49 protein-coding genes (1 of these 49 running past the window's edge) are annotated in these 53,052 nt (G+C 72.8%); 19 read left to right on the top strand and 30 right to left on the bottom strand.

From position 1 onward, the window contains the following. Positions 1-59: 59 nt before the first annotated feature. Together EAD89_RS12915 and EAD89_RS12910 are read right to left on the bottom strand one after the other, a co-directional pair. On the bottom strand, positions 60-1,226 hold the full coding sequence (locus EAD89_RS12915; RefSeq protein ID WP_121675871.1) for an acyl-CoA dehydrogenase family protein: 1,167 nt from the start codon (positions 1,224-1,226) through the stop codon (positions 60-62). A 42-nt stretch (positions 1,227-1,268) separates the two neighbouring features. After that, positions 1,269-2,042, bottom strand: a complete 774-nt coding sequence (locus EAD89_RS12910) for a methyltransferase domain-containing protein (RefSeq protein WP_121655664.1) — start codon at positions 2,040-2,042, stop codon at positions 1,269-1,271. Here EAD89_RS12910 and EAD89_RS12905 point away from each other — a divergent pair. From EAD89_RS12905 to disA, 4 genes are all read left to right on the top strand, one after another. Then, the gene (locus EAD89_RS12905) at positions 2,041-2,928 is read left to right on the top strand and encodes a UbiA family prenyltransferase (protein ID WP_233578582.1); all 888 of its coding nucleotides are present in this window, start codon (positions 2,041-2,043) and stop codon (positions 2,926-2,928) included. The two genes, EAD89_RS12910 and EAD89_RS12905, sit on opposite strands and share 2 nt — an antisense overlap. Positions 2,929-3,068: 140 nt before the next feature. After that, a complete protein-coding gene (locus EAD89_RS12900; RefSeq protein WP_121675869.1) occupies positions 3,069-3,827 on the top strand; it encodes a hypothetical protein in 759 nt (252 codons plus the stop codon). 84 nt (positions 3,828-3,911) lie between these two features. Continuing rightward, positions 3,912-5,369 (top strand): DNA repair protein RadA, encoded by a 1,458-nt coding sequence (gene radA, locus EAD89_RS12895; RefSeq protein ID WP_121653417.1) that lies wholly within the window; start codon positions 3,912-3,914, stop codon positions 5,367-5,369. 131 nt (positions 5,370-5,500) lie between these two features. Next, the gene (gene disA, locus EAD89_RS12890) at positions 5,501-6,685 is read left to right on the top strand and encodes a DNA integrity scanning diadenylate cyclase DisA (protein ID WP_121653443.1); all 1,185 of its coding nucleotides are present in this window, start codon (positions 5,501-5,503) and stop codon (positions 6,683-6,685) included. A gap of 6 nt (positions 6,686-6,691) precedes the next feature. Here the strand turns inward: disA and EAD89_RS12885 are convergent, their stop codons facing one another. The 3 genes from EAD89_RS12885 to EAD89_RS12875 form a co-directional block, all read right to left on the bottom strand. Next, a complete protein-coding gene (locus EAD89_RS12885) occupies positions 6,692-7,408 on the bottom strand; it encodes a hypothetical protein (RefSeq protein ID WP_121653444.1) in 717 nt (238 codons plus the stop codon). Between the two features lie 117 nt (positions 7,409-7,525). Continuing rightward, complete coding sequence (locus tag EAD89_RS12880; RefSeq protein ID WP_121675868.1) at positions 7,526-8,122, bottom strand: peptide deformylase; 597 nt, start codon at positions 8,120-8,122, stop codon at positions 7,526-7,528. Beyond that, on the bottom strand, positions 8,119-8,631 hold the full coding sequence (locus EAD89_RS12875) for a glycine cleavage system protein R (protein ID WP_121653419.1): 513 nt from the start codon (positions 8,629-8,631) through the stop codon (positions 8,119-8,121). Before EAD89_RS12875 ends, EAD89_RS12880 begins: the two co-directional genes overlap by 4 nt. A gap of 96 nt (positions 8,632-8,727) precedes the next feature. Here EAD89_RS12875 and EAD89_RS12870 point away from each other — a divergent pair, with 96 nt between their 5' ends. Then, complete coding sequence (locus EAD89_RS12870) at positions 8,728-9,639, top strand: A/G-specific adenine glycosylase (protein WP_121675867.1); 912 nt, start codon at positions 8,728-8,730, stop codon at positions 9,637-9,639. A 336-nt stretch (positions 9,640-9,975) separates the two neighbouring features. On the opposite strand, the gene EAD89_RS12865 is transcribed toward EAD89_RS12870, so the two are convergent. The 3 genes from EAD89_RS12865 to lysS form a co-directional block, all read right to left on the bottom strand. Beyond that, positions 9,976-12,507 carry an ATP-dependent Clp protease ATP-binding subunit gene (locus tag EAD89_RS12865; protein ID WP_121675866.1) on the bottom strand — a complete coding sequence of 844 codons (2,532 nt, stop codon included), beginning with the start codon at positions 12,505-12,507 and terminating at the stop codon, positions 9,976-9,978. Between the two features lie 517 nt (positions 12,508-13,024). Then, the gene (locus EAD89_RS12860; protein WP_074318984.1) at positions 13,025-13,369 is read right to left on the bottom strand and encodes an Lsr2 family protein; all 345 of its coding nucleotides are present in this window, start codon (positions 13,367-13,369) and stop codon (positions 13,025-13,027) included. A 111-nt stretch (positions 13,370-13,480) separates the two neighbouring features. After that, on the bottom strand, positions 13,481-14,989 hold the full coding sequence (gene lysS / locus EAD89_RS12855) for a lysine--tRNA ligase (RefSeq protein WP_121653422.1): 1,509 nt from the start codon (positions 14,987-14,989) through the stop codon (positions 13,481-13,483). Positions 14,990-15,077: 88 nt separating this feature from the next. Between lysS and EAD89_RS12850 the strand changes: the two genes are divergently transcribed. Continuing rightward, positions 15,078-15,815 (top strand): class I SAM-dependent methyltransferase, encoded by a 738-nt coding sequence (locus tag EAD89_RS12850; protein WP_121675865.1) that lies wholly within the window; start codon positions 15,078-15,080, stop codon positions 15,813-15,815. A 10-nt stretch (positions 15,816-15,825) separates the two neighbouring features. On the opposite strand, the gene EAD89_RS12845 is transcribed toward EAD89_RS12850, so the two are convergent. Further along, positions 15,826-16,584, bottom strand: a complete 759-nt coding sequence (locus EAD89_RS12845; RefSeq protein WP_121653424.1) for a type III pantothenate kinase — start codon at positions 16,582-16,584, stop codon at positions 15,826-15,828. A gap of 118 nt (positions 16,585-16,702) precedes the next feature. On the opposite strand from EAD89_RS12845, the gene EAD89_RS12840 reads away from it, so the two are divergent. Then, positions 16,703-17,794: a DUF5919 domain-containing protein gene (locus tag EAD89_RS12840; RefSeq protein ID WP_121653425.1), complete on the top strand. Its 1,092-nt coding sequence runs from the start codon at positions 16,703-16,705 to the stop codon at positions 17,792-17,794. A gap of 18 nt (positions 17,795-17,812) precedes the next feature. Here EAD89_RS12840 and nadC read toward each other — a convergent pair whose 3' ends face one another. The 6 genes from nadC to EAD89_RS12810 form a co-directional block, all read right to left on the bottom strand. Beyond that, complete coding sequence (nadC, locus tag EAD89_RS12835) at positions 17,813-18,709, bottom strand: carboxylating nicotinate-nucleotide diphosphorylase (protein ID WP_121653426.1); 897 nt, start codon at positions 18,707-18,709, stop codon at positions 17,813-17,815. Between the two features lie 171 nt (positions 18,710-18,880). After that, on the bottom strand, positions 18,881-20,578 hold the full coding sequence (locus EAD89_RS12830) for an L-aspartate oxidase (RefSeq protein WP_121675864.1): 1,698 nt from the start codon (positions 20,576-20,578) through the stop codon (positions 18,881-18,883). Positions 20,579-20,686: 108 nt separating this feature from the next. Next, complete coding sequence (locus tag EAD89_RS12825) at positions 20,687-21,583, bottom strand: septum formation family protein (RefSeq protein WP_121675863.1); 897 nt, start codon at positions 21,581-21,583, stop codon at positions 20,687-20,689. A gap of 96 nt (positions 21,584-21,679) precedes the next feature. After that, a complete protein-coding gene (gene panD / locus EAD89_RS12820) occupies positions 21,680-22,108 on the bottom strand; it encodes an aspartate 1-decarboxylase (protein ID WP_121675862.1) in 429 nt (142 codons plus the stop codon). A 40-nt stretch (positions 22,109-22,148) separates the two neighbouring features. Then, positions 22,149-22,997, bottom strand: coding sequence for a pantoate--beta-alanine ligase (gene panC / locus EAD89_RS12815; protein ID WP_121675861.1), 849 nt, complete (start codon positions 22,995-22,997; stop codon positions 22,149-22,151). Then, positions 22,994-23,968 carry a Rossmann-like and DUF2520 domain-containing protein gene (locus EAD89_RS12810; RefSeq protein ID WP_233578579.1) on the bottom strand — a complete coding sequence of 325 codons (975 nt, stop codon included), beginning with the start codon at positions 23,966-23,968 and terminating at the stop codon, positions 22,994-22,996. The genes panC and EAD89_RS12810 overlap by 4 nt, the downstream gene beginning before the upstream one ends. 166 nt (positions 23,969-24,134) lie before the next feature. Between EAD89_RS12810 and EAD89_RS12800 the strand changes: the two genes are divergently transcribed. After that, the gene (locus tag EAD89_RS12800; RefSeq protein ID WP_233578575.1) at positions 24,135-25,418 is read left to right on the top strand and encodes an SAM-dependent methyltransferase; all 1,284 of its coding nucleotides are present in this window, start codon (positions 24,135-24,137) and stop codon (positions 25,416-25,418) included. Beyond that, entirely contained in the window at positions 25,415-26,602 is a 1,188-nt protein-coding gene (locus tag EAD89_RS12795; protein ID WP_199733498.1) for an NADH-quinone oxidoreductase subunit D, read from the top strand. Before EAD89_RS12800 ends, EAD89_RS12795 begins: the two co-directional genes overlap by 4 nt. Before the next feature lie 14 nt (positions 26,603-26,616). On the opposite strand, the gene EAD89_RS12790 is transcribed toward EAD89_RS12795, so the two are convergent. The 4 genes from EAD89_RS12790 to EAD89_RS12775 form a co-directional block, all read right to left on the bottom strand. Next, on the bottom strand, positions 26,617-28,239 hold the full coding sequence (locus EAD89_RS12790; protein ID WP_147458797.1) for a hypothetical protein: 1,623 nt from the start codon (positions 28,237-28,239) through the stop codon (positions 26,617-26,619). A 135-nt stretch (positions 28,240-28,374) separates the two neighbouring features. Beyond that, entirely contained in the window at positions 28,375-29,379 is a 1,005-nt protein-coding gene (locus EAD89_RS12785) for a glycine betaine ABC transporter substrate-binding protein (RefSeq protein ID WP_121675858.1), read from the bottom strand. Positions 29,380-29,605: 226 nt separating this feature from the next. Then, positions 29,606-30,343, bottom strand: coding sequence for an ABC transporter permease (locus tag EAD89_RS12780; RefSeq protein WP_121653434.1), 738 nt, complete (start codon positions 30,341-30,343; stop codon positions 29,606-29,608). Then, on the bottom strand, positions 30,340-31,026 hold the full coding sequence (locus EAD89_RS12775; protein ID WP_121653435.1) for an ABC transporter permease: 687 nt from the start codon (positions 31,024-31,026) through the stop codon (positions 30,340-30,342). Before EAD89_RS12775 ends, EAD89_RS12780 begins: the two co-directional genes overlap by 4 nt. A 2-nt stretch (positions 31,027-31,028) precedes the next feature. On the opposite strand from EAD89_RS12775, the gene EAD89_RS12770 reads away from it, so the two are divergent. After that, positions 31,029-32,033 (top strand): ABC transporter ATP-binding protein, encoded by a 1,005-nt coding sequence (locus tag EAD89_RS12770; protein ID WP_121675857.1) that lies wholly within the window; start codon positions 31,029-31,031, stop codon positions 32,031-32,033. A 24-nt stretch (positions 32,034-32,057) separates the two neighbouring features. Here the strand turns inward: EAD89_RS12770 and EAD89_RS12765 are convergent, their stop codons facing one another. The 7 genes from EAD89_RS12765 to folP all read right to left on the bottom strand — a co-directional run bounded on the left by EAD89_RS12765 (position 32,058) and on the right by folP (position 36,659). Continuing rightward, positions 32,058-32,561 (bottom strand): hypothetical protein, encoded by a 504-nt coding sequence (locus tag EAD89_RS12765; protein ID WP_121653437.1) that lies wholly within the window; start codon positions 32,559-32,561, stop codon positions 32,058-32,060. Between the two features lie 53 nt (positions 32,562-32,614). Beyond that, entirely contained in the window at positions 32,615-32,923 is a 309-nt protein-coding gene (locus EAD89_RS12760; RefSeq protein WP_121675875.1) for a hypothetical protein, read from the bottom strand. 53 nt (positions 32,924-32,976) lie between these two features. Further along, positions 32,977-34,191, bottom strand: a complete 1,215-nt coding sequence (locus EAD89_RS12755) for an ABC transporter permease (protein WP_121675856.1) — start codon at positions 34,189-34,191, stop codon at positions 32,977-32,979. A 147-nt stretch (positions 34,192-34,338) separates the two neighbouring features. Then, positions 34,339-34,878 carry a DUF3180 domain-containing protein gene (locus EAD89_RS12750; RefSeq protein ID WP_121675855.1) on the bottom strand — a complete coding sequence of 180 codons (540 nt, stop codon included), beginning with the start codon at positions 34,876-34,878 and terminating at the stop codon, positions 34,339-34,341. A gap of 19 nt (positions 34,879-34,897) precedes the next feature. Further along, the gene (gene folK / locus EAD89_RS12745; RefSeq protein WP_121675854.1) at positions 34,898-35,425 is read right to left on the bottom strand and encodes a 2-amino-4-hydroxy-6-hydroxymethyldihydropteridine diphosphokinase; all 528 of its coding nucleotides are present in this window, start codon (positions 35,423-35,425) and stop codon (positions 34,898-34,900) included. Further along, the gene (gene folB / locus EAD89_RS12740) at positions 35,422-35,787 is read right to left on the bottom strand and encodes a dihydroneopterin aldolase (RefSeq protein WP_121675853.1); all 366 of its coding nucleotides are present in this window, start codon (positions 35,785-35,787) and stop codon (positions 35,422-35,424) included. Before folB ends, folK begins: the two co-directional genes overlap by 4 nt. Next, complete coding sequence (gene folP / locus EAD89_RS12735; protein WP_121675874.1) at positions 35,784-36,659, bottom strand: dihydropteroate synthase; 876 nt, start codon at positions 36,657-36,659, stop codon at positions 35,784-35,786. Before folP ends, folB begins: the two co-directional genes overlap by 4 nt. 356 nt (positions 36,660-37,015) lie before the next feature. Here folP and EAD89_RS12730 point away from each other — a divergent pair, with 356 nt between their 5' ends. Genes EAD89_RS12730 through EAD89_RS12700 form a run of 7 tightly spaced genes read left to right on the top strand, consistent with a single transcriptional unit; the run spans position 37,016 to position 45,440 of the window. Beyond that, on the top strand, positions 37,016-37,330 hold the full coding sequence (locus EAD89_RS12730; RefSeq protein WP_030327982.1) for a hypothetical protein: 315 nt from the start codon (positions 37,016-37,018) through the stop codon (positions 37,328-37,330). Between the two features lie 12 nt (positions 37,331-37,342). Further along, positions 37,343-37,705: a hypothetical protein gene (locus EAD89_RS12725; protein ID WP_053654782.1), complete on the top strand. Its 363-nt coding sequence runs from the start codon at positions 37,343-37,345 to the stop codon at positions 37,703-37,705. Positions 37,706-37,754: 49 nt separating this feature from the next. Then, positions 37,755-41,156: an ATP-binding protein gene (locus tag EAD89_RS12720; RefSeq protein WP_121675852.1), complete on the top strand. Its 3,402-nt coding sequence runs from the start codon at positions 37,755-37,757 to the stop codon at positions 41,154-41,156. Position 41,157: 1 nt separating this feature from the next. Beyond that, a complete protein-coding gene (locus EAD89_RS12715) occupies positions 41,158-43,107 on the top strand; it encodes an MFS transporter (protein ID WP_121675851.1) in 1,950 nt (649 codons plus the stop codon). Further along, a complete protein-coding gene (locus tag EAD89_RS12710; RefSeq protein ID WP_121675850.1) occupies positions 43,104-43,661 on the top strand; it encodes a hypothetical protein in 558 nt (185 codons plus the stop codon). The genes EAD89_RS12715 and EAD89_RS12710 overlap by 4 nt, the downstream gene beginning before the upstream one ends. Further along, positions 43,658-44,827 carry a M23 family metallopeptidase gene (locus tag EAD89_RS12705; RefSeq protein WP_121655371.1) on the top strand — a complete coding sequence of 390 codons (1,170 nt, stop codon included), beginning with the start codon at positions 43,658-43,660 and terminating at the stop codon, positions 44,825-44,827. The genes EAD89_RS12710 and EAD89_RS12705 overlap by 4 nt, the downstream gene beginning before the upstream one ends. Before the next feature lie 13 nt (positions 44,828-44,840). Beyond that, complete coding sequence (locus tag EAD89_RS12700; protein WP_121675849.1) at positions 44,841-45,440, top strand: hypothetical protein; 600 nt, start codon at positions 44,841-44,843, stop codon at positions 45,438-45,440. 2 nt (positions 45,441-45,442) lie between these two features. Here EAD89_RS12700 and EAD89_RS12695 read toward each other — a convergent pair whose 3' ends face one another. After that, complete coding sequence (locus EAD89_RS12695; protein WP_121675848.1) at positions 45,443-46,000, bottom strand: hypothetical protein; 558 nt, start codon at positions 45,998-46,000, stop codon at positions 45,443-45,445. A gap of 193 nt (positions 46,001-46,193) precedes the next feature. Between EAD89_RS12695 and EAD89_RS12690 the strand changes: the two genes are divergently transcribed. Together EAD89_RS12690 and EAD89_RS12685 are read left to right on the top strand one after the other, a co-directional pair. After that, positions 46,194-48,755, top strand: a complete 2,562-nt coding sequence (locus tag EAD89_RS12690) for an FtsK/SpoIIIE domain-containing protein (protein WP_121675847.1) — start codon at positions 46,194-46,196, stop codon at positions 48,753-48,755. Between the two features lie 28 nt (positions 48,756-48,783). Beyond that, positions 48,784-49,503, top strand: a complete 720-nt coding sequence (locus tag EAD89_RS12685) for a hypothetical protein (RefSeq protein WP_121675846.1) — start codon at positions 48,784-48,786, stop codon at positions 49,501-49,503. A gap of 54 nt (positions 49,504-49,557) precedes the next feature. Here EAD89_RS12685 and folE read toward each other — a convergent pair whose 3' ends face one another. The 3 genes from folE to hpt all read right to left on the bottom strand — a co-directional run. Continuing rightward, complete coding sequence (folE, locus tag EAD89_RS12680; RefSeq protein ID WP_121675845.1) at positions 49,558-50,223, bottom strand: GTP cyclohydrolase I FolE; 666 nt, start codon at positions 50,221-50,223, stop codon at positions 49,558-49,560. A gap of 35 nt (positions 50,224-50,258) precedes the next feature. After that, on the bottom strand, positions 50,259-52,277 hold the full coding sequence (ftsH, locus tag EAD89_RS12675; protein WP_121653630.1) for an ATP-dependent zinc metalloprotease FtsH: 2,019 nt from the start codon (positions 52,275-52,277) through the stop codon (positions 50,259-50,261). Positions 52,278-52,749: 472 nt separating this feature from the next. Continuing rightward, a protein-coding gene (gene hpt, locus EAD89_RS12670; RefSeq protein WP_074315138.1) for a hypoxanthine phosphoribosyltransferase crosses the window boundary here: on the bottom strand, positions 52,750-53,052 show its 3' portion. 273 nt of this gene lie beyond the right edge of the window; the window shows 303 of its 576 coding nt (coding positions 274-576); its start codon lies off the right edge, out of view — the gene reads right to left on this strand; its stop codon occupies positions 52,750-52,752.

The following is a 53,052-nucleotide window of genomic DNA, read 5'->3' as shown; positions in this document are numbered from 1 at the left end:
GTTCCTCCCCCCGGCCACCTCGGCCGGTCGTTCCTCCACGCCGGCCCGGCCGCGCCGGCTCACCAACGCGGGGCCCATCCGTCACGGTCCGGGTCACCGCCCAGTGCCGCGATGCCGAGCCAGTCGGCGCAGACGTCCGACGTGGCCGGGTGCAGCGAGCCGCAGCGGGCGTCCCGGTAGAGCCGCTCCAACGGATGGCCGCGCCGGGTCGCCGAGGTGCCCGCCGCCTCCAGCATCGACGCCGCCACCTCGGCGGCCGTGGTGCCGGCGAGCAGCTTCGCCCGCCACACCCAGCGGTTGGTCTCCGCGTCACCGGGCGCCTCGTCCACCCGGCGGGCCGCCTCGGCCACCACCAGCTGGGCCGCGGCCGTGGCCGCGTCCGCCCGCCCCAGCCGGGCGCGCACCGCCGGCAGGCCGGCCAGGTTGCGGGCGTTGAGGTGCTCGGCCGCCGCGTCGATCGAGGCGCGGGCCACCCCCACGTAGACCGCCGCGTAGCTGGCCACCAACCAGTGCGGCATCAGCTGCGCGACCACCAGGGCCAACCCCTCCACCCCGCCCAGCAGCCGGTCGGCCGGCACGGTGACGTCCAGGTGCAGGTCATGCGAGGAGGTGGCACGCATGCCGAGCGCGTCCCAGGTCGGCTCGACGGTCAACCCGTCACCGGCCGGCACCAGGAACTGGGAGACCACCGACTGGTCGGCGGTGCTGCGGGCGGCCACCAGGTAACCGTCGGCGTGCCCGGCGCCGGAGCAGAACGTCTTGCTCCCCTTGAGGTGCCAGCCCGCGTCGGTCGCCTCGTAGACCGTGCTCAACTGGGAGAGCCGGGCGCCGGCGCCGCGCTCACTCATCGCCACCGCGTACCAGGAGCCCTGCGCCGCGGCGGTGAGCAGCCGGTCCCGAGCGGCCAGCGCCTCGTCCGGCACGCCCAGCGCCTCGGCCAACTCCTCGGTGACCGCGCCCAACGCGCCGGTCACCGAGGCGTGCATGTTGAACACCAGGGCGGTCGCGCCGTTGCCTCGGGCAAGTTCGGTTGCCACCGCGGCGTACTCGGCGAAGCTGGCCCCCAGGCCACCCAGCGACCGGGGCACCATCAACCCGAACAGGCCGGCCTCCCGCAGGTCACGGAAGTCCTCGACCGGAAAGGAGCCGTCCCGGTCATGCTCCGCCGCCCGCGCGGCGAACCGCGGCGCCAACCGGCGGGCCGCCTCCAGCGCGTGCACCGTCATATTGCCCCCTTCTCGGCGTCCCTTACCCCCGCCACGGCCGGACTATCCGTTTCGGACTCCCCGGCCCTGGTACAACACAGCGGTCGACCGGGTCGGCACGATGCGCGGCGCACGGCCGGCGGGCGCCGCGCCGGGCGTCCGGGCCGCGCGGGCCCGTCGCAACAGCCAGGTGACCAGGCCACCGACCTGCGGTCGGATGCCACGCAGGCGCAACTCGACGCCGTGCCGGGAGCACTCGGCCACCAACTCCCGGGCGTCCACGAACAACCGTGGATCGTGAATGCCACGCGGCACGGTCGGCAGTCGCTCGGCGATCCGCACCGCGACCAGCCGGGCCAGCGCGGTGTCGTTCAGGGTGTCCAGCACCAGCAGGCCGCCCGGACGCAGCAGCCGGCACGCCTCCGCCACCGCGCGCGGCCACGCCGGCACATGTTCCAGCAGCTCACCCGCTGAAACCACGTCGGCACAGCCGTCGGGCAGCGGGACCGCGGTGGCATCACCCTGGATGACGCGTACCCCGTGCCCGGCGGCCTGGACCAGCGCCGAGCGGGTCAGGTCGACCCCGACGTGCCGGTATCCCTTTCCGGCCAGGTGCGGCGCGAGCAGCCCGGCGCCGCAGCCCAGGTCGACCAGGAGCGCGTCGGGGCGGGAAGCCGGCGGCACCAGCGCCGCGCGGGCCTCGGCGAGCCAGTGCAGCATCGCGAACGCGCCATCCGGCCGCCACCACTCGTCGGCCAGATCGTCGTACTGGCGCGGATCGTTGCGCGGCAGCACCCGGGGGCCGGTGGACGCCGCGGCCGCAGCCACGTCTCGCATGGTTCCGAGCGTGGCACGACTGCTCGGTAACGACCAGACTTCCCTTATGTCGTCGAGGGTGTTAGGGCTGGTCAGGGCGAGCCATCCGGAACCGGCCGCAGCGGTGACCACAGTGGCGGGTCTGCTGGCCTGGGGAGTGGGGCACCGGCCAGCCGGAGTCGCGTCCGTGGTGCTCGCGGTGCTGGCCAGCCAACTCGCCGTGGGCTGGACCAACGACGCGCTGGACGCGGAGCGGGATGCCACGGTGGGGCGTACCGACAAGCCGGTCGCCGCCGGCGCGGTCGGCCGGCGCACCACGGCCTGGGCCGCGGCGGCGGCCGCGGTGGCCTGCCCGCTGCTGGCGCTCACCACGAACCCCACGGCGGCGTTCTGGCTGACCGTCGCCCTGGTCTCCGCACTGCTCTACGACTGGCCGCTCAAGGCCACCGTGTTCTCGGTGCTGCCGTACGCGATCTCCTTCGGTGCGCTACCCGCCTTCGTGGTGTTGGGGCTGCCCGGCGAGCCGACCCCGCCGGCCTGGCTGCTGACGGCGGCCGCCTGCCTGGGCGCCGGGGCGCACTTCGCCAACGTCCTGCCCGACCTCGCCGACGACGCCCGCACCGGCGTGCGGGGCCTGCCGCACCGGCTGGGCGCGGCCGGCAGCCGGGCCGCCGCGGCCGGGTTGCTCCTCGCGGCGACCGCGGCCCTGGTCCTCGGGCCGCCCGGGCCGCCGTCGGCCATCGGGTTGACGGCGGTCGGCGCGGCCGCCGCCGTGCCGGCGCTGAGCTGGTACGCCGGGCGCTCGGCGGTCCGGGCCGGCCGGCGACCGGTGGCCGCCTTCCGGGCGGTGATGCTGGTGGCCCTCATCGACGTGGTCCTGCTGGTGGCGAGCGGTCGGGTGGTGTGACCGGCACCCGGGAAGGTGGCATTGCCCGGGTCCGCGTGCGGGCCTCGATCAGCTCCAACTACCCTGGAGCGCGGTCTGCGCGGGTATGGCCACCGTGCCCGGCGTGCGGCCGGTTGCGGATCGTGACGAGGAGGACCGACGTGACGCGCTCGATCAGGGGATCCCGGCGGGCGGCCCTGCTGCTGTCCGGGATTGCGACGGCGACCAGCCTGCTGGCGTCCGGGTGCGGCACCGGCCAGATCGCCGAGACCGCCAACAAGGAGCCGTCGGTCCAGGGCGTCAACCTCACGGCTGGAAACGGCGCCTTCGCGGTGCGCGGCCTGCTGGTCGACTTCCCGGGCACCGAGGGCTACCGAGCGGGGCAGGACGCGGCGCTCAACGCCGTGATCTACAACGACTCGAAGGACACGGTGACGGTCACCGTCACCACCGAGAGCGCCCGCGAGGTGGTGATCACCGGCGGCTCGGCGAGCCCGTCGGCGTCCGCCTCGGAGTCGGCCTCCGCCAGCCCGTCCGCCTCCGAGTCCGGCTCGGCCAGCCCGTCGGCGACCCCGTCCGAGACCGGTTCGTCCTCGGCCACCCCGTCCGCCCCGGAGTCGGCGCGGGCGTCGGGCTCGGCCAGCCCCTCCGCTCCGGGCCAGCCCGCCCGGATCGAGCTGGCTCCGCTGAGCTACCTCCAGCTCAACTCCGAGGCCACCCAGCAGCTCCGGCTGATCGGCCTGACCGAGGAGCTGCGCTCCGGGCAGAACGTCTTCGTGACCTTCGACTTCGGCAACGGCAACACGGTCACCGGCCCCGCGCCGATCGCGGTGCCGCTCACCCCGGCTGCTCCCCCGTCGCCGATCATCGAGCGCGAGGGCGGCTACGAGGGTGACGAGGGCGGCACGACCCACGGCTGACCCGACCCGACATCGACAAACACCCCGGCGTGGTGCCCACCACGCCGGGGTGTTTTCGTCGTACGCGGGGGCTAGCGTCCTGATGTGACCACTCCCCGATCGACCTCTCCGCGCGGCGGCACGGCCGGCGGCGCCCGTGGTCGGGCCACCGCCCGAGAGCCACGTCCGGCCTACGAGTGCGACGCCTGCGGTCACCAGCCGCCCAAGTGGGTGGGGCGCTGCCCGGAGTGCGGCGAGTGGGGCTCGGTGGTCGAGTCCACGGTGACCGGGCCGACCGTCTCCGGTCGGGTGGTCAGCTCCCGGATGCCGGCGGAGCCCGCCCGGCCGATCGCCACCATCAGCGCCGCGCCGGCCCGCGCCCGGCCCACCGGCGTGAGCGAGCTCGACCGGGTGCTCGGCGGCGGCCTGGTCCCGGGCGCGGTGGTGCTGCTCGCCGGCGAGCCCGGCGTGGGCAAGTCCACCCTGCTGCTGGACGTGGCACAGCAGTGGGCCGTCGGCGCCGGCAGTCCCTCGCTGGTGGTCAGCGGAGAAGAGTCGGTCAGCCAGGTCCGGCTCCGCGCCGAGCGGATGGGCACCCTGCACGACCAGCTCTACCTCGCGGCGGAGAGCGACCTGGCGGCGGTGCTCGGGCACCTCGACGCGGTCAAGCCGGGCCTGCTGGTGCTCGACTCGGTGCAGACCATCTCGACCACCGGCACCGAGGGGGTGCCCGGTGGGGTGACCCAGGTCCGGGCGGTCACGGCGGCGCTGGTCTCGGTCGCCAAGGAACGGGGCATCGCCACGGTGCTGGTGGGGCACGTCACCAAGGACGGCCAGGTGGCCGGGCCCCGGGTGCTGGAGCACCTGGTCGACGTGGTGCTGCACTTCGAGGGCGACAAGCACTCCTCGCTGCGGCTCGTGCGCGGCGTCAAGAACCGGTTCGGTGCGGCCGACGAGGTCGGCTGCTTCGAGATGCACGAGGGCGGCATCAGCAGCCTGGCCGACCCGTCCGGGCTGTTCCTGACCCGCTACTCCGAGCCGGTGCCGGGCACCTGCGTGACGGTGGCGATGGAGGGGCGCCGGGCGCTGGTCACCGAGGTGCAGGCGCTGATCGGAGCGACGGTCGCCGGCTCTCCCCGGCGTACCGTCTCCGGCCTCGACTCGGCCCGGCTGGCAATGGTGCTCGCGGTGCTGCAACGCCGCACCGAGCGGCTCACCCTGCACGACCGGGAGGTCTTCGCCGCCACCGTGGGCGGCATTCGCGTGGTGGAGCCGGCCGCCGACCTGGCGGTCGCGCTGGCGGTTGCCTCCGGCGGGCTCAACCTGGCCATCGCGCCGCACCTGGTGGCGATCGGCGAGGTGGGGCTGACCGGCGAGGTGCGCCGGGTCGGGGCGGTGCCCCGCCGGCTGGCCGAGGCGGCCCGGCTGGGGTTCAAGGTTGCCCTGGTTCCGCCCGGCTGCGGCCCGGCCAGCACCGGCGCCGGTCCCGAGCAGATGCAGGTGACCGAGGTCACAGACGTACGCTCGGCCCTGCACCATGCGGCCCGCGCGTCCGCCGAGTGACCCACCGTGGCGACGGGGACGGCGATACCGGACAGCATGCCGCAAGCGGGAAACGGCTGAAGGGGCGGCATCGTGACACATCACAGTAACCACGACAGCACCCACCGCACGGCAGTCCGTAGACTGTGCCCGTGCCGATCGACCGCGATACCACCAAGCCTGCCGGCGCGCCGCCTCACGCCCGCACCGGCGGCGTGGGCTCGCCCGCCCGCCCGATCAGCGTGAACGTGACCGCGGGAGCCGCCGGGAGCGCCGGCGACCCGCTGCGGGCGAACCTCGCCCTGATGGCGCCCGGCACCGCGCTGCGGGACGGGTTGGAGCGCATTTTGCGTGGCCGCACCGGCGCGCTCATCGTGCTCGGCTACGACAAGGTCGTCGAGGGCCTGTGCACCGGCGGCTTCCCCCTGGACGTGGAGTTCTCCGCGACGCGGGTGCGGGAGCTCTGCAAGATGGACGGCGCCGTCGTGCTCTCCAGCGACGGCACCCGGATCGTCCGGGCGGCGGTGCACCTGATGCCCGACCCGTCCATCCCGACGGAGGAGTCCGGCACCCGGCACCGCACGGCCGAGCGGGTGGCCCGGCAGACCGGCTACCCGGTCATCTCGGTCAGCCAGTCGATGCGGATCATCAGCCTCTACGTCAACGGTCAGCGGCACGTGCTCGACGACTCGGCGGCCATCCTCTCCAGGGCCAACCAGGCGCTGGCCACCCTGGAGCGCTACAAGCTCCGGCTGGACGAGGTCTCCGGGACGCTCTCCGCTCTGGAGATCGAGGATCTGGTCACCGTGCGGGACGCGGTGGCGGTGGTGCAGCGGCTGGAGATGGTCCGTCGGATCGCCGACGAGATCGCCGGCTACGTGGTCGAGCTGGGCACCGACGGCCGCCTCCTCGCCCTCCAGCTCGACGAGCTGATGGCCGGCGTGGACGCCGACCGGACGCTGGTCATCCGGGACTACCTGCCGGTCGGCCGCAAGTCCCGCACTCTGGACGAGGCGCTGGTCGAGCTGGACCTGCTCGGTGCCACCGAGCTGATCGACCTGGTGTCGGTGGCCAAGGCGATCGGTTACCCGGCCGCAACGGACGCGCTGGACGCGGCGGTCAGCCCTCGGGGCTTCCGACTGCTGGCCAAGGTGCCCCGGCTGCCGGTGCCGGTGGTCGACCGGCTGGTGGTGCACTTCGGCAGCCTCCAGCGGCTGCTGGGCGCCACCGTGGAGGACCTGCAGGCCGTCGAGGGGGTCGGCGACGCCCGGGCCCGCGGCGTCCGCGAAGGGTTGTCCCGGCTCGCCGAGGCGTCCATCCTGGAGCGGTACGTCTGACCCGGCTCAGCCGGTGACGGTGAGCTTCACCGGCGCGCTGAGCTTGGTGCCGACCCGGGCGAACACCTGGTACGTCCCGACCGGGGGGAAGGGGCCGGCGGCCAGCCCACTGCCGTCGCAGCGGCTGCTGTCCCGCCCGTTCCAGCCCACCTCGTAGGCACGCTCGAAGTTCGGGGTGAACGACTGCGGGTCCGACCCCTGGACCTTGCCGCAGGTGTCTGACGACCACACCTTCTCGGCCCCGGACTTGATGAAGATCTCCTGGAGGTCGGCGCCGACGTTCCGGCTGCACGTCCGGTCCGAGGTGTTCTTGATCTTGAGCTGCAGGTCGACCACCGCGCCGCGTTGAACCGAGGTCGGCCGTGCCACCGAGGTCACGCTGATCTCCGCGTCGGTGCAGGTGCCGTCGTCCACCGACCCGGCGGCCGAGCCCGGCGGCGGGTCGTTGCTGGTGGTCTCCGGGCTCGGACTCCCGGTGTCAGGATCCTCGGACGCCGGCGGAGCGCCGGTCTGCGGGGTCAACACCGGCCCGCCGGCACCCGGGCTCGCGGCGGACGTCGGAGCCGATGTCGGCGTCGCCCCCGCCTGCGGTCGACCGTCGGAGCGACCCGAGCCGGTGCAGGAGTAGAGCAGGACAATCAGGAAGAGAAGCCCCGCTCCGAGTACGACGACGCGACGCCGCCAGTACACGGCGGGTGGCAGGGGGCCGACCGTCAGACGCATGATGCCTCCCACCGTAGCCGCGCCGCAGCCCCAGCCCGGCGCGACGCGCCGGAGCGCCGCCCACACGACCCACAGACCGTCCACTGAGGAGGATTGGAGCGATCGTCCGGCGCACCGTCACAGGTAGACCTTGCGCTGATAGACGGCGTGTGCGCCAGCCACCCGGTCGAGGAAGAGCAACCCGGCGCAGTGGTCGATCTCGTGCTGCAACGCCCGCGCCTCGAAGCCGTCAGTCACCAGGCGGACCGGCTCCCCGCTCCCCGGCAGGTCGCCCTCCACCACCAACCGGCTGGCCCGCTTCACGTCCCCGGTCAGGTCCGGCACCGACATGCACCCCTCCCGGCCCGGTTTCCACCGGGTCGCCTCGACCACCCGGGCGTTGCAGAGCACGAAGGTGCCGTGCACGGTGACCGCCTTCGGATGCCCGGTCACGTCGACGGCGAACACCCGGGCGGCCACCCCGATCTGCGGCGCGGCCAGACCGACGCAACCCGGCGACACCCGCATCGTGGCGACCAGGTCGGCGGCCAGCCGGACGATCTCCGTCGCAGCCGGATCGACCTCGCCGCCGGCCCGGCTCAACACCGGGTGCGGGGCAGACACCACCGCACGCACCTCACCCCGCACGCCCAGCGACTCCGGCGTCCACCCGCCCAGCCCCACGTACGTCCCGACGCTCCGGCCGGTGTCCGGGCCGCTCCCCTCGCCGGTCACAACAGGTCCGGATCCGCCGGCCGGAGGGTCACCTCGACACCCAGCTCCGCGGCCGCCCGGTGCAACCGGTCGGTCAGCGCGTCGGCGACGCCGGCCGGCAACTCCACCTCAGCCAGCACCACGTAGAGCGAGCCGGCCAACCGCGTACTCAGGTCGGTGACGTTCCCGCCGGCGTCCACCAGCACCCGGGTCATCGCCGCGACGATGCCCATCCGGTCCGACCCGTGCACCGCCAGCACGTACGGCTCGCCCACCGGGGCCACCTCGCCGTCCGGGGTGACCGCGCGTACCGTCGCCAGAAGCTGGCCCTCGGCGGCCAGCGGCGCCAACGCGGCCTCGACCTCGGCGGCGGCCGGACCGGTGCAGATGAGGGTCATCGCGAAATGCCCCCGCAACCGGGTCATCGTGCTGTCGGTGAGATTGGCACCCAGCCGGGCCAGCACCTCGGCGACATCGGCCACGATGCCCGGCCGGTCCCGACCGATGACGGTGATCGCGAGCTCGTTCATCCGGGCATTCTGCCCGATCCGCCGGCCGCCGCCGTGACACCCCGCCCGAGCCGCCCATCCAGCGGGACCGCACCACGTGACATCATCGACGGCGCGATGACTCAATCCGATTTCGCCACCCTGGTCAGCCAGTGGTACCGACAGCACGCCCGTGACCTGCCGTGGCGCGGGCCCGGGGTCAGCCCGTGGGCCATCCTGGTCAGCGAGGTCATGCTCCAGCAGACGCCGGTGGTCCGGGTCGTCCCCGCCTGGCAGGCGTGGTTGGCCCGCTGGCCGGACCCGGCCGCGCTGGCGGCGGACAGCCCGGCTGAGGCGATTCGGATGTGGGGGCGCCTCGGCTACCCCCGGCGGGCGGTCCGGCTGCGGGAGTGCGCGGTCGCGATCGTGGAGCGGCACGGCGGTCAGGTGCCGGACCGGCTGGAGCAGCTGCTGGCCCTGCCCGGGGTCGGGACGTACACGGCGCGGGCGGTGGCCGCGTTCGCGTACGGGCAGCGGCACCCGGTGGTCGACACGAACGTGCGCCGGGTGGTCAGCCGGGCGGTGGCCGGCGAACCGGACGCCGGAGCCGTCACCCGGCCGGCCGACCTGGTCGCGACCGAGGAACTGCTGCCCACGGAGCCGGCCGCGGCGGCGCTGGCCAGCGCCGCGTTCATGGAGCTGGGCGCCGTGATCTGCACGGCCCGCTCACCGCGCTGCGCGTCCTGCCCGGTCGAGTCGGTCTGCGCCTGGCGGGCCTCCGGGCAGGAGACGCCGGCCGGACCCACCCGCCGCCCCCAGCGGTACGCGGGCACCGACCGGCAGGTACGCGGACTGCTGCTCGGGGTGCTCCGGGAGACCACCGGACCGGTCCCGCACCAACGGCTGGACCAGGTCTGGACCGACGACGTGCAGCGTGCCCGGGCCCTGGCCGGCCTGGTGCAGGACGGGCTCGTGGAGCCGGTCGGCACCGATTCCTTCCGCCTCACCGGCGACGGTCCGTCCCTGCCCGCCGCCAACCTCACGACCTGACCCGCGGCTCCCCTCCGGCGCCCCGCCTCGCCCCGGCGGTCGGCCCGCGAGGGCTCGGCCCGCGAGGGCTCGGCCCGCGAGGGCGGGGCTCGGCCCGCGAGGGCGGGCTCGGCCGCGCGAGGCGGTGATCGACTCCATACCGCCGACATCGCGGTATCCCGATGCGGGGACACCCCGACATCGCCGACATCGAGTCGATCAATCCGAGGACGAGGGCAGGGGCGTGACGACCGCCGCGGGCGAAAGCCGCGCGCTCGGCGGGGCGGACGGACAGCGGAAAAGGCGGGGCCCCGGTGGCTTGCGCCACCGAGGCCCCGCCTCTTGCTGCTGCTTGTGCTACTCGTCCGCGCCCGCGGCGGCGGTGCCGCCGAGGTCGGCCGGAACGGCGTCCGGAACCTCCACCGGCTTGTCCGCGCCGTGGAACACGAGCTTGGACTTGTCGATGTCGTTCGGGTCGCCCTCGCAGTCCACCACAACGATCTGGCCCGGGGTCAGCTCGTTGAACAGGATCCGCTCGGAGAGGTTGTCCTCGATGTCGCGCTGGATCGTGCGACGCAGAGGACGGGCACCGAGCACCGGGTCGAAGCCCTTCACCGCCAGGTACTTCTTGGCGTTGTCGGTCAGCTCCAGACCCATGTCCTTGTTGCGCAGCTGCGTCTCGATCCGCTGGATCATGATGTCCACGATCGAGAGGATCTCGTTCTGGCGCAGCTGGTGGAAGACGATGGTGTCGTCGATCCGGTTGAGGAACTCAGGCCGGAAGTGCTGCTTGAGCTCGTCGTTGACCTTCTGCTTCATCCGGTCGTAGTTGGACTCGGAGTCCTCCGACGCCTGGAAGCCGAGCGACACCGCCTTGGCGACGTCCCTGGTGCCCAGGTTGGTGGTCAGGATGATGACCGTGTTCTTGAAGTCCACGATCCGACCCTGACCGTCGGTGAGCCGACCGTCCTCCAGGATCTGCAGCAGCGTGTTGAACACGTCCGGGTGGGCCTTCTCGATCTCGTCGAAGAGAACCACCGAGAACGGCCGACGCCGCACCTTCTCGGTCAGCTGCCCGCCCTCGTCGTAGCCGACGTAGCCGGGAGGGGCACCCACGAGCCGGGAGACCGTGTAGCGGTCGTGGAACTCGGACATGTCCAGCTGGATGAGGGCATCCTCGCTGCCGAAGAGGAACTCGGCGAGCGCCTTGGACAGCTCGGTCTTACCGACACCGGACGGCCCGGCGAAGATGAACGAGCCCGACGGGCGCTTCGGGTCCTTCAGGCCGGCCCGGGTACGCCGGATCGCCTTCGAGACCGCCTTGACCGCGTCCTCCTGGCCGATGACGCGCTTGTGCAGCTCGTCCTCCATGCGCAGCAGGCGCGAGGTCTCCTCCTCGGTCAGCTTGTAGACCGGGATGCCGGTCCAGTTGCCGAGCACCTCGGCGATCTGCTCGTCGTCAACCTCGCTGACGACGTCCAGGTCACCGGCCTTCCACTCCTTCTCCCGCTGCGCCTTCTGGCCGAGGAGCTGCTTCTCCTTGTCGCGCAGCTGGGCGGCGCGCTCGAAGTCCTGCGCGTCGATCGCGGACTCCTTGTCGCGACGCACCTGGGCGATGCGCTCGTCGAAGTCGCGCAGGTCTGGCGGCGCGGTCATCCGGCGGATCCGCATCCGGGCACCGGCTTCGTCGATCAGGTCGATCGCCTTGTCCGGCAGGAAGCGGTCGGAGATGTACCGGTCGGCCAGAGTTGCGGCAGCCACGAGAGCCGCGTCGGTGATGCTCACGCGGTGGTGCGCCTCGTAGCGGTCGCGCAGGCCCTTGAGGATCTCGATGGTGTGCGCCAGCGACGGCTCACCCACCTGGATCGGCTGGAACCGGCGCTCGAGGGCGGCGTCCTTCTCCAGGTGCTTGCGGTACTCGTCGAGCGTGGTGGCGCCGATGGTCTGCAGCTCACCACGGGCCAGCATCGGCTTGAGGATGCTCGCCGCGTCGATCGCGCCCTCGGCGGCACCCGCACCCACCAGGGTGTGGATCTCGTCGATGAACAGGATGATGTCGCCGCGGGTGCGGATCTCCTTGAGCACCTTCTTGAGGCGCTCCTCGAAGTCACCGCGGTAGCGGGAACCGGCGACCAGCGCACCGAGGTCGAGCGTGTAGAGCTGCTTGTCCTTGAGCGTCTCGGGCACCTCGCCCTTGATGATCTTCTGGGACAGGCCCTCCACCACGGCGGTCTTACCGACGCCGGGCTCACCGATCAGGACCGGGTTGTTCTTGGTACGGCGGGAGAGCACCTGCATGACCCGCTCGATTTCCTTCTCGCGCCCGATGACCGGGTCGAGCTTGCCCTCGCGGGCGGCCTGGGTCAGGTTGCGGCCGAACTGGTCCAGCACGAGGCTGGTCGACGGCGCAGCCTCACCCGGCGCGGCGCCCGCCGCGGCCGGCTCCTTGCCCTGGTAGCCGGAGAGCAGCTGGATCACCTGCTGGCGGACCCGGTTGAGGTCGGCGCCGAGCTTGACCAGCACCTGGGCGGCGACGCCCTCACCCTCGCGGATCAGACCGAGCAGAATGTGCTCCGTGCCGATGTAGTTGTGGCCGAGCTGCAGCGCCTCGCGCAGCGACAGCTCCAGCACCTTCTTGGCCCGCGGCGTGAACGGGATGTGCCCGCTCGGCGCCTGCTGGCCCTGGCCGATGATCTCCTCGACCTGCTGACGGACGCCCTCCAGGGAGATGCCGAGGCTCTCCAGGGCCTTTGCCGCGACGCCTTCACCTTCGTGGATCAGGCCCAGCAGGATGTGTTCCGTACCGATGTAGTTGTGGTTGAGCATCCGGGCCTCTTCTTGGGCCAGGACGACAACCCGTCGCGCTCGGTCGGTGAACCGCTCGAACATGCCCTCGTGCTCCTCACGTGCCGTGCGCCTTGATGGTCAAGATCTTGGCGGGGCCGGTGCACGAACGTCCGGGACGGGCGTCCGTGCCTCCTTACTCTATCGTCGCTGACCGACTCAGCTGAGGTCGTGTGTCTCGGGTACGGGTCGGTTCCACGTCGTTTTGCACAACCGTCCGCGCTCAGGAGGTGTTCCGGTACCCCTGTCGCTACGCGCAGAGCGAAATCCGACTGGCGCGACGGAAGCCCTCTCCCGGCTCCGGAAGGCTCCGGGAAGGGGGACCGGCGCTGGCGACGAACGCCGCGCCCGGCCTTGGGAAGGTTGTCCACAGGCTGTGGACAGCTGCTCCACTGGTTGTGGACAACGTCGGTCGCCGGGGAATGCTTCCCCGATCCCCGGATCGGCCTCCGGCACCCCGCCGGCGGCCGGCGGGAATACAGGCGACGCCGGCCCGGAGAATGCTCCGGCCCGGCGTCGGTGTCGCCCTGCGGCGGCCGCTGGCCACCAGACTGCTGACTGATCAGCGCTTCGCGTGGTACTCGTCGACGATCTCCTGCGGGATGCGCCCCCGGTCCGAGATGTCCTTGCCGGCCTTCTTGGCCCACTCCCGGATCGCCTTGTTCTGCTCCCGGTCGGCGGTCGCGCCGCCCCGGCCGCGGGCGGCCCGTCCACCGATGACCACGCCGCCCCGGCCCACCTTGGTGCCGGCGCCCACGTATGGAGCGAATACGTCGCGCAATTTCGCGGCGTTGGAACTCGACAGGTCGATCTCGTACTGAACGCCGTCGAGGGCGAACTTGACGGTCTCGTCCGCGTCCCCGCCGTCCAGGTCATCGACCAGCTTGTGAATGATCTGCTTGGCCACGTCCCACAATCCTTTCGAGCAGGGTGCTCCTGCTAACGAGAGCACAATAACCCGCGCGCCGCTCGCCCCGTCAATAGGATGCGGTATCGACGCGGCACGAGCCGAGCCGGACTACTCGGGGCGGACCAACGGGAAGAGGATCGTTTCCCGAATTCCGAGCCCGGTCAGGGCCATCAACAGCCGGTCGATTCCCATTCCCATACCGCCGGCCGGAGGCATTCCGTACTCCATCGCCCGGAGAAAGTCCTCGTCGAGACGCATCGCCTCGTCGTCGCCACGAGCGCCGAGTTGCGCCTGGGCCACCAGCCGCTCCCGCTGCACCACCGGGTCGACCAGCTCGGAGTACGCGGTGCCCAGCTCGAACCCGAGCACGTAGAGGTCCCACTTCTCGGCCAGCCCCGGCTCGCTGCGGTGCGCCCGGGTGAGCGGGCTGGTCTCCTCCGGGTAGTCGCGGACGAAGGTGGGTGCCACCAGACCGGGGACGACCAGCTCCTCGAACAGTTCCTCGACCAGCTTGCCGGGGCCCCACTTCGGGTCCACGGCCAATCCCACCTTGTCGGCGTACTCAACCAGGCGGGACCGTTCGGTGCGGACCGTGACCTCCTCGCCGAGCGCCTCGGAAAGCACCCCGAACAGGGTCACCGACCGCCACTCACCACCCAGGTCGAACTCCCGACCGTCGGCGTGCGTCACCACGGTCGAGCCGCTGACCGCGATCGCAGCCTGTTGCACGAGATTGCGGGTCAACTCGGCCATCGTGTCGTAGTCGCCGTACGCCTCGTACGTCTCCAGCATCGCGAACTCCGGTGAGTGCGAAGAGTCGACACCCTCATTACGGAAGTTGCGGTTGATCTCGAAGACTCGGTCCACACCGCCGACCACCGCGCGCTTGAGAAACAGTTCCGGAGCGATTCGCAGATACAGATCGGTGTTCAACGCATTGCTGTGGGTCACGAACGGTCGGGCCGCCGCGCCACCGTGCAGCAGTTGCAACATCGGAGTTTCCACCTCGATGAAGCCCTGCCCGTGCAGCGAATCGCGAAGGCTGCGCACCGCCGCGGCCCGGGTACGGACCATCTGCCGGGCCTGCGGCCGGACGATCAGGTCGACGTAGCGCTGCCGGACCCGCGCCTCCTCGGAGAGCGGCTTGTGCGCCACCGGCAACGGCCGCAGCGCCTTGGCGGTCATCTCCCAGCGCTCGGCCAGCACGGACAGCTCGCCCCGACGGCTGGTGATCACCTCGCCGGTGACGCCGACGTGGTCGCCGAGGTCCACCAGCCGCTTCCAGGCCTCCAGCCGCTCCGGCCCGACCCGGTCGAGCGACAGCATCGCCTGCAACTCGGTGCCGTCGCCGTCGCGCAGGGTCGCGAAGCAGAGCTTGCCCGTGTTGCGTACGAAGATCACCCGGCCGGTGACCGAGACCTGGTCGCCGGTGGCGGTGTCGGTGGGCAGGTCGGCGTAGCGCTCCCGGACCTGCGACAGGGTGGTGGTGCGGGGGAATCCGACCGGGTAGGCCTCGATGCCGTCGGCGATCATCCGGTCCCGCTTCTCCCGGCGGACCTTCATCTGCTCGGGAAGGTCGTCGGCGGGGTCCACTGGCACGGCGTTCTGCTCGCTCACGGCACGCTTCCTCGTCACGGAGATACGGGGGGTCAGGCCCGAGCGTACTCAAGCGCCCTGGGGGTCGTTAGCGGATAACCTGCGCGTCATGGTCGATCACACTCCCGCCCTCTCCTTCGGCGCCGCCGCGAGCGATTACGACCGTTTTCGACCCCGCTACCCGCATGCCGCTGTCCGGTGGGCACTCGACGGGCTGAGCGACGCCCGTGTCGTCGATCTCGCGGCGGGCACCGGCATCCTGACCCGCGCTCTGCTGGCGCTGGGCCACGAGGTCGTACCCGTCGAGCCCGATCCGGGGATGCGGGCGCAGCTCGCCGCCAGCACCCCGGGCACGACGGCGCTCGCGGGCAGCGCCGAGGCCGTTCCGCTGCCCGACGGCGCGGCGGACGCGGTGCTGGCTGGAACGGCGTACCACTGGTTCGACCGGGAGCCCGCGCACGCCGAGATCGCCCGCGTGCTCCGGCCCGGCGGCACCTTCGCCCCCATCTGGAACATCCGCGACGACCGCGTGGACTGGGTGGACGACCTGGGACGGATCGCCCATTTCGGTGACAAGTCCGCCAGCCTGTTCGGCGAGTACGCGGACTTCGGCCCCGCGTTCGACGCGATCGAGGTGGACGAGTTCGCGCACCGCGTCACCCTCACCCCGGACGAGTTGTTCGGCATGGTCCGCACCCGCTCGTACTGGCTCACCGCCTCCGCCGAGGATCAGCAGCGGGTCCAGCGGGAGCTGACCGACCTCCTGGACACCCACCCCGCCCTGGTCGGCCGGGAAACCGTCGAGCTGCCGTACCGGACATTGGTGCTGCGCGCCCGGCGGCGCTGAACCACCGGGGTCACAGGTTGCGGTCGTAGACCATCCGCAGGCCGATCAACGTGATCATCGGCTCGTGGTGGGTGATGCTGTGGCACTCGTTGAGCACCAGCGAGGCGAGGCCGCCGGTGGCGATCACCGCCTTCACCTCGCCCAACTCCTCGGTCATCCGCTCGACGATCCGGTCCACCTGCCCGGCGAAGCCGAAGTACAGGCCGGCCTGGAGGCACTCCACGGTGTTCTTGCCGATCACCGAGCGGGGCTTGGTGGCCTCGACCTTGCGCAGCTGGGCGGCCCTGGCGGCCAGCGCGTCGAAGGAGATCTCGATGCCCGGGGCGAACGCCCCGCCGAGGAACTCACCCCGACCGCTGATCACGTCGAAGTTGGTGGTGGTACCGAAGTCCACGACGATCGACGGCCCGCCGTAGAGCGTGTACGCGGCCAGGGTGTTCACCACCCGGTCGGCGCCCACCTCCTTCGGGTTGTCGATCGCCAGCTGAACCCCGGTCCGCACGCCGGGCTCGACGATCACGCTCGGCAGGTCGGCGTAGTAGCGGCCGAGCATGGTGCGCAGCGAGCGCAGCGCGGCCGGCACGGTGGAGCAGGCGGCCACGCCGGTGATCTCGACGTTGTCCCCGGCGAGCAGACCCCGGAACATCAGACCCAGCTCGTCCGCCGTCGAGCGGGCATCGGTCTTGATCCGCCAGGAGTGCACCAGCTTGTCGCCGTCGAAGGTCGCCAGCACGGTGTTGGTGTTTCCGATGTCGATGCAGAGCAGCACGCACGAAGCCTAGACAACGACCGTACGGACGGGCGCGGACCGGCCGGCGGACCGTATCCTGGTCCCATCACGACATGAACATAGGTCAATCCACGGCGCGGCCGGACGGGGAGCGGACATGTCGGGGACGTGGTGGGCGCGCGGGCGCAACACCCTGCGCCGGCGCCGGCGGCACGTGCTGGTGCTGGTCGCGCTGGCCGGCGGCGCGATCTGGATGATCGTGCAGGCGTGGCGGGCGTCCCTGCGGGAGAACGGCAGCTTCGCCGGCGACCTCTACCTCAACATCGGCGCCGCGCTGATCATGACGCTGCTGACCTATGTGGTGCTCAACCCGCTCTTTCGCGAACTCCAGACGGTCAGCATCATCGAGCATCCCCGGTTGGACCGGGACGCGCTGATCGAACGGGTCGCCCAGTGCCGCGAGATCGTGGCGATCCTGGAAACCTGGACGAGCATGCTCGAGGGCCCGTACGCGGCCCGGTTCGTGGCCGCGCTGCGCTCCGCGCTCGCCAACGGCGCCACCGTCAAGGTGCTGCTGCTGGACCCGGACTCACCGGCCGTCCGGCTCCGCGGCGAGGAGCTGCGCCGACGGGACGCCTCGGTGGCCATCCTCAACAACCTGTGGCACCTCGCCCGGCTCCGCGAGGAGCTGCCGGAGGCGGCCCGGGCCCGGCTCCAGGTACGGGTCTACAGCGCCGCCCCTTCGGTGCAGATGTACCGCTGGGACGGCAAGGCGTTCATCTCGTTCTTCCCGGTGCAGGGCAGCACCTTCGACACCCAGCAGATCGAGGCGTTCGTCTCCACCCCGCTGGGCGAGTTCGTCGACGACCGGTTCGCCGAGCTGTGGGACACCGCGCCCCTGGAGGACCTGGAGGCCTGCCTCAGCCTGCGACTCTGCCTGCGCCAGGCCGGGCGGGACCTGGAGACCTGCGAGGCGCTCTACGTACGCTCCGACGGCGACTGGTACATCGCCGGCACCGACCTGGTGCGCAACGTGGCCCGACACGGCCTGACCGGACTGAGCGTGGTGCTGGACCGGCCGGAGGCGGCCGGTGAGGTCTTCGCCATCGGCGAGGCCGACGAGCTGGCGCCCGAGGTCTACAACCGGGTGCTGGAGCTCTTCCGGGCCAAGTACGGCCTGGACGGCCGGCAGGACACCGAGAACCGGGTGATCTTCAATCTGGCCGCCACCTCGCTGACCACCGTCTGAGGCACGGCCAGGCATCCCCTATTCGACGCGCAGGTCCATCGCGATGTCCAGGATGGGCGACGAGTGGGTCAGCGCGCCCACCGAGAGGAAGTCCACCCCCGTGGCGGCGTACCGGGCCGCCACCTCCAGGGTGAGCCCGCCGGTCGCCTCCAACTCCGCCCGGTCACCCACCGCGGCCACCGCCTCGGCCAGCGTCTCCGGGGTCATGTTGTCGCAGAGCAGGAAGTCCGCGCCGGCGCCCACCGCCTCCACCGCCTCGTCGACCGTGGTCACCTCGACCTGCACCGGCACCTCCGGGAACGCCTCCCGGACCCGCCGGTACGCCGCGGTGATGCCGCCGGCCGCGAGCTTGTGGTTGTCCTTGATCATGGCCACGTCGTAGAGGCCCATCCGCTTGTTGGTGCCGCCGCCCGCCCGCACCGCGTACTTCTCCAGCGCCCGCAGGCCCGGGGTGGTCTTGCGGGTGTCCAGCACCATCGCCTTCGTGCCGGTCAGCGCGTCCGCCCAGGCACGGGTGTGGGTTGCCACGCCGGACATCCGGCAGAGCAGGTTGAGCGCCGTCCGCTCGGCGGTGAGCAGCAGCCGGGTCGGCCCGGTCACCGTCGCCAGCACGTCGCCGCGGGCCACCCGCCCGCCGTCGCGGGCCACCAGCGACACCTCGACGGTACGACCGAACCCGGTCACCTCGCCGACCAGCTCGAACACGGCGGCGGCCACGGCCAGCCCGGCCACCACCCCGTCCGCGCGGGCCACCAGGTCGGCGGTGTCGGTCTGCTCCGCCGGGATGGTGGCGACGCTGGTGACGTCGAGGAAGTCTGGCCCCAGATCCTCGACCAGCGCGTTCTCGATCACCCGCCGCACCTGCGCCGGGTCCAGGCCGTCCGCCCGCAACGCCCGCTGCGTCGACTCCGTCATCGCCATCTCCGTTCGCGACTGCGGGGCTCGCAACACCGGCTCACTCCTCGCGCTCACTGGGCCATCTCCGTTCGCGACTGCGGGGCTCGCAACACCGGCTCACTCCTCGCGCTCACTGGGCCATCTCCGTTCGCGACTGCGGGGCTCGCAACACCGGCTCACTCCTCGCGCTCACTGTTGCCGTCCCTCCCACTGCTGCGTCAACCGGCCCTGCGCCCCGACCGACCCGACCAGGTGGCCCAGCCACCGTTCGTCGGCCGTCGGGAAGTCCTCCCGCCAGTGGCAACCCCGGGTCTCACCGCGCGTGTACGCGGCGGCCACCAGCGTCGACGCCACGGTGAGCAGGTTCGTCGCCTCCCAGTCGGCCGTCCGCGGCCGGCCTCGGGCGGTGCCCAGCTCGGTCAGCGTCCCGGCCGTCTCGGCCAGCGTGGCGGCCGAGCGGAGCACCCCGGCGCCGCGGGTCATCGCCCGTTGCAGGGCCGGCGTCACCTCGGCCGGCAGCACCCAGCCCGTACCGCCGCGCCACGCGCCGGTGTCCGCCGGCCGGACCTGCTCGGGCAGGCCCGCCGCGATGTCGTCGGCGATCCGCCGGGAGAAGACCAAGCCCTCCAGCAGCGAGTTGCTGGCCAGGCGGTTCGCGCCGTGCACGCCCGTGCAGGCGACCTCACCGCACGCGTACAGGCCGGGGATGGAGGTGCGGCCGCGCAGATCGGTCCGGACGCCACCGGAGGCGTAGTGCGCGGCCGGAGCGACCGGGATCAGGTCGGTGGCCGGGTCCACGCCGATCGCGAGGCAGGACGCCACGATGGTGGGGAACCTACCGGCGAGGAAGGCCCCGCCCAGGTGCCGGGCGTCGAGGAAGACATGGTCCGCGCCGGTGGCGAGCAGCACCCGGTGGATGCCCTTGGCCACCACGTCCCGGGGAGCCAGCTCGGCCAACTCGTGCTGGCCCACCATGAACCGCTTGCCGTCCGCGTCCACCAGGTACGCGCCCTCGCCGCGCAGCGCCTCGGAGACCAGCGGCTGCTGCGCGTGCCCCGCGCCGGGAACACCGGCGCCGGCCGGCGTGATCAGGGCGGTCGGATGGAACTGGACGAACTCCACGTCGGTCACCGCCGCGCCGGCGCGCATCGCCAGCGCCACCCCGTCCCCGGTGGAGACCGCCGGGTTGGTGGTGGCCGCGAAGATCTGGCCCATCCCGCCGGTGGCCAGCACCACCGCTCGGGCCAGCAGCGCGCCGACACCGTCCTCACTGCCCTCGCCGAGCACGTGCAGGGTGATCCCGCAGGCCGGGCCGAGCCCGTCGGGGCCGTCGCCGGGCGCCCGCAGCAGATCCAGAACCAGGGCGTGCTCGACCAGCCGGATCCACGGGTCCCGCCGCACCGCCTCGTGCAGTGCCCGCTGCACCTCGGCCCCGGTGGCGTCCCCGCCGGCGTGCACGATCCGGTCCGCCCGGTGCCCGCCCTCACGCGTCAGCATCAGCGAGCCGTCCGGGTGGCGGTCGAACTCGGCGCCGATCCGCATCAGCTCCCGCAGCCGGATCGGGCCCTCCTCGACCAGCACCTGGACCGCCGCCGGGTCGCAGAGCCCGACGCCGGCGATCTCGGTGTCCGAGGCGTGCGCCGCCGGAGTGTCGCGTGGATCGAGCACCGCCGCGATGCCACCCTGCGCCCACCGGGTCGAGCCGTCATCGATGTTGACCTTGGTGACCACCGTGACGTGCAGGCCCGCCTCGCGCAGGTGCAGCGCCGCGGTCAACCCGGCCACCCCGGAACCCACCACGATCACGTCGGTGGTCTCCACCCAGCCGGGGGCGGGCGCGGCCAGCAACGAGGGCAGGGCCGGCAGGTCGACGGTCGGAAGGTCCATCCCCCCAGTCAACCCGAACCGGTCTCGTCCGGGGCGGCGGGGGCGGGACGAGTGGTATGGGCTACCCCGTCCCGCTCCCACCGCACCGCGCCAACCGGCGGGCCGTCGTCACTTCGTCCGGACCGGCAGCCCCGCCGGGCCCGCGCCCCGCAGCGAGGCGGTCACCGTACGGTCGCTGAGCCACAGGTAGCAGCGGACCCCCCGGTCACCGACCCTCCAGCGCCCCGCACCGGGCGGGCGGACCACCACCCCGCTGCGGAACCGGAGCTTGGCGTCGTCCGGGACCCCGACGTACCGGCCGAGGACGCTGCGACACCCGGTGTAGAGCGGAGCCCAGTCGGCATCCCGGGTCGGATACGGCCGGTCCGGCGCCTTCCAGACCCCGACGAACTCGGCGTCGTGCCGACCGCCGCACTCCACCGGCACCAGCGTCTGCACGCCCCGGCCGGCGCCGCCGCGGGTCTGCTGGCAGCCCAGCCGCAGCCCGGAGGGCCCCTTCAACGCGTCCCGCAGGCTGCCGGACCGGACCACCACCGTGGCCGCCGCCTCCACCGTGGTCAGCTCGCTGAGGTCGCACCGGTACCAGCGGGACCCGGCCGCCCAGCCGGACGTCGAGGGCAGCGCCACCGACAGCCGCAGCCGGCCGGCCCGCCAGTCGTCGCCCACGTACCCGGTGGCGCGGTTGTCGCACTCGGCGAACGCGCCGCGCAGCTCTGCCGAGCCGCCGGCCGGGGCGGTGGCCCGCTCGACCGGGAAGGCGCCCACGTGCACGGTCTCCACCCGGTGCGGGCCGGCGCAGTCCATCGGCTGGTAGCTGGCCAGGGTGACCACGTCGGTGAAGTCGGCGGCCTGACACACACCGGCGACCGGGGTGAACGCCGCCGCCGGCGGCAGCGCCGCCCAGTCGTCGGTCAGATCACCGTCAAGGCCGCCGGGCCCGGCGCAGCCGACCAGCAGAACTGCCGTGACGGCAGTGGCGAGCAGGGTCGTCATCGCACGGCGCATCGCGGCCTCCCCCAGCCACCGACCAGCTTCCGACGGCGTGCCAAGGGTAACCGGAAATGACCTTCCGGTGACAGACCGGAATCGCCGTGCGCGGGATCAGGCGCTCGCCACGGCCAGCGGGCTGGGCACCGGGTCGCCGGCCGTACCGGGCGACGCGGCGGCCGGGTCGGCGCCCAGCTCGACCACCCGGTTGTCGGCGTCCACGTGCACCACCCGCGGCCGGTACGACCGGGCCTCGGCGTCGTCCATCTGCCCGTACGAGATGAGGATGACCAGGTCACCGGGGTGCACCAGGTGCGCGGCCGCGCCGTTGATGCCGATCACGCCGCTGCCCCGCCGGCCCGGAATGACGTACGTCTCCAGCCGGGCGCCGTTGGTGATGTCCACGATCGCCACCTGCTCGCCGGGGAGCAGGTCGGCGGCGTCGAGCAGGTCCTCGTCCACCGTCACCGAACCGACGTAGTGCAGGTCGGCCTGGGTCACCGTGGCCCGGTGGATCTTCGACTTGAGCATGGTCCGCAGCATCGGGATGGCCTTTCGCGAAAGTGGTGGGGGTGCGGCCGGGTCAGGGGCGGGGCGCGAGGTGGATCGCCGCGTTGTCGATCAGGCGGGTGGCGCCCACCCACGCGGCGATCACCAGCCGTGCCGGCCCCGAGACCGGTCCCGGCTCCAGCTCGGGATCGGTGAGCACCAGATAGTCGAGCCGGGCGCCCGGCGTACCGGCGCCGAACGCGGCGTGCGCGGCGGTCAGCACCGCACCCGCGTCCCGGCCGTAGTCGGCGGCCTGCGCACCGGCCCGCAGCGCGGCGGACAGGCTCAGCGCGGCGGCCCGCTCGGGCTCGTTCAGGTAGCGGTTACGGCTGGACAGCGCCAGCCCGTCCGGCTCCCGAACCGTCGGCACGCCGACCACCTCGACCGGCACGTCCAGGTCCCGGACCATCCGCCGGACCAGGGTGAGCTGCTGGTAGTCCTTCTCGCCGAAGAACGTCAGGTCCGGCCGGGTGAGCTGGAGCAGCTTCAGCACCACGGTGAGCACACCGTGGAAGAAGCCGGGGCGGCTCGCGCCCTCCAGCTCCGCGCCGAGCGGACCGGGGTCGAGTCGCACCCGCGGCTGGCCGTCGGGGTACATGTCGGACACCGACGGGGCGAAGACCACGTCGACACCGGCACGCCGGCACGCCTCCAGGTCCGCGTCCAGGGTCCGGGGATAGCGGTCGAAGTCCTCGTTCGGCCCGAACTGCAACGGGTTCACGAAGATCGTCACCAGCACGTGGTCGGCCTGCTCCCGCGCCGCACGCAGCAGGGTCTCGTGCCCGGAGTGCAGGGCACCCATGGTCATCACCACACCGACCGTGCCCTTCAGCCCGGCCCGGGCCTCGGCCAGCTCGGCACGAGTGTGTACGAGCAGCGTCACGCGGCCACCTCCCGACCAGAATCGGCGAGCACGCCGAGCAGCGACTGCGCGTCCACCGGCCGCAGCCGGCCGGCGGCGATCGCCCGGTCGGCGGTGCGCCGGGCCAGTGCCAGGTAGGCGGGAACGGACTCCGGGGCGGTCGCGGCCAGCCGGGACAGATGCCGCTGGACGGTGCCCGCGTCGCCGCGGGAGACGGGGCCGGTGAGCGCGTCGTCGCCGAGGCGCAGCGCGTTCTCCAGGGCCGCCCGCAGCAACGGGGCGAGCACCTTCTCCGGACGGGCCACCCCGGCGTCCCGCAGCCGGTCGGTCGCCTCGTTCACCAGGGTCACCAGATGGTTCGCGCCGTGCGCCAGCGCGGCGTGGTACAGCGGACGGTCGGTCTCGCCCACCCACTCGGGCACGCCACCCAGGTCGGCGACCAGCCGGGCGGCCAGCGGGCGCAGCTCCGCCGGGGCGGTCACCCCGTACGAGATGCCGTCGAGGCGTGCCAGGTCGTCCGGCGTACCGGTGAAGGTCATGGCCGGGTGCAGGGCGAGCGGCCGGGCGCCCACCGCGACCGCCGGCGCCAGCACGGCCAGCCCGTGCGCGCCGGAGGTGTGCGCGACCACCTGACCCGGGTGCAGCGCGCCCCGCTCGGCGAGGTCGGCGACCACCCCGGCCAGCGCGTCGTCCGGTACCGCGATCAGCAGCAGGTCGGCGGCCGCGTGGGCGACGGCGGAGACCGGCCGGCGGGGCACCTCGGGCAGCAGCAGGGCGAGGCGCGCTCGGCTGGCCCCGGATTCGCCGGTGACGGCGACCACGTGGTGCCCGGCGGCGGCGAGTGCGGCGCCCAGCACGGCTCCGACGCGGCCGGCGCCGACGACACCGACGGTGAGCAGACGGGAGGTGGCGCGGGCGCCGGGAACGGCGCGATCCCGCGATGCGGCAGGCCCGTGCGGGGCGGCCGGACGCGGGCGCAGCGGTGCGCTCATGACGACGATCCAGTCCTCGAGAAGGGGTACCGGTCGATCGCAAGTATGCGCCCGGCCCGCCGAACCGGGACAAGCATGTGTGAAAACCTTCACCACCGAAGGAAGGGCCCCTCAGCCGGTGACCGTAGGGTCGGCACGGCGACACATGCTGAACCCGAGGAGAACGATGTCGATCCGGTGGCGGGACGCGATGAGCGACGCCCTCTACGGGCCGGACGGCTTCTTCGTCTCCGGCGCCGGGCCGGCCGACCACTTCCGGACCAGCGTCCACGCCTCGCCAGCCTTCGCCACCGCCCTGCTGCGCCTGATCGCAGAGGTGGACACAGCCCTGGGTCACCCGTCGCGGCTGAACGTGGTCGACGTCGGGGCAGGGCGGGGAGAACTGTTGCATGAGCTGTTGCGATCCATCGAGGGCACCGTCGGGCTCGCGGTGGGGGTTTCCGGGGAGCCCACCCGCTCCGGGCGGTCAGGCTTGATCCCTCCGCGGGCGGGCTCCCCGGAAACCCTGACTCCCACGGCCTCCGCCCGTCCGTCCGGCGACGAGCCGTCGTCGGTCGCCGTCCGTCCGTCGCTCGCGGAACGAGTGCGCTTCACAGCAGTCGAGTACGCAACCAGGCCCAAAGACCTCCCGCAAGAGATCAACTGGGTGTCCGAGATCCCGGATGAGATCAAGGGGGTGTTGCTGGCAACCGAGTGGTTGGACAACGTCCCACTGGACGTCGCGGTGCACACCGAGGACGGCTGGCGATACCTGCTGGTCGACCCCGGCAGTGGTGCCGAGACGGTTGGTGACTTGGTCACTCCCGCTGATCTTGCCTGGCTCAAGAGGTGGTGGCCCACGAGCCCGCCCACCGCAGACCGTGATCCGACCTCGACGGACGCGACCAGCACAAGCGAGTCGGGTTTCCGGGCAGCCCGGCCGGCGCAGGGATCAAGCCTGACCGCCCGGAGCCGGCCGGGCTGCCCGGAAACCCCCCACAGCAACCACAGACGGGCCGAGATCGGCCGGACCAGGGACGAGGCCTGGGCGAACGCCGTGAAAAAGATCGAACGCGGGTTGGCCGTCGCTGTCGACTACGGGCACCTGCGGGAGAGCAGGCCGGTCGACGGGACGCTGACCGGGTACCGGGCTGGGCGGCAGGTGCCTCCGGTGCCGGACGGAACGACGGACGTGACCGCGCACGTGGCCATGGACTCGGTCGCCTCCGCCGGTGCGGCGGTCGCCCGGTGCGCGTACTCCCTGGTCTCGCAGTCCGAGGCGCTGCGGGCGCTCGGGGCCGAGGGCGGCCGACCGCCGCTGAGCCTGGCCGGCACCGACCCGGCCGGCTACGTGCGGGCGCTGGCCGCCGCGTCGGCGGTGGCCGAGCTGACCGACCCGGCCGGGCTCGGCGGACACTGGTGGCTGCGCCAACCGGTCGGCATCCCGCTCGGTCCGGCCGTGGCACGATGACGGGCATGACCACCGACGCCGGGGCCCTCCGTGAACTGACCGTCGGCACCGGTGCCGGCCTGGTCGCCGGCACCGGCGATCAGCAGCTCGGCACCGACATGGTGCTGAACATCGGCCCGCAGCACCCTTCCACCCATGGCGTGCTGCGGCTGAAGCTGGTGCTCGACGGCGAGCGGGTGATCGCCTGCGAACCGATCGTCGGCTACATGCACCGGGGCGCGGAGAAGCTCTTCGAGGTACGCGACTACCGGCAGATCATTGTGCTGGCCAACCGGCACGACTGGCTGTCGGCGTTCTCCAACGAGCTGGGTGTGGTGCTCGCGGTGGAGCGGCTGATGGGCATGGAGGTGCCCGAGCGTGCCACCTGGCTGCGGATGGCCCTCGCGGAGCTGAACCGGGTGCTCAACCACCTGATGTTCCTCGGCTCCTACCCGCTGGAGATCGGCGCGATCACGCCGGTCTTCTACGCCTTCCGGGAGCGGGAGACCATCCAGGCGGTCATGGAGGAGGTGTCCGGGGGCCGGATCCACTACATGTTCAACCGGGTGGGCGGCCTCAAGGAGGAGGTGCCGTACGGCTGGACCGGCCGGGCCCGCGCCGCGATCGGCGAGGTACGCCGGCGGCTGCCCGACCTGGACCACCTGATCCGGCGCAACGAGATCTTCCTGGCCCGGACGGTGGGCGTCGGGGTGCTGTCCGCAGCGGACGCCGCCGCGTTCGGCGCGTCCGGGCCGGTGGCCCGGGCCTCCGGGCTCGACCTGGACCTGCGCCGCGACGATCCCTACCTGGCCTACGGCGAGCTGGACGTGCCGGTGGTGACGAAGACCGCCGGGGACTGCCACGCCCGGTTCGAGGTGCTGCTCGACCAGGTGTACGCCTCGCTGGACCTCGCCGAGCAGTGCCTCGAGCGGGTGGACCAACTGACCGGACCCATCAACACCCGCCTGCCGAAGGTGCTCAAGGCGCCGGAGGGACACACCTACGCCTGGACCGAGAACCCGCTCGGCATCAACGGCTACTACCTGGTGTCGCGGGGCGAGAAGACGCCCTGGCGGTTGAAGCTGCGCACCGCGTCGTACGCCAACGTGCAGGCGCTGGCCACCCTGCTCCCCGGCTGCCTGGTGCCGGACCTGATCGCCATCCTCGGTTCGATGTTCTTCGTGGTCGGGGACATCGACAAGTAGTGCCGGGCCGGCGGTCAGCGCCAGCGGTCGTCGGCCGGGGCGCCCCCGGCACGCGGCACGTCGTCCTGCGGCGGGTAGCCGTACCGCTCGTCGACCCGGCGCCGCCCGGCCCGCTCCGGTACGGGCTCCGCCTGGTGGCCGCGCTGGCGCGGCGGGCGCCACTCGTCCGGCACCGGCACACCGCCCACCGGCAGCGCCGGCCGGTCCGCCGGCTCGTCCCGCCAACCGCCGCCGCGGTCGTGCCGGCGCGCCGGCTCGTCCCGGTGGTACGGCTCGCGCTCGTCGTACCGGCGCGGCTCGTCGTAGCGGCGCGCGTCCTCGTGCCGGCGGGGGTCCTCGTGGCGGACGGAGGCCCAGCGGTCGGCCATCCGGTACTCGGTGCCCGTGGCGTCGGCGTGCACCTCGGCGTGGCGCTCCCCGACCCGCATCTCACGACCGTTGTCGTCGTCCCGCACGGCGGCCCACCGGTCACCGGCGCGCAGCTGCGACCAGTACTCACCGGTGTCGTCAGCCCGCAGGGCCGGTCCGGGCTGCGACTCGGCGGTCGCTAGGTCAGGCTCGCGCTGCTTCGACCAGCCGCGGTCGTCGGGCTGCGCGTACGCGTCGCGTGGATCATCCCACTCCGGCTCGTCGCGGCGGGCCGTCCAGCCGGGCTCATCCCGGGTCGCCGCCTGCGCGCCCCGGGAACGCTCCTCCGCGCCGCCCCGGGTCCACTCCTGCGCCGGTGGGGACCACTGGCCGGCGTACCCGCCGCCGTACCGCCCGCCCGGCTCGGCCGGGCCGCCGTCGACGACGGTGTGTCGGGTGGTGACGTGGACGGTCTCGGTGTGCCGCACCACGCCGACCTGGCGGTGCGCCGCCTCGGGGCGGTCGTGCTCCCGAGGTCGGGGCACGGAGCCGTACCCGGCGGCCGGTCGCGCCGCGCCGTACGCGGCGGCTGGTCGCTCAGTGCCGTACGCGGCGGCCGGTCGCTCAGTGCCGTACCCGGCGGCCGGCTGCTCGGCGCCGTAGAACCCGCCGCTGACCGGCGGCTCGGCGTCGGGGGCCGCCTGATACGGCGGCTCGTCATCGTCCGCGCGCTCGGGGTGGCCCCGGCGAGCACCGGCGTGCTCCGGAGGCGACACCCGGCCGCGACCGGCCGGGGCGTCGCCGGGCACCGACACGCGGCTGCGGGCGACCGGAACTTCGTCCACCGGCTCGCCGACCGGGACCCGGGCCCGACCGGCACCCGCCGGTTCGGCGGGAGCGGCGCCGGCGAGCGCGGCACCGCTGGCGTCGAGGCGGCGGCGGACGGCGATGACGCCCTCCTGGGCCCGCTGTGCCTGGTCGAGCGCCTGGTTACCGCGTTGCGCGGCGGCGACGATCTCGGCGCGCAACTCCCGGCGGAGCTCCTCGATCTCGTCCAGCAGCTCGTCGGCTCGCGCCGAGGCGTCCTCGCCGTCGGGTCGCAGCGCGATGGAGAGACCGATCAGCACCACCGCCAGGATGGCGAGCACCGCCGCGAAGCGCAGCGGGCCGTTGCCGTCGGCGACCAGCAGAATCAGCGCCGCCACCGGAGCGAGGGCCACGCCGGCCCAGAAGAGCATGGTCAGCAGCGGCGGTTGACGCCGGGCATCGGGGGCGACCGGGGCTGGCATGGCTGTGCAGCCTACCGAGGATCCCCGCTCAGGGGAACGGACCGGTGAGGCGCACCGGCTGGGCGCGGGCGTACTGACGTGACGACGCCCCCGACCTGGTGCGGTCGGGGGCGTCGTCGACGCCTCAGGAGGTGCTCAGCTGGTGGCGAAGGCGCCGTCCGACGAGAAGATCAGGCCCACGCTGATGGCGCCCGTACGCAGCCCGTTCTTGGTCAGCGGCCCGCCCTGGTCGAGCGAGGAGAAGGAGCCCACGGACAGCCCGTACGTCTTCTCCAGGCCCGGCTTGCAGAACGGGCGCTGCTGGCACTCCGGCGGGCCACCCAGCACGGTCGCGTTGCCCGAGCACTTCGCGGCCAGCTCGGACAGGGTCCGCACGCCGTACTTGTCGGCGAACGCCTGCGTGACCGCGAAGGCGTTCTGGTCCTGTGCGGCGGCCGGCGCGCCGAAGGTGATGCCCACCTTGTCGCCTTCGGCCTTCAGCGCGGTCACGGTGTTGTTGATGTCGGGCGAGGAGACCGGCTGGGCGTTGGGGCCGTTGGCCTTGATGTTGAGGAACTCCGCCATGGTCGCCGCGTACTCCGGGACGACCTGGACCTCGCCCTTCTCCAGCGCCGGCTCGTAGAGCTCCCGGTTGCCGATCTGCTGCACCTTGACCTGGTAGCCGGCGGCGGTGAGCGCGATCCGGTACAGCTCGCCCAGGGTCTGGCTCTCGGCGAAGTTGCCCGCTCCCACCACGATCTCGCCGCCCGGGCCCTTGGCGATGCCCGCGGTGACGTTGTTGGCGGAGGCGAACTCCTCGGCCGCCACCTTGGGGGTCTTGCGGTCGTCGTTGACGGCCTTGTTGAGCTGGATCAGCTTCGGCGTGTCGAGCGCGGCCGAGACCTTGTCCAGCGCGGCGATCAACTGCGGGTTGGCCGCCTTGCTGTTGACCGCCGGAATGACGTTGTCGGAGTTCTGGAGCTTCTTGTCGTCCTGCAGTGCGATGAGCTGCTGCCCGGCGACCGGGGCGCACCCGGCACCGGAGGCGCTCTGCTGGGGCGCGTCGGTGCCGGACGAGCCGGCGCCACCACACCCGGTCAGAAGCCCTGCCGCAGCGACAGCGCCGACCGCGCCGATCGCCAGACGTGTACGTGCGCGCATGTGCCCGCCTTCCGTGTCCCGGCGCGACCCGTCCCGGGCCGGCCGCGTGTCCGACGGGCGATCCTGACTGACGGCCGCCCGCGAATGTCCACCCAACATCCTCCGCGACCGACCGACAACCTGAGGTGGACTTCGTCACCGCTTCGTCACCGCCCGACTCGCTGCCGGTCGCCGGCCGGGAGACCACTCACCCAAACGATGCGTCCGTCGGACGGGCCGGGGCAGATCAGGCGCGGCCGGTCGCGTCGGCGGGCCGGGGCCGACCCGAGCGTTGCCGGTCACGCCGCAGCGGACGGGGGGTGACCAGCCGTTCAACGCCGCCCAGGACGACCTCGGCCAGCAGGGCGAGCCCGGCCACGAGCACGCCGCCGGCCAGGATCTGACCCCCGCCTGCCGCGATGCTCAGACCGAAGCCGGTCCGGATGATCTCGCCGAGGCCGCCCCCGTTGACGAACGAGGCCAACGCGGTGGTGGCGATCACCTGCACGGCGGCGGTCCGGAACCCGGCGGCCAGGTAGGGCACCGCGAGCGGCAGCTCCACCCGCCGCAGCACCTGCCCCCCGGACAGGCCCATCCCGCGGGCCGCGTCGAGCGCCTCCACGTCGGCCTGGCGTACGCCGGTGTACGCGTTGGCCAGCAGCGGCGGAACGGCGAAGACGGCCAGCGCCACCACCACCGGCGTGCGGCCGAAGCCGAGGAAGGTCAGCGGCAGGATGGTCAGCAGCGCGAGGGTGGGGATGGCCAGGGTGGCGTTGGACACCAGCACGACCAGGCCACCACCCCGCCCGGTGTGGCCCAGCCAGAGTCCGAGCGGCCAGGCCACCAGGCAGCCGAGCGCCACCGCAGCCGCGGAGATCTCCAGATGCTCGCCGAGCCGCTGCAGGATGCCGCCGGGATTGGTCCAGTTCAGGGGGTCGTTGAGCCACAGCACCGCCTGCTGCACCGGGCTCGCCGCGACACTCACCGGACGCCCCGGGCGGACCAGGGGGTGACCAGCCGGCCGACGAGGACCAGCAGCAGGTCCAGCAGCACCGCCAGCGCCACGCAGAGCACCGTGCCGGTCATGATCTCGGCCTTGTAGAGGTTGTTCTGGAAGCCCGCGAAGATCAGCTGACCGAGCCCGCCGTGCCCGACCAGTACCCCCACGGTGACCAGCGCGACCGTCGACACGGTGGCCAGCCGCAGCCCGGTCATGATGCCCGGGACCGCCAGCGGCAGGTCGATCCGGAACAGCCGGCCCCACCGGCCGTAGCCCATGCCCTCGGCGGCCTCGCGAACCTCGGGCGGCACCTGGTTGAGCCCCGCCACCACGTTGCGGACGATCAGCAGCAGCGCGTACAGGACCAGACCGACCAGCACGGTGGCGGCGCCGGTGCCCAGGTAGGGCGCGATGAACGCGAACAGCGCCAGTGACGGAATGGTGTAGATCACGCCGGTGACGCCGAGGATCGGCCCGGCCAGCGGGCGGAACCAGTACGCGACCACGGACAACGGCAGGGCGATCAGCACCGCGAACAGCACCGCGCGCCCGGTGAGCGAGGCGTGTTCACCCAACGCCGCGAGGATCGTGTCAGAGTTGTCCCGCACGTACTGCCAGGAGAACCAGGGGTTACCCGGGTCGGCCAGGTAGCTCAGGCGGAAGGACATACGTGGACGTTACCCCGGAGGCTGCCGGTGGGGCCGAGTCCCCTCGCGCGGCGTCGATCTCCCTGCAGGGCATCCAGAAGCGCTACCCGAACGGCACCGAGGCCGTCCGGGAACTCAGCCTGGAGGTCAAGGCCGGCGAACTGGTGGTGCTGATCGGCCCGTCCGGCTGCGGCAAGTCGACGGTGCTCCGCATGGTCAACCGGCTGATCGAGCCGACCGCCGGGCGGATCATGCTCGGCGACGAGGACGTCACCGACGTCGACCCGGTGCGGTTGCGCCGCCGGATCGGCTACGTGATCCAGAACGTCGGGCTGTTTCCACACCAGACGGTCCGGGCGAACGTCGCCACCGTGCCCGGGCTGCTGGGCTGGTCCCGCGACCAGACCCGGGCCCGGGTCGACGAGCTGCTCGACCTGGTCGGATTGGACCCGGCCCAGTTCGGTCGCCGCTATCCGCACGAACTGTCGGGCGGGCAGCGGCAGCGGGTCGGGGTGGCTCGCGCGCTCGCCGCGGACCCCGTGGTGCTCCTGATGGACGAGCCGTTCTCGGCCGTCGACCCGATCGTCCGGGCCCGCCTCCAGGAGGAGTTCCTCCGGCTCCAGGCCGAGGTCCGCAAGACGATCCTGCTGGTCACCCACGACCTCGACGAGGCGGTCCGGCTGGGCGACCGGATCGCGGTGCTCTCCCAGGGCGGGCACCTGGAGCAGTACGACACGCCGGCCGCCCTGCTGGGCGCGCCCGCCACGCCGTTCGTGCGCGAGTTCGTCGGGGCCGACCGGGGCATCCGCCGGCTGGCGGTCACCCAGCTCGACCGGGACGCGCTGGAGCCGGTGCCCGGCGACGCCGAGGCGGACCTGCCCACCGTGCCGCTGGACGGCTCCGCGTACGACGCGCTGGCGGTGCTGCTCACCTCTGGACGGGACCGGCTCGTGGTGACCGACGGCGGCCGCCCGGTGGGCGCGCTCAGTCGGCAGCGCCTGCTCGACCTCGGCCGCGTGGCGGGCTGACCCGCCCCGGCTCGGCCGGTCGGGTCAGGCCCGGCCGCCGAGGCTGGCGGTGCCGATGATCCAACCGGAGAGGAAGCCGTAGCCGGCACCCGCGCTGGCGTCCTGCAACGCGCCCAGCAGCGACGGGTCCGGGCCGAACGGCGTCGCCAGCACGGCGGCGAGCCCACCGGCCAGCACGTACGCGGCCCAGCCGGAGAAGAACTGGCTCACCGAGCCGGGCACCCGGGCCACCTGGGCGGCGGGCAGCAGATAGAGCAGGGCCACCGCGACGACCACCAGCAGGACGGCCCGCAGGTCGGCGGCGAGCAACCCGCCGGGCTGCCCGTCCGCGTCCAGCCGCCAGGCAGGCCAGGCGAGCAGGCGCAGGTAGTAGTCGCCGGCCGACGCCGGGTCGGTCCGCGTGCCGGCCCATCCGGTGTACGCCGGACTCCCGCAGATGCCGACCAGCAGCAGCACGGCGAGCGCGCCGGTGCCGGCGGCCGTCCCGTAGCGGCTGACCGGGCCGCTGCGGTGAAAGAGCCCTCTCATCCGTCCAGGGCCCGTGCCGACCGACCGGGCGGACCTGGACTGCCCGGACCGGCTCAGTGCTTCTGCAGGTAGTCGATGAAGGCGGCCCGCAGCAGCGGCTCCGTCTCCTCGTACCCGTGACCGGTCAGCTCCCGCCACAGCGCGTTGGCCTCGTCGATGATCGGGCCGATCGAGTTCGGCGCGCCGTCCAGGATCGTCGCCTCGTCCGCGTTCGGCAGGTGCCGCAGCACCGAGAAGTAGAAACCGACGTCACGGTTCTCCCGGGCCAGGGCGAACGCCCGCTCCCGCAGTTCCTCGGTGGACAACGCGTCGAGTTCCTCGAACGAGGCTCCGCCGGGGGTGGCGGCAGGTGTGTCGGTCATGCCGCCGAGCCTAACGGTCGAGATCAGCTCCGGCTCGGCGGACGCGGCACGGCTCACCGCTCACCGGCGTCCCACCGGCGCGGGCTGTCCTCCCAGCGCGGATCGCGCCACGGGTCGATCGGCTCCGGCTCGGCGGGCGTCGGCAGGGTGGGGGGCCAGTTGCCGACCGGCTGCGACGACGGCGTCGTCCAGCCCGTGCTGATCGTGCCGTCGCCGACCGGCTCGGGCCGGTCGGGGCTGCCCGGCCGGGGCCGTCCGTACGTCTCGACCAGGCGGGTGACCAGCAGTCCGACGCCGAGCGCGACGCCGCCGACCGTCCAGTGGTCGACCGTCCAGCCGCGCGCCGGCGCGTAGGCCTGAAAGACGGTGACCAGTCCCACCGCCAGCAGGGTGCCGAACAGGCCGCCCCGACGGCCGTACGCGCTGGTGCCACCGAGCAGGGCCACCCCGATCGCCAGCACGGTCCAGTCCAGCCCGGGGTCGGGCGTGACCGGCCCGGGGTCGTTGGCGGCGAGCAGCACACCGGCGAGGGCGGCGAGCACGGAGGAGCAGACCAGGGCGAGCGCCGTGACCACGGCAGCCACCACCCCCCGGCGACGGGCCGGATCGGTGACTGGGCGGTACCGGCCGACCAGCCGGCGGATCGCCCGGATGGCGCCGAACAGCCCACCGAGGACCGCCAACGCGGCGAAGCCGGCGAACAGGTAGCCGGAGGTGCGCGCAGGGTCGTAGTCGCCCTGCACCAGCACGGGCGCCGACCGGCGTTCGATGTACACCACCACCCCGGCCGCACCGGCGAGACTGGCCGCCCAACCCGGCACGTGCAGCACCACCACGGCCAGCGCCAGCGCCAGCCCGCCGAGCGCGGCGACCGCGACCGCCGGGCCGACGGACGCCGCCAGACCCTGGTCACCCTGCTCCGCGTAGTGCAGCGCGGCGGCGACCGCGATCGGACCGACGGCCAGGTTCGGGGCGGCGGTCCGCAGGCTCAGCCCGGCGGCGAGCGCGAGCAGCCCGAGCCCGACCAGGCCGACCAACAGGGTGCGCAGGTTGTCGCCGCGCAGCGCGTCCGAGTCGGCCCGCCAGAGCAGCCAGCCCAGAGTGGCGAGACCGGCCAGCAGCAGGATCTCCCACACCAGGTGCACGCCGATCCGGTCCTGACCGGGCTCACCTTGACCGGGGTCGTCGAAGACGTTCTCCAGAACGGCGGCGGGCACCCCGGACGAGGGCTCGACCGACCCTTCTCGGCCCGCTTCTTCGTACCCCATTACGCCGCCTCCCCAGTGACCGGCCGTTTCCGGTCCGGTTGGCGGACGGACCGGGGCGGCCGTTGCTCTCCGATCGCAGGCACCGTACCCGCGCCCGGAGCCGGGCGTAACCCCCTGTCAGAGGCTGTCGGGAGACCCCACAGCCTCTCAACGCTGGCCGGGGCGGCTCTCCCGCTGGTCGGGCTCACGCTCGTCGTCCGGACGCTCCGGCACCCGGCAGGAGCGCTCGAGCCAGAGCGCGGCGCCCACCAGCGCCAGCGAGGCGAGCAGGCCACCCCCGGCGGCAGGTCGGTCCTCCGTGGCGGCCCGCGTGGTCTCGACGAAGAGCCAGCCGGCCAGCCCGGCGTAGAAGCCGGCGAAAATGGCCGCGGCGAGCGCCGACGCCTTGGCCAGCACCACGAACCGGGCGACCATCAGCGGGTTGACCGGATCGCGGCCGGGCTTGCGCTCGATCCGGCCCCGGGTGTTGATCGCGGCGTACGCCTCCAGCACGGCGAGCGCGGCCAGTGTCACCACCGGCAGCCAGGGCAGCCGGGGGATGCCGCTGTAGTAGAGGGTGCTGATCAGCAGCCAGGCCACCGCCGCCGCGGCCAGGGCGGCCACGACCAGGGTGGAGATCCGGGTGGGGCCCATCCGCGACCGGTCCGGGCCCGGCCCGCCCGGTGGTGGGGACTTCGCCTGCGTCATGCCGGCCGGCTCCGCTCGGTCATGCCGTCGACTCTAACGCCAAGTCCGGTCGCGGGCGCAGATCCAGCGCGTCGTCGGCGGCCGGGCCGGCGGTGAGCAGGTCGGTCAGCCACCCGTGACCGGGCAGCCGCCCGTACGGCTGGATGTCGATCCACGGTCGCAGCACGAAGGCGCGCAGGTGCGCCCGGGGATGCGGCAGGGTCAGCTCGGGGTCGTCGCTGAGCACCGGCTCGTCGTCGTCGCCCCAGACCGCGATCACGTCCACGTCGAGGGTGCGCGGCCCGAACCGCCGCTGCGGGTCACGGACCCGGCCGGCCGCGCGCTCCGCGGCCCACGCCCGCTCCAGCCAGTCGCGTGGGGTCGCGGCGTCGTCCTGGGCCAGCAGCACCGCGTTGAGGTACGCCGGCTGATCGGCGTCGCCCCACGGTGGAGTCTCGTACACGCCGGAGAGCACCAGCACGGTGTCGCCGAGCGTGGCGACAGCCGTACGCAGGTGGCCCAGCCGGTCGCCCAGGTTGCTGCCGAGCGAGAGCACGGCCCGGGTCACCGGGCACGCGTCCGGGTCATGGTGACGGCCACGTCGGTGAAGATGTGCGGCACCGGCGCCTCCGGCTTGTGCACGGTGACGGTGGCGCTGGCGACCCGCTCGTCGGCCAGGCAGATCGTGAGCAGCCGGTCGGCGAGGGTCTCGATCAGGTTGACCGGCTCGCCGGTCACCACGGCGACCAGACGTTCGGCCAGCTCGCCGTAGTGGACGGTGGCGGTGACGTCGTCGCTGGCGGCGGCCGGGGCGAGGTCCAGTTCCAGTACGGCGTCGACGACGAAGTCCTGCCCCTGGACCCGTTCGAAGTCGTACACGCCGTGCCGGCCCCGGGCCCGCAGGCCGGTCAGCTGGATCCGGTCGGTCATCGCTGTCCCTCTCGCTCGTGGCCGGCAGGGGCGGGGACCATCCGCGGACGGCCGGTGGCGACCCAGACGGCCAGCGCGTCGGCGGTGGCGCGGACGTCGTGTACGCGTACCCCCCAGGCGCCCGTCGCGACCGCCAGCACGCTGGTGGCGACGGTGGCCGCCTCCCGCTGCGCGGTGGGTCGCGGTGTCCCGTCCGGGGCGGCGAGCAGTCGGCCGAGGTAGGACTTGCGGCTGGCGCCGAAGAGCAGCGGGTATCCGAGGTCGAGCAGCTCCGGCAGGCGGGCGCTCAGCTCCCAGTTGTGCGCGGCCGTCTTGGCGAAACCGAGGCCGGGGTCGATGACGATGCGGTCGGCGGCCACGCCGGCGGCCAGCGCCGCGTCGATCCGCTGGGTCAGCTCGGTCCGGACATCGGCCACCACGTCCGTGTAGCTGGCCAGCTCGCGCATCTCCCGCGAGTGGCCACGCCAGTGCATCAGCACCCAGGGGCAGCCGGCGTCCCGGACCACCCGGGCCATGTCCGGGTCGGCCAGCCCGCCGGAGACGTCGTTGACGACGACCGCGCCAGCACCCAGCGCGGCCTCGGCGACCCGGGCGCGGCTGGTGTCGATGCTGACCGGCACGCCGGCGGCGGTCAGCTCGCGGATGACCGGCAGGACCCGGTCGGCCTCGGTCGCCGCGTCGATCCGCTCGGCGCCTGGGCGGGTCGACTCGCCGCCGATGTCGACCAGGTGCGCCCCGGCCGCGCGCAGACGGACGCCATGTCCGACGGCCGCGTCGAGGTCGGCGTACCGTCCGCCGTCGGAGAAGGAGTCCGGTGTGACGTTGAGGACGCCCATCACCACCGGGCCCGGGGCCCGCACCAGATCGGTCACGGGTAGACGGTACCGGTGGTGTCGGTGCACCCGACCAACCCGGGTCGACCCCCGAACCACCATCCCTGACGTGCGCATTGGAACAGGTGTACGATCGGTCGTCCGGGCAGTATCAGGCAGTCCCTTCGCGGCTTGTCGCAATCCGGGGCGGCCCGTACGCTTTGGAATTGGCCAGCATCGAGATGGCGAAGCCTGGAGGGAGGGCCGAAGCGGGGAAAAACCGCCCAAAGCTCACCACTCTCCGTGGTGAGTAACGAACGCAGGGTCGAGAACGCTGCGCCCTGTGAGCACTTTTCCCGCCAGGCTTGCCTATTGCACCGCCGCGGCACCGCCGGCCGCGCTATGGGGAGGTTCCAGTGATCGCCTTCGAGCTCATGGAGACGGCGTCGTCCGGCGTCGCCCACGCGCTCTCCACCCTGGCGTCAGCTCCGCTCGCCGAGCCGGCACCGAAGGGGATCGACACCAACAGTGTGGTCACCTTCTTCGCCAGCAAGATCGCGCCAATCCTGCTCGCCGTCCTGGGCGTCATCTTCATCGGGCGCGCCAGCCGGGGCGAGATCTCCAAGGTGCTGACCAGCTCCGCGATCGCGATCGTCGGGCTGGCCTTCATCGCCGGCGCGGCCACACTCTTCTTCGTCGGCGATTACCTGATCGACCTGATCTTCGAATAGGCGCGTTCCCAGATGCGGCTGCGCACCGACGACGACATCTACCGGGCCCGCCTGGTCTACCTCGGGCCGCCCGGCTACACCCTTCCGGTCCACCTGCCGTACGCCCAGTACGGGCTCTTCATGCTGCTCGTCCCCCTCTACATGTTCATCCACTGGCTGTTCACGCTGACGGTCGAGCTCTTTCCGGCCTGGGAGATCGCGCTCGCCATCGTGACCACGTCGTTCATCTTCCGGCACGTCGACCCGGACCGGCCGGCGCGGGTGGTCATCCGCACCGCGCTGACCGACTGGCGACGCACCCGGGAGCCGGCGGTCGAGCAGCGCGACCCGCGCCTGGTCGGCAGCCGGATCAGGATCCGGGAGGAGCTGGCATGACCGGGCGTACGCCGAGCGGTCCGTCGCACGACGCGGGTGAGGCGGTCGAATGAGTCGCTCTTCCACGCCGGGTCCCCCGGCCGGCCGTCCGGCCGTGCCGGCAGGTCACCGTGCGCAGTCATTTGACTACACCGAAGGCGAGGACGAGGTCGCGCTCGATCCCGCGCTGGTGACCTCGCCCGGGCACGGCGCGGTCGGAGTCTTCCAGGCTCCCCGGCCGGTGCCCCGCCGGACACCGCCCGCCGAGCCCAGCGCGGTGTCGGCCGGCGAGAACGCCGACATCGACTCCCCGTTCCTCGATCTCTTCGGCGCGTCCCGGCCGGGCTCGGCGCGTGCCGTGCCGGCCGCCCCGGCGCCCCGGGAGCAGCCGGCGATCCCACAGCAGCAACCGGCCGCCACCGAACCGACCCGGCCGGCGCACCGGGCGCCGGACCGGGCACCCGACCTGGAACCGCCCTGGACCCCCGGGGATGCGCCCACCAGCAGCGGGCGGACCATCGAGCCGCGGCGTGGCGGCGGCAACCCGGCCGGTGAGGCCCGGGTGCCGCACCAGGCCGGCGACCGGCTGCCGATGCTCCGGCCACCGAGCGAGGCCGACCCGATCGCCGAGGGCGCGCCGACGCCGTCGACCGCCGGCGCGACGACCCGACCGTCCAGCGCGGCGCCAGCGGGCCGCCCGACGACACCGGCGGCCGGGCCGGCGAGCGCCGCCCCGGCGGACCGACCGGCCCTGGAGCGCGCGCCCCGCCGCGCCAACGGAGCCGACCGGGCACGGCCGGGTCCGGGCGACGAGGAGCCGACCGAGCGGGAGGTCGCCGCGCCCCGGCAGCGAGCCGTGAGCCGGCAGGACCGGCCGACCCGGCCGGCCCGGGTCCGCGCCCCGAAGATCAAATTTGGGGACCGGGACCCGTCGGTCGAACTGGCCATCACCGAGATCGCCGGCCACCTGACCTTCACTCCGAACACGGTCACGGCCTGGTACTGGCTGCCCGAGGTGCGCTGGGCCTTCCGGCCCGACGCCGAACGCGAGGCGCTGCTCTCGGCGATCTCCGAGCAGTACGCCGGCCTGGCCGGTTTCCGGCTGCACCTGCGGCGCACCACCCGGCCGTTCCCCGCCGACGAGTGGGCCCGCACCATCGACGCACACACCCTGGCGCCGCTGCCCGACGTCCCCGGCACCACCGGCTGGGCCGACCACCTGGTCGCCGCCCAGCGGCACCTGATGGCCGTCAACCACGCCGAGGGGCAGACCTACCTGGGTGTCACCTTCGCCCGCCGATCGCTCGGCGACTCGCTCACCGAACGGTTGCTGCGCACCTTCGGGCGGGGCACCGCCGAGGGCGAACGACGCAAACTGGGCCGCACCGTGGAGCAGTTCGACGAGGTGCTCGGCGCGTTCGGCATGCGCGGCCGGCGGGTCACCGCCCAGGAGCTGGAGTGGTTGCTCTACCGCTCGGTCGCCCTGTGCATGGCGCCTCCGGGCACACTCTCCCCGGTGACCAACGGTCGCTGGGAGCGCGGTGACCTGCTCGCCCTGACCGAGCAGGTCGAGCGTTACCGCACCCCGTACGGCTCGACGGTGAAGCTGGTCAACCGGATGACCGGCGAGGAACGGCACGTCGCCGTGCTCGCCGTCGGCCGGATGGAGCCCCTGGAGATCCCGGAACGGCACGAGCCGTGGCTGCACTTCCACGAGCGGCTGCCCTGGCCGATGGAGATCTCCACCCGGGTCGACATCCTCGGCTCCGGCGACTCGTTCCGCAATCTCGAACACCGGCTGCGGATGATCCGCTCACAGCAACTCGACTACGCCGAGCACGGCATCGACGCGCCACCCGAGTTGGAGCGGCTGGCCAAGCGGGCGCTGGTGATCGGCGACGAGATGACCACCGGGCTGCCGGTCGACTCGGCCCGCGCGCACGGCTGGCACCGGATCGCCGTCGGCGGCCGGACCCGGGAGGAATGCCTGGAACGGGCCCGCCGGCTCATCCAGCTCTACTCCCGGGAGCTGCGCATCTCGCTCCAACACCCCAAGAACCAGGACTGGCTGGCCCGCGAGTTCATCCCCGGCGAGCCGATCGCCAACACCGGCTACGTCCGTCGGATGCCGGTGCCGTTGCTCGCCGCCGCGCTCCCCCAGGCCGCCTCCAACGTGGGCGACCGGCGGGGCGACCTGATCGGCCGCACCGCGGGCACCTGCCGCCGCCCGGTCTTCCTCGACCTGCACTTCCCCATGGAGGTACGGGAACGCTCCGGGCTCGCGGTCTTCGTGGCGGAGCCGGGCGGTGGCAAGTCGACCCTGCTCGGCGCGCTGGGCTACCTGGCCGCACGGCGGGGGGTCCAGGTGACCCTGCTCGACCCGTCCGGGCCGCTGGCCCGGCTCTGCGCCATGCCGGAGCTGCGTCCGTACTCCCGGGTGCTGAACCTGACCGGCTCGGAGCACGGCACCCTGGCGCCCTACTCGCTCATCCCGACGCCGCTGCGCAGTGAGTTCGGCGCCGGCGCCTCCGGTGACCGGGAGTTCGAGATCGCGGTTTCCAACGCCCGGGCCGAGCGCCGGATGCTGGTCCAGGACATCTGCATGATGCTCGTACCGCCGCAGGTGGCTCGGGAGGCGTCCACGGCCACCCTGTTCCGGCACGCGGTCCGCCAGGTCCCCGCCGAGGAGACGTCCACCCTGGACGACGTGGTGAGCTGCCTCGGGCGACTCGACGACGACGCCGGCAAGGAGCTGGCCAACCTCCTGCTGGACACCGCCGAGATGCCCCTGGCCATGCTCTTCTTCGGCCGACCGCCGGAAGGGCTGCTTGGTGCGGACGCGGCGCTCACCGTCATCACCATGGCCGGGCTGCGGCTGCCCGACCTCAAAATCGAGCGCGAGTACTGGTCCGCCGAGGAGGCGCTCGCCCTGCCGATGCTGCACACCGCGCACCGGCTCGCCGTGCGCCGCTGCTACGGCGGGTCGATGTCGTCCCGGAAGCTGGTCGGCCTGGACGAGGCGCACTTCATGGAGGGCTGGCGATCCGGGCGGTCGTTCCTCGTCCGGCTCGCCCGGGACTCCCGCAAGTGGAACCTTGCCGCCCTCGTCGCCTCCCAGAACCCACGCGACATCCTCGGCCTCGACGTGCAGAACCTCGTCTCCACCGTCTTCGTCGGCCGCATCGCCGAGGACGCCGAGATCGCCTCCGAAGCGCTGCGGCTGCTGCGGGTGCCGGTCAACGACGGGTACGAGGCCACCCTGGCCTCGCTCTCCGCCGCCGACACCAGTTCGGCCAACCGTCTCGGCTTCCGCGAGTTCGTCATGCGCGACGTCGACGGGCGGGTACAGAAGGTTCGCGTCGACGTCTCGTACGTCGAAGGGCTGCTGGACCACCTCGACACGACGCCCGCCGCGATCGCCGCGGCCGCCGGAGTGCTGCCGAGCATCCCCCTGCCGGATCTGGAGGCGTGACATGGCGAGGGCCCGGGCACGGATCGCGGCGTTCCTGCTCGCCCTCGGCGTACTGGCCGGGGCCTCCCTCACCTGGCCGCTGATCGGCGCGGAGGCAGCAGCCGCCGCACCACCCGCCGCCCAGGCCCGCGCCGACCTCTGCACGACCCCGGAGTGGCAGGCCGACTTCCGGGCCTGCGTGGCGAAGCTCAAGGAGGTCAGCGAGGACGAGGTCACCTGCCGCAACGCACCAACCCCCGGCACTCCCGACTCCGGGCTCGCCGGCTGGTTCGCGGCAGCGCCACCGGCAGAGGCGGCGAACGGAGTCGCCGGCCGCTACAGCCTCTACGGCTACGCGGGATACAGCTATACCACCTACGACATTGACGGAGGCTGCGCGTCGAGCGTGCTGCATCCGGATTACAAGTTCACCACGACCGTCGCCAACGGCGAATTCATGATCGCCACAGCGATTATCGGGGCCTCCAACGCGCTGAGAGAAAGGGCTTGGGACCCACGTTCCATGTGGGGGTGGGCTGACCCGTTGGTCGAGCAGGCGACCAAAGCTGTGTACCAAAAAGTGTTCAGCGTCTTCGGCATCATCACCCTCTGCGTCGTCGGGCTCTACTTGCTCTGGCGCTCACGCCAGTCGGACATGAGCAACGCCATGACCACCGCCGGTTGGGCGCTGTTCGTGATGGTTGCGGTCACCGCGTTGGCTGCCTGGCCGGTGAAATCGGCGAACATCGCCGACAGCACGCTGATAACCACCCTCGGCGTCGTGCATGACGCAGTCGGACCTCAAGCAAAGACGCCAGAGCCCGGTCGATGTATCGACCCAGCGCGATGCGAAGATCGACGCACTCCCGCCGCTCGTGCTAGCGACACGGCCACCGAAACGATGCTTTATCGCAACTGGCTCCGCGGAATCTTGGGTTCATCGGACAGTGAAACCGCTCGCAAGTACGGCCCCGCGCTCTACGACGCCAAGTCGCTCTCCTGGGAGGAGGCCGAGAAGCTGCGCGCCAACCCGGCCACCCGGGAGGCGACGATCAAGGCCAAGCAGCAGCAGTGGGCGCGGGTGGCTCAGCAGATCCAGACCGAGGACCCGGAGGCGTACGAGTACCTCCAGGGTGTGCGGGACATGGACCGGGTCGGCGCCGGGTTCATCGCGGTGCTGGCGTCGGTGCTGTTCGCCATGTTCGATCTGACCGCGTCGCTGCTGGTCCTGCTCGGCTTCCTGATCTTCCGGTGGGCGGTGATCGCGGCGCCCATCCTGGGCACCGTCGGTCTGCTCCGACCGGCGAGCGCCGGGTTGCGCCGGCTCGCGAACGCCGTCGTCGCCGCGGTCTTCAACATCGCCATCTTCGGCACCGGGGCGGCGATCTACCTGTTCGCGGTCGACCTGATCATGAGCACACCCACCCTGCCCGGTTGGCTCCAGGTGGTGCTGGTCTGGCTCTGCGGGGTGGTCGGCTGGCTGCTGCTGCGGCCGTACCGGCGGATCACCCAGCTCGGCGGCAAGGACAGCAGCGAGGCGGTCAGTTCGGCCGGTTCCTGGCACCGCCGCTTCTTCCGGGACATGCGGACGGCAGCGCGGCTGGACGTGGCGGAACCCGGCGGCACGGCGGAACCGGTGGGCGGCCGCCGCCGCGCACCGGTGGCGGAGCAGACCACGCTGCGCCCGGAGGCGCGGCGCGAAGACCCGGTCCTGGCACCGACCGCTCCGGTTGAGGGCCGGCGTTCCGGCGCCGGGCGTCCGGACGGTCAGGAACGCGCGAATGACGCGCCGAAGGAGGAGACCGGTGGCCAGAGCCGGCCGGTCCCGCCCAAACCCCGTCGCCGACAGCCAGCGAGCTGGACCGAGCCGGACCTGCCGGCTGAGAACCCGTCGTTCGTGGTCTACCGACCCGGCTCCGCCGAGCGTGCGCCGGACCGCACCGGACCGCGGGTGCGCACCGAGGCACGGTGACGGCGATGCGACGGGCTCTGGAGTTCCTGTTCACACGGGTCTTGCGGTCCCGAATGGGAGTGGCGCTGGTGATCGCGGTGCTCGTCTTCGGCGTGCTCGGGGCGGCCCGGCTGGTCTCCGGTCCGGGCGATCCGGCGGACGGGTTGAGCAGCCGTCCGGATCGGCCGATCACCACCGTGGATCCGACGGCCGGCGACGATGGCGTTAACGCCACCGAAGCTCCGCAGTCGCCGGTGACCCGACCGGGCGACCGCACGCCCGAACAGACCGCGGACCGGTTCACCGTGGCCTGGCTCGGTCGCCCTGGGATGACGGCCGAACAGTGGCAGGCCGGTCTGCGACCGTTGTCCACAGCGGCGCTGACCGAGAAGCTGGCCGGTGTCGACCCCGGCGGGGTCCCGGCCGAGGAGGTCGCCGGCCCCCCGTCGGTGCGAGCACGTACCGAGACGTTCGTCGAGGTGCTGCTGCCCCTCGACACCGGCCGGCTCCGGCTGGAGTTGGTCGCAGCGGATGACGGCTGGCTGGTCGACGTGGTGGATTGGGAGCGGCAGTGAACGCCGGCAGCAGAGCATTCCGCCGGCCGCTACGGGTCGGTGTGATCGCCACGATCCTCACCGGGGTGCTGCTCCTGCTCTGCTGCGCCGGGGGGACCGCTGCGTTCTTCCTCAGCGGACTCGGCGGGGAAGCGGAGGACGGGGACACCCTCGCTGGCTGGGGCTGCGGCCCGGTCCGCCCAGTGGACATCGCCGGCGAGCTGCCACGGTTCACCGAGTACGGCGACGCGCAGGTCCGGAACGCCGCCATCATCATCAAAGTCGGTCAGGACCTGGGGGTGCCGTCGCGGGGCTGGGTGATCGCCCTGGCCACCGCGATGCAGGAGTCCGCTCTGCGTAACCTGGCGAACAGCAGCGTGCCCGCGTCACTGGCCCTGCCGCACGAGGGCGTCGGCGCCGACCATGACTCGTTGGGCCTGTTCCAGCAGCGACCCGGGTGGGGCACCGTCACGGAGCGGATGACTCCCGCGTACACGGCCCGCAAGTTCTACGAGAAGCTGGTCAAGGTGCGGAGCTGGCAGCGCCGGCCGCTGACGGTGGTGGCGCAACAGGTCCAGATCAGCGCCTATCCGGACGCCTACGCCAAGCACGAGGAACCGGCCAGCCGGATCGTCGACGCGCTGGCCGGTGGCGCGGCGCGCACGATCGAGATCAACGGCAAGGCGGTGTGCAACGCGGCCGAACGCGGTCAGATCGCCGCCTCCGGCTGGACCGCTCCGATTCCGGGCGACGTCGGCTCCGGCTTCCGGACCAGCAGCCGCCCGAGCCACAACGGGGTCGACATCGGGGCGGCCAAGGGCACCGATATCCGTGCCGCCGCCGCCGGCCGGGTGCTGGTCGCCCGCTGCGACCCGGACGACCGCGGACGCAAGGACTGCGACGTGGACGGGCACCCCGGCAAGGGTGGCTGCGGCTGGTTCGTCGATCTGTTGCACGCCGGCGGTTACATCACCCGGTACTGCCACATGGTGGTCCGTCCACGGGTGTCACCGGACCAGATCGTGCCGGCCGGCGAGGTGATCGGGCAGGTCGGCAGCAGCGGCAACTCGTCCGGCCCGCACCTGCACTTCGAGGTGCACCTGCGCAACGACCGCTCCAGCCGTGGCGCGATCGACCCGGTGCCGTTCATGCGCGAGCGGGGCGCCCCGCTGCGCAGCGTGGAGTGAGGTCACCACGGGCATGACTGGACCGCTGCCAGACCCGTTCGCTGACCAGCCCGACTGGGCGCCCCGGCCACCCCGGCCACTGGCGATCGTGCCGGCCACCGAACGGGTGGAGCTGCGCGGGCGACGGGTGCTGGTCGGGCTGCCGGGGCTGGGCTGGCGGGGCGACCTGCGCGCGGACGACCGGGTGGTCCAGGGCGCCCGAACCTATGTGCCCGTGATCCCCGAGCACGAGTGGTACCGAGCCGAGGCCGACCAGGTCGAGGTCTTCGCGCCGCTGGTGCCGGTCGATCGGGTCTGGGTGGAGACGGTCGGCAACCGGCCGGGGACGGATGACACCCGGGGCAGCGGCATCCGGCTGGTCTCGCTGGACGGCCCGGCCCACCGGTCCCCCACGCCGGTCTTCGAGGCGGATGCCGTCACCGGGCGCCGGGTGGTGCATATCGAAGGCGGCCAGGAGCACCGCGACCTGCGGGCGGTGACCGAGACCTACTCGGGCGCCGAGGGGGACATCTGCGTCCGGGTCACGCCCGAGGTGGAGTGGTACCGCTGGGCCTGGCGCGGCCAGTCACCCACCACTCTGGAGGTGCCGGTCCATCTGCTGTGGATTGAATGACGTCAACCTATCTTGGCGCCACCGCAAACCCGCCAACCTTCCTGCCGCTCGACGTCGAACTGCCACTTGTCCGTGACGCTTTGCTGAACGCCATCGACGGTGGCGCTGCGCCGAATCCCCGTCACGACCGAAGCGGTATTCCCCTTCCTGCTGACGTCCAGGCTGCCCCAACTAACTAAAATGGTGACTCCTAGTTCCTGCTCCCGTGCAACCAGGTCAGTGCGCAGCGACCGAAGAGCCTCCAACTCCGCACCTGACTTACAGGTAAAGAGATCGACTCTCGTATCGTTCCGATCTACGAGCAAGGCCCGTAGATAGTTGTCAACGACCACATCGGGCGCGCTCCGGTCCGGGGCGGCAGCCCGGTTGTAAAGCACCACTCCCGCAATGATCCCGCTAACTACTAGCAGGGCGAGCACCCCGGCGACCACGGTGAGCACAGTGCGTACCCGGCGGCGTGGCGGCTGCGGCGCCGGCGTGGCGGAGGCCGGCGGCAGCTGCTCGGACGGCGTCCGCTGGGCCGGTACGCGGGAGACCTGGGAACCGGCGGGGGGCTGCACTGATTCCACCCCCTGAAGTTAACGGCTGGACGCCCCGGAGCCAATGCCTCAAGTCCAGCGGATCGTGACGGACCCCTCCCCACCGGTGACATCCCCGACAACACCGGCGCACCGCCGTGGCACCTCCCGGAGGAGCGGCCCCGGCTGGGATACCGTCTCTGCTCAGGGAGGGGTTGCCAACCTCGGACAGGGGGTGGACGCGGTGGCCGGTCCGAAGGCACGCACGAACCGCGCCGCAGCCCTGCACCGTCGGGCGGCGGCCGTCGCCACCGCTGCGGCCGGCATCCTCGACGAGATCCGACCGGCTCCCGCCGATCAGCGCCGCCAGTACGAGGTGGCCGACCGGCTGCGGGCGGTCGCCGCGCGGCTGGCTCCGGGATGGTCGGGGGCGGCCCTGGACTCGCTGACCGTGGATTCGCCGGCCGGCGACGGTCCGCCGGCTTTCGTGCGGGTCGGCACCGCGGCGCCCCTGGACGATGCCCGCTTTCCTGCGCTGGTGCCGCTGGTCGGCGCCGGGCACCTGAGTGTGGACGCCGACGCCCGGGAACCGCGGGTGGCCGGGTTGCTTCGGGCTGTGCTGCTGCGGTCGCTGGGGGCGGCACCGGCGGGTGCCCTGCTGGTGCGCGCGGTGGACGCCACGGCGGGTGTGCTCGCCCCGTTCGGGGCGCTGGCGGATGCCGGCCTGTTGCCGCCACCGGCGGTGGACGTGGCGGGTCTGCGCGCGGTGCTGACCGAGGCGGAGCAGTGGGTCACGCCGGGGGCGAGCGGTCGACGCCGGCACGACCGGACGTTGTTGCTGGTGGTCGCCGCGCTGCCGGAGCTGACCGGCCCTACCGACCTGGCCCGGATCGAGGCGTTGGCCGAGCAGGGGCCGGCGGCCGGGCTGCATCTGGTGGTGGCCGGCTGGCCGCCCGCCGGCCCGTACGCGGCCCGGGGGCCACTGCCGCGCGCCACGCCGCTGGTGCTGCGCAACGCGTACGCGCTGCTCGGGGATCCACCGGGGGCGTCCTTCGCGAGCCCGGGCGCCGATCCCCCGGGCGGGTTGAACTCGCCGGTGTTCGTCGAGTCGGATCCGCCGGCCGATCTGGTCGACGCGGTCTGTCGGCGGCTCGCCGCGCAGGTGGAGGCGGGCTCCCGGCTGGCCCTGGCGGATCTGCTGCCGGCGACGGGTGAGCGACTGTGGGAGTCGGATCCGGCCGACGGGTTGACCACCACGGTCGGTGACGCCGGGGGGCGTCCGGTGCCGCTGGGCTTCACGGAGCTGACCCCGCACTGGCTGGTCAGCGGCCGTTCCGGTGCGGGTCGCGCGGCGTTCCTGACCACGGCGCTGCTCGGGCTCGCCGCCCGGTACGGCCCGGACGACCTGGCGCTCTACCTGGTGGATCTGGGCGACGGTGAGTCCTTCGTGGAGTTCCTCCAGACCGAGCGGGACCGGTCCTGGATTCCGCAGGTGCGGGCGGCCGCGATGGCCGCTGATCGGGAGTACGTCCGGGACCTGCTCGATCAGTTGACGGTCGAGGTGCAGCGTCGGACCGAGGCTGGCGGGCGCGCCGGTGGGCAACGCTTCGCGGAGCTGCGCCAGCACCGGCCGCTGCCCCGGATCGTGTGTGTGCTGGACAATCTGCCGCTGATCTTCGCCGAGCGGGACCGGCTGGCCTCGGAGGTGGCCGCCCAGCTGGACGGGCTGGCCCGCGCCGGCCGGGCGTACGGCGTGCACCTGGTGCTGGCCGGCGCGGGTGAGCTGGGGCTCAGTGGCCGGGCGGACGCCGGGCATCGGGATCCGGTGCTCGGCCAGTTCCCGGTGCGGGTGGCGCTGCCGGGCGGCGGCCCGGTGCTGGAACCGACCAACGACTCGGCCGCCGGCCTGCCGGTGGGCAGCGCGGTGGTGAACACCGCTGGCGGGCTCGGCGGCCCGCGGGGCGCGATCCGCGGTCACGAACGGTTGATCCGCCACCCCGATCCGCAGGACCACCCGGAGGTGGTGGATCGGCTGCGGCACGAGTTGTGGACGGCACGGCCGGCCGGGTCACTGCCGCCGGTGGTGTTCGCCGGGTACGCCCGTCCGTCGTTGGGCAACGACCCGCGACACCGGGCGGCGTTGGCCGGCCAGGCGCACGGGCCGGCGGCTCTGCTCGGCCGGGCGGTGGACGTGGCTCGCTCGACGGTCGCCGTACCGCTGGGGCCGGCGGCGGGGCGCAACCTCGCGGTGCTGGGATCGGGCCCGGCGGCGGGCGGGCTGCTGGCGACGGCGGCGCGGAGCACGGCGGACCACCACTCGCCGGGCACCGCCCGGTTCCTGGTGGCGGCGCCCGACCCGGGTTCCCGGCCGCTCGCCGAGGCGTTGACGGCGGAGCTGGCCGTCCGCCATCCGGCCACCATGGTGGACCTGCCGACGCTGCTCGCGGACGCGGACGATGAGCTGCCGACCTACCTCGTCGTTTTCGGCCTGGACCGGCCGGGGCCCCGCGAGCTGCCGGTGGACCGGCTGCGCGCGCTGCTGCGGGACGGGCCGCCGTCGGGTCGGCACCTGCTGGGCTGGTGGCGCGCGGTGCCACCGTTCGCCGCGTTGCTGGAGCCGGACGGCGAGGTGGACAAGCTCGCGGCCGTGGCCGTGCTGGACGTGCCGGCGGCCCAGCTCGCCGCGGTCTTCGGTCGGCCGGTGGAGTGGCGGGCCCGTCCCGACCGGGCGGTGCTCTGGGACGGGCCGGACGAGCGGGGCACGGTGCTGGTGCCGTTCGCCGATGAGGCCAGGTGATCCGGTGGTGCGCGCGGGGGGTGTCGGGGTGGGTCCGAACGCGACGGTGACCGGGCCGGGACGGCAGCGGGCCGGCGACCCGGACGGGGACCTCGCGCCAGCGGGCGCGGAGCCCACCACGGCCTGGTCGGAGTATCTCGCCGCGGCCCGCCAGTTGGACGGGGTACGCCGCAGCGCGGCAGCCGCCGCCGGTGAACAGGCCCGTTCGGCCGAGGCCGCCCGGGAGGAGCTGACGGTGGTCCGCACCGGGCTGGCGAGCCAGCAGGAGCGGCTGCGTGAGCTGGGCGTACCGGCGATTTCGCTGGTGCCGTCCCCGCCGGAGCTGACCGAGGCCGCCCGGTCGATGGCCGGCGGCCCGGCGGCGGTGCTGGCGGCGCTGCGGACCGCGCGGGGTCGGGCCGAGGCGGCGGACGCGGCGCTGGCCGCGCGCGGCCGGTTCCGCCCGGGGTCCTGGCCGGCCCGGGGACGCAACCTCCTGATGTACGGGCCTCTGGCGCTGCTGGTGCCGATGATCCAGGTCGTGGTGTTCGTGGCGACCGGAACGGGCCCGGCCAGTGTGGCGGCCCTGATCTGTGGGCTGCCGATGCCGGCGGTCGCCTTCGTCGCCGGCTGGGTGGGCATCGGGCGGGTGTTCCGCGCCGGCCCGGGCGAGCGGCTGGACCGCACGGTGCGTTTCGGCGCGCTGGTGTGCCTGGTGCCGGCGGTGCTGGTCACGGCCGGCCTGTTACTGGCCCTGCTGGCCGGCTGACGCGACGACCGGCCGTCCCGGGGTGGGTCGGCCGGCCGTTGACGCGTCCGGGTGTCAGCGAGGGATGATCAACGCCATCGCCTCGGCCCGCGACTTCGGGTCGTGCTGCAGGGTGCCGCGCACGGCCGACGTGATGGTCTGGGCACCCGACTTCTGGATGCCGCGCATCGCCATGCACATGTGCTCGCACTCCAGCACGACGACGACGCCGCGCGGGGAGAGTTTGCTCATCAGCAGATCGGCGACCTGCGAGGTGAGCCGCTCCTGCACCTGCGGCCGGCGGGCGAAGACCTCGACCAGCCGGGCCAGCTTGGACAGGCCGGTGATCCGTCCGTCCGGGCCGGGGATGTAGCCGATGTGCGCGCTGCCGCGGAACGGCAGCAGGTGGTGTTCGCAGAGGCTCATCACGTCGATGTCCCGGACGATCACCAGCTCTTCGTGGTTGGCCTCGAAGGTGGTGCTGAGCACCTGGGCCGGGTCGACCCGCAGGCCGGCGAAGAGCTCGGCGTACGCCCGGGCGACCCGGGCCGGGGTCTGCTGGAGGCCGTCGCGGTCCGGGTCCTCCCCGACCGCGATCAGGATCTCCCGGACCGCCTTCTCGATCCGGCCCAGGTCGATCGCGTCCTCGACCGGGCGGCCGGTCAGCCTGCCGCTGATCAGCCGTGCGGCCACGTAGTCCAGCCCGTCGTCGCCGTCGGGCTCGGTCGCGGAGACGGCCAGCTCCCGGTGAGGGGAGCTGGCCGTCGGGTCGCTGCTCAGTGCGTGCCGTCCGAGTTGTTGGACGAGGCGCCGCCGCCGACCGACGCCTGCGCGCCGTCGGCCTGGGCCTGCGCCTTGAGCTTGTCCTTCTCCGCAGGGGTGAGCACGGGCGGCTCGGTGGAGGGCTGGCGCTTGCCGAAGCCGTTGTACGGCGCCAGCGGCGGGCGCTTGACCACCCGCGCGCAGATCCGGGCCATGTCGGCGGTGGAGAGGGTCTCCTTCTCCATCAGCTCGAGCACGATGTTGTCCAGGACGTCCCGGTACTCGACCAGGATCTCCCAGGCCTCGTCGTGCGCCAGCTCGACCAGCGCCCGCATCTCGCCGTCGATCTCGGCGGCCACCGAGTCCGAGTAGTCCCGCTCGTGGCCCATGTTGCGGCCGAGGAACGGCTCGTCCCCGCTGGTGCCGTACTTGATCGCACCGAGCTTGGAGCTCATGCCGTACTGGGTGATCATCGCGCGGGCCAGTTGGGTGGCCTTCTCGATGTCGTTCCCGGCGCCGGTGGTCGGCTCGTGGAAGACCAGCTCCTCGGCGGCCCGACCACCCAGCGCGTACGCCAGGGTGTCGATCATCTCGGCGCGGGTCTGGGTGTACTTGTCCTCGGTGGGGAGCACCAGGGTGTGGCCCAGCGAGCGGCCACGGGACAGGATCGTCACCTTGTGCACCGGCGCGGCGTGCGGCAGCGCCCAGGCGACCAGCGCGTGCCCACCCTCGTGGTACGCGGTGATCTTCTTTTCCTGGTCGCTCATGACCCGGGTCCGTCGCTGCGGACCGGCGATCACCCGGTCGATCGACTCTTCCAGCGAGTCGTTGGTGATCGCCCGCTGGTCCTTGCGGGCGGTGAGCAGGGCCGACTCGTTGATCACGTTGGCCAGGTCGGCGCCGCTGAAGCCCGGGGTACGCCGGGCCACCGAGTCGAGGTCGACGTCGGGGGTGAACGGCTTGCCCTTGGCGTGCACCCGCAGGATGGCCTTGCGGCCCTCCATGTCGGGGGCGTCCACCGGGATCTGCCGGTCGAACCGGCCCGGGCGCAGCAGCGCCGGGTCGAGGATGTCCGGCCGGTTGGTGGCCGCGATCAGGATGACCCCGCCCTTGGTGTCGAAGCCGTCCATCTCGACGAGCAGCTGGTTGAGCGTCTGCTCGCGCTCGTCGTGACCGCCGCCCATGCCGGCGCCGCGGTGCCGGCCGACGGCGTCGATCTCGTCGACGAAGACGATCGCCGGAGCGTTCGCCTTGGCCTGCTCGAACAGGTCGCGGACCCGGCTGGCGCCGACACCGACGAACATCTCCACGAAGTCGGAGCCGGAGATGGAGTAGAAGGGCACCCCGGCCTCGCCGGCGACCGCGCGGGCCAGCAGCGTCTTGCCGGTGCCGGGCGGGCCGAACAGCAGCACGCCCTTCGGGATCTTGGCGCCCAGGGCCTGGTACTTCGCCGGGTTCTGCAGGAAGTCCTTGATCTCGTGCAGCTCCTCGACGGCCTCCTCGGCACCCGCGACGTCCGCGAAGGTCGTCTTCGGAGTGTCCTTGGTGATCATCTTCGCCTTGGACTTGCCGAAGTTGAGCACCCGGGAGCCGCCGCCCTGCATCTGCGACATGAAGAACAGCAGCAGGAGCACGAGCAGCGCGATCGGCAGCAGGTTGACCAGCAAGCTCACCCAGATGCTGTCCGACGAGACCTTGGCGTCGGCCGGGCCGGTGACCCGGTTGGCCGCCTTGGCGTCCAGCACCTCGTTCCAGACCTCGTCGCCCACCTGGTACGGGAACTGGGCCTCGATCTTGTTGGTGGTGGTCTCGCCGAACTTCGTCTTCTGGGCCAGGTCCAGCTGGAGCGTCTGCTCCTTGTCCTGGAAGACGACCTTATTGATCTTGGCGGTGTGGAGCTGGTCGAGCGCAACGGAAGTGTCCACGCGGTGGTAGCTGGGACCAGCGGTGAACAACTGACTGAGCACAACGGCGCCGAGGATGACCAGGATGATCCAGACCACCGGTCGGCGGAAGAAACGCGTACGTTCCATACTGTTGTCGAGCGCCGGAGCGCCCGCATCCTCCTGATCGACGTCCTGACCGTCTGATGGTGTTGCCGCATTTTGAGCGGCGGCCGGGGCCGCCGTGCGGGCCGGCCTCGACCCCGAGGCGCAAAACTGCCGCGCCGCGGTCATTCGACGGTACACCGTGTACGCGAGGAGTGAGCTTGCGAGCCCCGCACTCGGCGCACCTTCGCATCGACGGCGCGCACCGTGGGCAGGCTCACCAGCCCTCACCGGAACGTACGGCGGGTCCGGGCAGAAGCCGGCGTGGCGGAGAGTCCGGCCCGGCCACCCGAACGCCCGGTAACGCGGTCGAGGGGGTCGGGCGCGAAGTAACCTCCGCGCCACCGGGCTCCACGGTAGCCGGAACAGCTGAGAGCGCGCTGAACGTCGGCTTGACGGATGCCGATGCGAGTTGACCTCACACCGCCGCCGGGCGGCGGTTGTGGGCCGGCCGGCGTCAGGACCGGGCGTAGACCTCGGGCTTGAGCACCCCGACGTACGGCAGCTCCCGGTAGCGCTCACCGAAGTCCAGGCCGTACCCGACCACGAACTCGGTCGGGATGTCGAAGCCGACGTACTTGACCGGGACCGGCACCCGGACCGCGTCGGGCTTGCGGAACAGCGCGACCACCTCGACGCTCGCCGCGGAGCGGGACTCCAGGTAGCGCAGCAGCCACGAGAGCGTCAGCCCGGAGTCGACGATGTCCTCGACGACCACCACGTGCCGCCCGGCGATGTCCCGGTCGAGGTCCTTGAGGAT

Origin of the sequence: Micromonospora sp. BL4 (assembly GCF_003667505.1) — a bacterium.
Lineage (GTDB): Bacteria > Actinomycetota > Actinomycetes > Mycobacteriales > Micromonosporaceae > Micromonospora.
This window is presented reverse-complemented; position numbering and strand designations above follow the sequence as displayed.

Coding starts and splice junctions, on each gene's coding strand:
- EAD89_RS12810 (WP_233578579.1), bottom strand. CDS start 23,968: ATGAGCGCACCGCTGCGCCCGCGTCCGGCCGCCCCGCACGGGCCTGCC.
- ftsH (WP_121653630.1), bottom strand. CDS start 52,277: ATGGAACGTACGCGTTTCTTCCGCCGACCGGTGGTCTGGATCATCCTG.
- EAD89_RS12910 (WP_121655664.1), bottom strand. CDS start 2,042: ATGCGAGACGTGGCTGCGGCCGCGGCGTCCACCGGCCCCCGGGTGCTG.
- EAD89_RS12905 (WP_233578582.1), top strand. CDS start 2,041: ATGGTTCCGAGCGTGGCACGACTGCTCGGTAACGACCAGACTTCCCTT.
- EAD89_RS12840 (WP_121653425.1), top strand. CDS start 16,703: ATGTCGGGGACGTGGTGGGCGCGCGGGCGCAACACCCTGCGCCGGCGC.
- EAD89_RS12795 (WP_199733498.1), top strand. CDS start 25,415: ATGACGGGCATGACCACCGACGCCGGGGCCCTCCGTGAACTGACCGTC.
- EAD89_RS12725 (WP_053654782.1), top strand. CDS start 37,343: ATGCGGCTGCGCACCGACGACGACATCTACCGGGCCCGCCTGGTCTAC.
- EAD89_RS12865 (WP_121675866.1), bottom strand. CDS start 12,507: ATGTTCGAGCGGTTCACCGACCGAGCGCGACGGGTTGTCGTCCTGGCC.
- EAD89_RS12765 (WP_121653437.1), bottom strand. CDS start 32,561: ATGAGAGGGCTCTTTCACCGCAGCGGCCCGGTCAGCCGCTACGGGACG.
- EAD89_RS12870 (WP_121675867.1), top strand. CDS start 8,728: ATGACTCAATCCGATTTCGCCACCCTGGTCAGCCAGTGGTACCGACAG.
- EAD89_RS12830 (WP_121675864.1), bottom strand. CDS start 20,578: ATGGACCTTCCGACCGTCGACCTGCCGGCCCTGCCCTCGTTGCTGGCC.
- panD (WP_121675862.1), bottom strand. CDS start 22,108: ATGCTGCGGACCATGCTCAAGTCGAAGATCCACCGGGCCACGGTGACC.
- EAD89_RS12775 (WP_121653435.1), bottom strand. CDS start 31,026: ATGTCCTTCCGCCTGAGCTACCTGGCCGACCCGGGTAACCCCTGGTTC.
- EAD89_RS12785 (WP_121675858.1), bottom strand. CDS start 29,379: ATGCGCGCACGTACACGTCTGGCGATCGGCGCGGTCGGCGCTGTCGCT.
- folB (WP_121675853.1), bottom strand. CDS start 35,787: ATGACCGACCGGATCCAGCTGACCGGCCTGCGGGCCCGGGGCCGGCAC.
- EAD89_RS12700 (WP_121675849.1), top strand. CDS start 44,841: ATGACTGGACCGCTGCCAGACCCGTTCGCTGACCAGCCCGACTGGGCG.
- EAD89_RS12760 (WP_121675875.1), bottom strand. CDS start 32,923: ATGACCGACACACCTGCCGCCACCCCCGGCGGAGCCTCGTTCGAGGAA.
- EAD89_RS12720 (WP_121675852.1), top strand. CDS start 37,755: ATGAGTCGCTCTTCCACGCCGGGTCCCCCGGCCGGCCGTCCGGCCGTG.
- EAD89_RS12750 (WP_121675855.1), bottom strand. CDS start 34,878: ATGACGCAGGCGAAGTCCCCACCACCGGGCGGGCCGGGCCCGGACCGG.
- EAD89_RS12915 (WP_121675871.1), bottom strand. CDS start 1,226: ATGACGGTGCACGCGCTGGAGGCGGCCCGCCGGTTGGCGCCGCGGTTC.
- EAD89_RS12850 (WP_121675865.1), top strand. CDS start 15,078: ATGGTCGATCACACTCCCGCCCTCTCCTTCGGCGCCGCCGCGAGCGAT.
- EAD89_RS12875 (WP_121653419.1), bottom strand. CDS start 8,631: ATGAACGAGCTCGCGATCACCGTCATCGGTCGGGACCGGCCGGGCATC.
- EAD89_RS12800 (WP_233578575.1), top strand. CDS start 24,135: ATGTCGATCCGGTGGCGGGACGCGATGAGCGACGCCCTCTACGGGCCG.
- EAD89_RS12790 (WP_147458797.1), bottom strand. CDS start 28,239: ATGCCAGCCCCGGTCGCCCCCGATGCCCGGCGTCAACCGCCGCTGCTG.
- EAD89_RS12755 (WP_121675856.1), bottom strand. CDS start 34,191: ATGGGGTACGAAGAAGCGGGCCGAGAAGGGTCGGTCGAGCCCTCGTCC.
- EAD89_RS12885 (WP_121653444.1), bottom strand. CDS start 7,408: ATGCGTCTGACGGTCGGCCCCCTGCCACCCGCCGTGTACTGGCGGCGT.
- EAD89_RS12715 (WP_121675851.1), top strand. CDS start 41,158: ATGGCGAGGGCCCGGGCACGGATCGCGGCGTTCCTGCTCGCCCTCGGC.
- EAD89_RS12825 (WP_121675863.1), bottom strand. CDS start 21,583: ATGCGCCGTGCGATGACGACCCTGCTCGCCACTGCCGTCACGGCAGTT.
- nadC (WP_121653426.1), bottom strand. CDS start 18,709: ATGACGGAGTCGACGCAGCGGGCGTTGCGGGCGGACGGCCTGGACCCG.